This is a genomic window from Shewanella sp. 10N.7, from assembly GCF_020806285.1.
Lineage (GTDB): Bacteria > Pseudomonadota > Gammaproteobacteria > Enterobacterales > Shewanellaceae > Shewanella > Shewanella electrodiphila.
On record NZ_JAJGZS010000022.1, the window covers coordinates 1 to 57,671 of the forward strand.

General features: G+C 41.5%; 49 protein-coding genes (1 of these 49 running past the window's edge). 16 read left to right on the forward strand and 33 right to left on the reverse strand.

What is annotated here, in order from left to right; all coding sequences use genetic code 11:
• Nucleotides 1-231: 231 nt before the first annotated feature.
• Both LMH66_RS14210 and LMH66_RS14215 read right to left on the reverse strand, forming a co-directional pair.
• A complete protein-coding gene (locus LMH66_RS14210; protein WP_229370778.1) occupies nucleotides 232-705 on the reverse strand; it encodes an SHOCT domain-containing protein in 474 nt (157 codons plus the stop codon).
• A 387-nt stretch (nucleotides 706-1,092) separates the two neighbouring features.
• A complete protein-coding gene (locus LMH66_RS14215; protein ID WP_229370779.1) occupies nucleotides 1,093-3,081 on the reverse strand; it encodes a methyl-accepting chemotaxis protein in 1,989 nt (662 codons plus the stop codon).
• A 366-nt stretch (nucleotides 3,082-3,447) separates the two neighbouring features.
• Between LMH66_RS14215 and hmpA the strand changes: the two genes are divergently transcribed.
• Complete coding sequence (hmpA, locus tag LMH66_RS14220; protein WP_229370780.1) at nucleotides 3,448-4,641, forward strand: NO-inducible flavohemoprotein; 1,194 nt, start codon at nucleotides 3,448-3,450, stop codon at nucleotides 4,639-4,641.
• Nucleotides 4,642-4,738: 97 nt separating this feature from the next.
• Here the strand turns inward: hmpA and envZ are convergent, their stop codons facing one another.
• The 11 genes from envZ to LMH66_RS14275 form a co-directional block, all read right to left on the reverse strand.
• Complete coding sequence (envZ, locus tag LMH66_RS14225) at nucleotides 4,739-6,061, reverse strand: two-component system sensor histidine kinase EnvZ (RefSeq protein ID WP_229370851.1); 1,323 nt, start codon at nucleotides 6,059-6,061, stop codon at nucleotides 4,739-4,741.
• A gap of 41 nt (nucleotides 6,062-6,102) precedes the next feature.
• Complete coding sequence (ompR, locus tag LMH66_RS14230; protein ID WP_102529589.1) at nucleotides 6,103-6,828, reverse strand: two-component system response regulator OmpR; 726 nt, start codon at nucleotides 6,826-6,828, stop codon at nucleotides 6,103-6,105.
• A 196-nt stretch (nucleotides 6,829-7,024) separates the two neighbouring features.
• Nucleotides 7,025-7,810: a hypothetical protein gene (locus LMH66_RS14235; protein WP_229370781.1), complete on the reverse strand. Its 786-nt coding sequence runs from the start codon at nucleotides 7,808-7,810 to the stop codon at nucleotides 7,025-7,027.
• 161 nt (nucleotides 7,811-7,971) lie between these two features.
• Nucleotides 7,972-8,457, reverse strand: coding sequence for a transcription elongation factor GreB (greB, locus tag LMH66_RS14240; RefSeq protein ID WP_102529587.1), 486 nt, complete (start codon nucleotides 8,455-8,457; stop codon nucleotides 7,972-7,974).
• A gap of 94 nt (nucleotides 8,458-8,551) precedes the next feature.
• On the reverse strand, nucleotides 8,552-8,995 hold the full coding sequence (locus LMH66_RS14245; protein ID WP_229370782.1) for a hypothetical protein: 444 nt from the start codon (nucleotides 8,993-8,995) through the stop codon (nucleotides 8,552-8,554).
• 114 nt (nucleotides 8,996-9,109) lie between these two features.
• On the reverse strand, nucleotides 9,110-9,562 hold the full coding sequence (locus LMH66_RS14250) for a hypothetical protein (RefSeq protein WP_229370783.1): 453 nt from the start codon (nucleotides 9,560-9,562) through the stop codon (nucleotides 9,110-9,112).
• Nucleotides 9,563-9,574: 12 nt separating this feature from the next.
• The gene (locus LMH66_RS14255) at nucleotides 9,575-10,237 is read right to left on the reverse strand and encodes a TorD/DmsD family molecular chaperone (RefSeq protein ID WP_229370784.1); all 663 of its coding nucleotides are present in this window, start codon (nucleotides 10,235-10,237) and stop codon (nucleotides 9,575-9,577) included.
• Nucleotides 10,238-10,290: 53 nt separating this feature from the next.
• Nucleotides 10,291-10,956 (reverse strand): DMSO/selenate family reductase complex B subunit, encoded by a 666-nt coding sequence (locus tag LMH66_RS14260; protein WP_229370786.1) that lies wholly within the window; start codon nucleotides 10,954-10,956, stop codon nucleotides 10,291-10,293.
• 14 nt (nucleotides 10,957-10,970) lie between these two features.
• Entirely contained in the window at nucleotides 10,971-13,484 is a 2,514-nt protein-coding gene (locus LMH66_RS14265; protein WP_229370787.1) for a DMSO/selenate family reductase complex A subunit, read from the reverse strand.
• A 46-nt stretch (nucleotides 13,485-13,530) separates the two neighbouring features.
• On the reverse strand, nucleotides 13,531-15,519 hold the full coding sequence (locus LMH66_RS14270; RefSeq protein ID WP_229370788.1) for an MtrB/PioB family decaheme-associated outer membrane protein: 1,989 nt from the start codon (nucleotides 15,517-15,519) through the stop codon (nucleotides 13,531-13,533).
• Between the two features lie 14 nt (nucleotides 15,520-15,533).
• The gene (locus tag LMH66_RS14275) at nucleotides 15,534-16,484 is read right to left on the reverse strand and encodes a DmsE family decaheme c-type cytochrome (RefSeq protein ID WP_420709429.1); all 951 of its coding nucleotides are present in this window, start codon (nucleotides 16,482-16,484) and stop codon (nucleotides 15,534-15,536) included.
• 196 nt (nucleotides 16,485-16,680) lie between these two features.
• Here LMH66_RS14275 and LMH66_RS14280 point away from each other — a divergent pair, with 196 nt between their 5' ends.
• On the forward strand, nucleotides 16,681-17,619 hold the full coding sequence (locus LMH66_RS14280) for a helix-turn-helix domain-containing protein (protein ID WP_229370789.1): 939 nt from the start codon (nucleotides 16,681-16,683) through the stop codon (nucleotides 17,617-17,619).
• Nucleotides 17,620-17,941: 322 nt separating this feature from the next.
• Nucleotides 17,942-20,299 (forward strand): Tex family protein, encoded by a 2,358-nt coding sequence (locus tag LMH66_RS14285; RefSeq protein ID WP_229370790.1) that lies wholly within the window; start codon nucleotides 17,942-17,944, stop codon nucleotides 20,297-20,299.
• A gap of 122 nt (nucleotides 20,300-20,421) precedes the next feature.
• Here the strand turns inward: LMH66_RS14285 and LMH66_RS14290 are convergent, their stop codons facing one another.
• Complete coding sequence (locus tag LMH66_RS14290) at nucleotides 20,422-21,366, reverse strand: hypothetical protein (protein ID WP_229370791.1); 945 nt, start codon at nucleotides 21,364-21,366, stop codon at nucleotides 20,422-20,424.
• 267 nt (nucleotides 21,367-21,633) lie between these two features.
• Nucleotides 21,634-21,924: a putative quinol monooxygenase gene (locus LMH66_RS14295; RefSeq protein WP_229370792.1), complete on the reverse strand. Its 291-nt coding sequence runs from the start codon at nucleotides 21,922-21,924 to the stop codon at nucleotides 21,634-21,636.
• 140 nt (nucleotides 21,925-22,064) lie between these two features.
• On the opposite strand from LMH66_RS14295, the gene LMH66_RS14300 reads away from it, so the two are divergent.
• Nucleotides 22,065-23,015, forward strand: a complete 951-nt coding sequence (locus tag LMH66_RS14300) for a LysR family transcriptional regulator (RefSeq protein ID WP_229370793.1) — start codon at nucleotides 22,065-22,067, stop codon at nucleotides 23,013-23,015.
• Between the two features lie 316 nt (nucleotides 23,016-23,331).
• Here LMH66_RS14300 and LMH66_RS14305 read toward each other — a convergent pair whose 3' ends face one another.
• Entirely contained in the window at nucleotides 23,332-23,853 is a 522-nt protein-coding gene (locus LMH66_RS14305) for a hypothetical protein (RefSeq protein ID WP_229370795.1), read from the reverse strand.
• A gap of 66 nt (nucleotides 23,854-23,919) precedes the next feature.
• The gene (locus tag LMH66_RS14310; protein ID WP_229370796.1) at nucleotides 23,920-24,786 is read right to left on the reverse strand and encodes an alpha/beta fold hydrolase; all 867 of its coding nucleotides are present in this window, start codon (nucleotides 24,784-24,786) and stop codon (nucleotides 23,920-23,922) included.
• A 55-nt stretch (nucleotides 24,787-24,841) separates the two neighbouring features.
• Here LMH66_RS14310 and LMH66_RS14315 point away from each other — a divergent pair, with 55 nt between their 5' ends.
• Nucleotides 24,842-25,678 carry a ComF family protein gene (locus LMH66_RS14315; RefSeq protein ID WP_229370797.1) on the forward strand — a complete coding sequence of 279 codons (837 nt, stop codon included), beginning with the start codon at nucleotides 24,842-24,844 and terminating at the stop codon, nucleotides 25,676-25,678.
• Nucleotides 25,679-25,686: 8 nt separating this feature from the next.
• On the opposite strand, the gene LMH66_RS14320 is transcribed toward LMH66_RS14315, so the two are convergent.
• Nucleotides 25,687-28,275, reverse strand: a complete 2,589-nt coding sequence (locus tag LMH66_RS14320; RefSeq protein ID WP_229370798.1) for a M14 family metallopeptidase — start codon at nucleotides 28,273-28,275, stop codon at nucleotides 25,687-25,689.
• Nucleotides 28,276-28,569: 294 nt separating this feature from the next.
• On the opposite strand from LMH66_RS14320, the gene nfuA reads away from it, so the two are divergent.
• Both nfuA and LMH66_RS14330 read left to right on the forward strand, forming a co-directional pair.
• Complete coding sequence (nfuA, locus tag LMH66_RS14325; RefSeq protein WP_102526169.1) at nucleotides 28,570-29,148, forward strand: Fe-S biogenesis protein NfuA; 579 nt, start codon at nucleotides 28,570-28,572, stop codon at nucleotides 29,146-29,148.
• 207 nt (nucleotides 29,149-29,355) lie between these two features.
• The gene (locus LMH66_RS14330; RefSeq protein WP_229370799.1) at nucleotides 29,356-29,949 is read left to right on the forward strand and encodes a type II secretion system protein; all 594 of its coding nucleotides are present in this window, start codon (nucleotides 29,356-29,358) and stop codon (nucleotides 29,947-29,949) included.
• Nucleotides 29,950-30,088: 139 nt separating this feature from the next.
• Here the strand turns inward: LMH66_RS14330 and LMH66_RS14335 are convergent, their stop codons facing one another.
• Nucleotides 30,089-31,162, reverse strand: coding sequence for a PepSY-associated TM helix domain-containing protein (locus LMH66_RS14335; protein WP_229370800.1), 1,074 nt, complete (start codon nucleotides 31,160-31,162; stop codon nucleotides 30,089-30,091).
• A gap of 579 nt (nucleotides 31,163-31,741) precedes the next feature.
• On the opposite strand from LMH66_RS14335, the gene LMH66_RS14340 reads away from it, so the two are divergent.
• Complete coding sequence (locus LMH66_RS14340) at nucleotides 31,742-33,880, forward strand: TonB-dependent siderophore receptor (protein WP_229370801.1); 2,139 nt, start codon at nucleotides 31,742-31,744, stop codon at nucleotides 33,878-33,880.
• A 114-nt stretch (nucleotides 33,881-33,994) separates the two neighbouring features.
• Here the strand turns inward: LMH66_RS14340 and LMH66_RS14345 are convergent, their stop codons facing one another.
• The 3 genes from LMH66_RS14345 to LMH66_RS14355 form a co-directional block, all read right to left on the reverse strand.
• On the reverse strand, nucleotides 33,995-35,935 hold the full coding sequence (locus tag LMH66_RS14345) for an alpha/beta hydrolase family protein (protein ID WP_229370803.1): 1,941 nt from the start codon (nucleotides 35,933-35,935) through the stop codon (nucleotides 33,995-33,997).
• A gap of 142 nt (nucleotides 35,936-36,077) precedes the next feature.
• On the reverse strand, nucleotides 36,078-38,012 hold the full coding sequence (locus tag LMH66_RS14350; protein WP_229370805.1) for an alpha/beta hydrolase family protein: 1,935 nt from the start codon (nucleotides 38,010-38,012) through the stop codon (nucleotides 36,078-36,080).
• Between the two features lie 96 nt (nucleotides 38,013-38,108).
• On the reverse strand, nucleotides 38,109-39,446 hold the full coding sequence (locus LMH66_RS14355; protein WP_229370807.1) for an MATE family efflux transporter: 1,338 nt from the start codon (nucleotides 39,444-39,446) through the stop codon (nucleotides 38,109-38,111).
• 9 nt (nucleotides 39,447-39,455) lie between these two features.
• Here LMH66_RS14355 and LMH66_RS14360 point away from each other — a divergent pair, with 9 nt between their 5' ends.
• The 5 genes from LMH66_RS14360 to LMH66_RS14380 all read left to right on the forward strand — a co-directional run bounded on the left by LMH66_RS14360 (nucleotide 39,456) and on the right by LMH66_RS14380 (nucleotide 44,077).
• Nucleotides 39,456-40,502, forward strand: coding sequence for a polysaccharide deacetylase family protein (locus LMH66_RS14360; protein ID WP_229370808.1), 1,047 nt, complete (start codon nucleotides 39,456-39,458; stop codon nucleotides 40,500-40,502).
• A gap of 1,033 nt (nucleotides 40,503-41,535) precedes the next feature.
• Nucleotides 41,536-41,859, forward strand: a complete 324-nt coding sequence (locus tag LMH66_RS14365) for a hypothetical protein (RefSeq protein ID WP_229370809.1) — start codon at nucleotides 41,536-41,538, stop codon at nucleotides 41,857-41,859.
• A gap of 80 nt (nucleotides 41,860-41,939) precedes the next feature.
• Nucleotides 41,940-42,713 (forward strand): hypothetical protein, encoded by a 774-nt coding sequence (locus tag LMH66_RS14370; RefSeq protein WP_229370810.1) that lies wholly within the window; start codon nucleotides 41,940-41,942, stop codon nucleotides 42,711-42,713.
• Between the two features lie 32 nt (nucleotides 42,714-42,745).
• Nucleotides 42,746-43,528 carry a hypothetical protein gene (locus LMH66_RS14375; protein WP_229370811.1) on the forward strand — a complete coding sequence of 261 codons (783 nt, stop codon included), beginning with the start codon at nucleotides 42,746-42,748 and terminating at the stop codon, nucleotides 43,526-43,528.
• Nucleotides 43,529-43,582: 54 nt separating this feature from the next.
• Nucleotides 43,583-44,077: a GNAT family N-acetyltransferase gene (locus tag LMH66_RS14380; RefSeq protein ID WP_229370852.1), complete on the forward strand. Its 495-nt coding sequence runs from the start codon at nucleotides 43,583-43,585 to the stop codon at nucleotides 44,075-44,077.
• A 116-nt stretch (nucleotides 44,078-44,193) separates the two neighbouring features.
• On the opposite strand, the gene LMH66_RS14385 is transcribed toward LMH66_RS14380, so the two are convergent.
• The 5 genes from LMH66_RS14385 to LMH66_RS14405 all read right to left on the reverse strand — a co-directional run bounded on the left by LMH66_RS14385 (nucleotide 44,194) and on the right by LMH66_RS14405 (nucleotide 48,201).
• Complete coding sequence (locus LMH66_RS14385) at nucleotides 44,194-44,787, reverse strand: SCO family protein (RefSeq protein WP_229370853.1); 594 nt, start codon at nucleotides 44,785-44,787, stop codon at nucleotides 44,194-44,196.
• A 61-nt stretch (nucleotides 44,788-44,848) separates the two neighbouring features.
• Complete coding sequence (gene cyoE / locus LMH66_RS14390; protein ID WP_229370812.1) at nucleotides 44,849-45,760, reverse strand: heme o synthase; 912 nt, start codon at nucleotides 45,758-45,760, stop codon at nucleotides 44,849-44,851.
• A 14-nt stretch (nucleotides 45,761-45,774) separates the two neighbouring features.
• Nucleotides 45,775-46,755 carry a COX15/CtaA family protein gene (locus LMH66_RS14395; RefSeq protein ID WP_229370814.1) on the reverse strand — a complete coding sequence of 327 codons (981 nt, stop codon included), beginning with the start codon at nucleotides 46,753-46,755 and terminating at the stop codon, nucleotides 45,775-45,777.
• Complete coding sequence (locus tag LMH66_RS14400) at nucleotides 46,755-47,309, reverse strand: hypothetical protein (RefSeq protein ID WP_102526716.1); 555 nt, start codon at nucleotides 47,307-47,309, stop codon at nucleotides 46,755-46,757. Before LMH66_RS14400 ends, LMH66_RS14395 begins: the two co-directional genes overlap by 1 nt.
• Before the next feature lie 40 nt (nucleotides 47,310-47,349).
• Nucleotides 47,350-48,201 carry an SURF1 family protein gene (locus tag LMH66_RS14405; RefSeq protein ID WP_229370816.1) on the reverse strand — a complete coding sequence of 284 codons (852 nt, stop codon included), beginning with the start codon at nucleotides 48,199-48,201 and terminating at the stop codon, nucleotides 47,350-47,352.
• On the opposite strand from LMH66_RS14405, the gene LMH66_RS14410 reads away from it, so the two are divergent.
• Complete coding sequence (locus tag LMH66_RS14410; protein ID WP_102526718.1) at nucleotides 48,200-48,418, forward strand: DUF2909 family protein; 219 nt, start codon at nucleotides 48,200-48,202, stop codon at nucleotides 48,416-48,418. The two genes, LMH66_RS14405 and LMH66_RS14410, sit on opposite strands and share 2 nt — an antisense overlap.
• Before the next feature lie 5 nt (nucleotides 48,419-48,423).
• On the opposite strand, the gene LMH66_RS14415 is transcribed toward LMH66_RS14410, so the two are convergent.
• The 6 genes from LMH66_RS14415 to lexA all read right to left on the reverse strand — a co-directional run bounded on the left by LMH66_RS14415 (nucleotide 48,424) and on the right by lexA (nucleotide 54,624).
• Nucleotides 48,424-49,299, reverse strand: a complete 876-nt coding sequence (locus tag LMH66_RS14415; RefSeq protein WP_229370818.1) for a cytochrome c oxidase subunit 3 — start codon at nucleotides 49,297-49,299, stop codon at nucleotides 48,424-48,426.
• Entirely contained in the window at nucleotides 49,296-49,859 is a 564-nt protein-coding gene (locus tag LMH66_RS14420; RefSeq protein WP_229370819.1) for a cytochrome c oxidase assembly protein, read from the reverse strand. Before LMH66_RS14420 ends, LMH66_RS14415 begins: the two co-directional genes overlap by 4 nt.
• 1 nt (nucleotide 49,860) lies before the next feature.
• Nucleotides 49,861-51,483: a cytochrome c oxidase subunit I gene (gene ctaD, locus LMH66_RS14425; protein ID WP_194944986.1), complete on the reverse strand. Its 1,623-nt coding sequence runs from the start codon at nucleotides 51,481-51,483 to the stop codon at nucleotides 49,861-49,863.
• Nucleotides 51,484-51,492: 9 nt separating this feature from the next.
• On the reverse strand, nucleotides 51,493-53,061 hold the full coding sequence (gene coxB / locus LMH66_RS14430) for a cytochrome c oxidase subunit II (protein ID WP_229370820.1): 1,569 nt from the start codon (nucleotides 53,059-53,061) through the stop codon (nucleotides 51,493-51,495).
• Between the two features lie 442 nt (nucleotides 53,062-53,503).
• A complete protein-coding gene (locus tag LMH66_RS14435) occupies nucleotides 53,504-54,010 on the reverse strand; it encodes a cell division inhibitor SulA (protein ID WP_229370821.1) in 507 nt (168 codons plus the stop codon).
• The gene (gene lexA, locus LMH66_RS14440) at nucleotides 54,007-54,624 is read right to left on the reverse strand and encodes a transcriptional repressor LexA (protein ID WP_102526723.1); all 618 of its coding nucleotides are present in this window, start codon (nucleotides 54,622-54,624) and stop codon (nucleotides 54,007-54,009) included. The genes LMH66_RS14435 and lexA overlap by 4 nt, the downstream gene beginning before the upstream one ends.
• Nucleotides 54,625-55,042: 418 nt before the next feature.
• On the opposite strand from lexA, the gene plsB reads away from it, so the two are divergent.
• Both plsB and mtr read left to right on the forward strand, forming a co-directional pair.
• The gene (gene plsB / locus LMH66_RS14445; RefSeq protein ID WP_229370822.1) at nucleotides 55,043-57,463 is read left to right on the forward strand and encodes a glycerol-3-phosphate 1-O-acyltransferase PlsB; all 2,421 of its coding nucleotides are present in this window, start codon (nucleotides 55,043-55,045) and stop codon (nucleotides 57,461-57,463) included.
• An 11-nt stretch (nucleotides 57,464-57,474) separates the two neighbouring features.
• Nucleotides 57,475-57,671, forward strand: the start of a protein-coding gene (gene mtr / locus LMH66_RS14450) for a tryptophan permease (RefSeq protein WP_229370823.1). The gene runs 1,048 nt beyond the window's last position; 197 of the gene's 1,245 nt are visible here — the first part of the coding sequence; its start codon is at nucleotides 57,475-57,477; its stop codon lies off the right edge, out of view.

Here is a 57,671-nt window from a genome sequence, read left to right on the forward strand (position 1 = left end):
ATGGCGGCATGATAATAACTCCCCTAAGCGTGTACAGATTTACTTGACCACATCAGGGTGGCTAGGGATTTCAGAAAGGGAAAGCTGTTGTTTCCCTTTCGTCTGGTGTGGGCGAAGCGCCACGCGGGTGTTAGTTGACAGAAATAACAAATTTAAATGTTATCAATACAATCTATATACCTTTAGGAAGAACCTTCGATATTCAGATTCATTTTTTAATCACTCGGGGGTTTAATATTTGGATAAGATTTCTTTCTTTTCACTTTCAAACTCTGATTGAGTAATGATGTTAGCATCTCTTAATTCTTTTAATTTTAAGAGTTCAGAATACATATCTTTGGATATTGAAGATTCTGTTTTGATATCACTATCTACTTTAATGACTGTATCAGCTTCTTTAACAAGGCCTTGAGAAGTACCTCCAGGCTTCACACATTTGAAAGTTAATTCTGTTGAACCTAAACGAGCTGGCGCAGCAGGAATGACATTTTCACGAAGAACGAATACTTCAAGATCTTTTTCTCTACAAAACTCATTAGCCTCTTTGTAGACTTCAGCTTTATTGCTAAGAGATATGCCTATTCCAGGGCTTCCATCTTTTTTACCAATAAAATATGAATCTTGGCTCATTGGAATAACGCCAGTGCTTGAACAGCCTTGAAGAAAAAATAACAAGGAAATGAGAAGTGAAACTTTTTTATTCATATTGATTGCCTGAGTAATATCCTTGTAAATACTAAGACTAATCCATTTGAATATCATAAATCTAGTTTATCTTCATTTGTTGACGTCTTAGAAACTGAATAATCAAATGAAGTTGCAGGCTCAAGAGCCTCCGTTTGAAGTGTCCAGAATCGCTACACTCATTTGCGTGAGCTCGGCATGGATGCCGAGATAGCCTCAGTTGAGCCATGGATGGCGAGTCTGAGGCGTTAGCTAATGAGTGTAAAGCGATGAAGGATTAACACTTCAATGGAGCGGGTGGGTGTTCCAAGAGGGAGTTGCCGTCACTCCCTTTTGGTCTGGTGTGGGCGAAGCGCCACGACTTTATGTCTTATTTAAAATGCATTAAATAATGAATAATTCACATCACTAAAACACACTTCTTCTTGCCGTTGCAGCCACAACGACTTCTGTTTCAATTCCTAAGCTTTGCTCAATGCTACTGACACTCTCTGCGACTTCAGTGGCGATAGCTTGACTTTGATCTGATGCACTTTGTGCATGGGTATTGAGGCTTTCCATTGCGTTGACAAATTCATCTAAATAATTGACTTGTTGGTTAGCAAAGTCAGAGCCTTGTTTTGCGGTGCCGACCATTTCGCTGGCTTGGGCTTGTACCGTTTTGGCAACATCTAACAAGTGAGTTGCGCGTAATTGTTGGCTTTCAGTCGCATCACCAATGCCTTGTACGCTTTGGGTTAATGCCTTATTAGATACCGTAAGTTGCTCTAAAATATTCATAATATCTTTAAGGGATATTTGTGTGCGGTGAGATAAGTTACGCACTTCATCAGCAACAACGGCAAAGCCGCGGCCTTGTTCGCCTGCGCGGGCAGCTTCAATAGCTGCATTCAAGGCCAGTAGATTCGTTTGCTCGGCGATGTTGCCAATCACATCAATAATTTTTGAAACATCAGTGACAGAAGTCGATAAGTTGGTCAGTGATTCATAACAGTTGGTCACTGCGTGTTGCGATGTTTCAGTCGCTTCTAATACGGCTTCTGCTTGGGTTTGGCTTGCCTGCATATGCTCCATGGTGGCAGTGGCTTTTTGCTCAACAATGGATGAGTTTTGTTCTACTTCACTGGCTAGTTCTCGTAAATGGCTGGTTTGTGTTTGCGCGACACTGACCACTGCTTGAGTTTGCTCTGTGGTGGTCGAGATTTGCTTGATCCTGTCAATTAATGAGCTTAATGAGTGCGATACTTTAGACACTTGTTGACGCTGACTTTCGTCTTCTTGCTCAAATCGGTTTAATAGTTGGTTGAAGTGACTTGCTATTTGGCCTGTTTCACAACGGCTATTAATTTGAAGTTGCTCACGCTGATTGGACTCACTTAGTTTCATAAAGGCCGCATTTAAGCGTTTTAGCGGTTGTACAACTCGGCGTTGCTGCAGCCATAAATAACCAAAGGCAAATAAACCAATGATGATCACCATTGAATATAAAATGGTTTGTAGCTGCTTTTTTAAATCATGATCATATTCAGCGTGCACTTTTCCTAGACGCAGCAACTGTTGCTCCACTTGATCAGTGTCGGCAGACAATTGTGATTGCACCAAAAGATTATCGGCGAGTAAGTTATGGGTATTGGCCACTTCTTTGTCATAGCGCAGGCTTAAACTGAGTAATTCATCGCGATAAGATTCACCTACTTCAAACTGCTCAGGCTCATCTGCACCTAAGGCAAATTCATCGACTTCTTCTTGTTCAAAAATTCCAATTAGAGAGAGTTTTGTTAATTGCTCATGCCATTGATTTAGCGCTTGTATATTACGTTGTAGGCTAGCTTCTAAGCGACTTTCTTTACCTATTAAATAGCCTTCAGTGAGTTGTGATAACTGAAACACCAATGGTGGTAGCTCACGGGTTAATTGTAAATATGATTGGGCTAAATCAGCATCCACTGCCAAGCCTTTTTCGGCGTAAGCGGCGAGGCGCATATTATTATCAAGCATTTCAGACTCTGAATAAGCCAGTAACTGCCTTGGGTTACCTGCTAGTTTTCCTGCCGCAAGGTAGCGGTTATTCAAATTTGCGACAAATTCAGCCAAAAATTGCTGTATAGAGGTGATGGCTGCTGTTGCTGAAGCTAAGTCAATTTGGCCGATTTGATGGGAGATTTCGGTGAGTTCTTGCCTTGCTTGGCTAAGAATTTCACTGTCTCCCGATTGCAAATAGGCATTGATATTGGGGCGAACCTTGAGCAAAAAAGTGTGTTGTATCTGTTGCAGAGTATTTGCTTGTAATTCGACTTGCTGACGTTTGTCTGTGCTCCAAAGGACTGTGGCAGCTAAAAGTCCTGCCAGTAGCAACAATATTGCCGAAGCTGTTAAGGAAAGAGTGGAAATCTTCATTGAAATGTTAGCTTTTTGGAGATTAAGTGTTGAGGATTTTATGAATTAAATATGACAGTAAGATTACATTTTGTGTATCAACTTGTATCTTGGTGCGTAATTAAATCCTTGTTTTTTATATGGTTAAATGTAAAAAAGACTAAGATGATTGCAATGAAATAGGGGGTTAACACCTAAATAGAGTCATTGCTCTATCTCTTATTGGATATAAGGTGTTACTTGCTTATGAACGAGCGAATGTATGAGATAAATTGTTAAATGAGCGCTAGATAAAATGAAATTAATCTAAAATATATTGATCTAAATCAAATGCATGTTTATTATCTTATCAAAACATGCATTTTAAATACATATTAGAGGTTGTTTATGTTAGATCAGCATACTAAAGACGTTGTTAAGAGCACTATTCCATTATTAGAAGCGGCAGGTCCTGCACTGACTACGCATTTTTATCAACGTATGTTTGAACATAATCCTGAGTTAAAAGATGTATTTAACTTGGCCCATCAACATACTGGTGGCCAACCTGTTGCCTTATTTAATGCCGTTGCCGCTTACGCAAAAAATATTGATAACCTAGAAGCACTGGGCGCCGCAGTTGAGCGTATTGCTCATAAACACACAGGTTTCTTAATCAAGCCAGAGCAGTACGCCATTGTTGGTGGTCACCTTTTAGCGACACTTAAAGAACTCGGCGGCGATGCCGTGACTGAAGAAGTGTTGACAGCTTGGGGCAATGCATATGGCTTTTTAGCGGACATCTTTATCAACCGCGAAGCGCAGCTATATCAACAAACAGCGGCTAAAACTGGCGGCTGGGAAGGCACACGCCGCTTTGTGGTTCAAGCAAAAACGCCTGAATCCACGGTTATCACTTCATTCCTGTTAGCACCAGAAGACGGTCAGCCAGTCGTCGAATTCACTCCAGGGCAATACTTAAGTGTGTCGCTTGATCACGAGCAGTTAGAGTTTAAAGAAATTCGTCAGTATTCATTATCAGATGCACCTAATGGCAGTACGTACCGCATTAGTGTTAAGCGTGAATCAGATGGCAAGGTGTCGAACTTACTGCATGAGCATTACCAAGTGGGTGATGTGATTGACGTTGTTGCGCCGGCAGGTGACTTTGTATTGGCGACAGCAGCAGAAACGCCTGTAGTGTTGTTGTCAGCTGGTGTCGGCCTTACGCCAATGAAGAGCATGTTGAACCAGTTATTATCGCAATCACATACAGCGAATATCACTTGGGTTCATGCCTGTGAAGATGGCGCACAGCACAGCTTTAAACAAGCAATTAAAGCCAAACGAGATGTGAATACCAACTTAGAAAGCTACGTTTGGTATCGTCAGCCTTTAGCGACTGATTTACCTGCCGAAGATTTTGATTTTGAAGGGACTGTAGAGCTTAATAACATCGCCGAAAGCATTGTGCCAAACGCACAATACTACTTCTGCGGCCCTATTGGTTTTATGAAAGCCATTAAGCAGCAATTACTTGGATTAAATGTGCCAGAGTCGCAATTACATTACGAAGTCTTTGGCCCTCACGCAGATTTATAATCTGTATTAAACCGATTTTTATTTAGCAAAAAGCGACTCATCGAGTCGCTTTTTTGTTGAATGAAATTGACTTAAAACAGGGTTAGCTAAGAGCCACTTACTGGTTTTCTATTGGCAACCATACTTGTGCTCGTAGCCCACCTTCTGGACGATTACTTAATTCAATTTTGCCGTGGTGACGGTCGATAATCCGTTTCACAATGGCTAAGCCAAGACCTGAACCTACTGAACCTCGGGCACTATCCCCTTGGGTGAATGGTTGAAACAGCTTTTCAATCTCTGCTTCATTAATGCCAGGGCCGTTATCTTCGATAATAAAACTGACACCTTTAGCGGTTTGATACGAACTGATTTTTATCAAGCCGTTACCGTAGCGAAAGCCATTTTCTACTAAATTACTTAATACTCGTTTAATCGCCACGCTTTGAAAAGGCACCAATGGACAATCTTGTAAATTGAGTTCAATGTTGCCTTCTCGGTGCATTTCCTGTTGGTTGATTTCCTGGATCAAGCGGTTGATATCATTCAGCTCTCTGGCACTTTCTTGGTCGTGACGTACATAAGCAATAAACTGGTTAATGATGTCATCCATATCTTCAATATCGGTGACTATGCCATCTTTAAGGTATTGATCTTCATCCACCATCATTTCAGAAGCTAAGCGAATACGAGTCAGTGGCGTACGTAGGTCGTGGGATATGCCGGCCATCAGTAACGCTCGATCTTGCTCAAGTTGCTTCATACTGTGAGACATTTGATTAAAAGCGTGAGTTACCTCGACGATTTCAGATGATCCACTTAAGGGTAATGGCTCTGGGAATTCGCCTTTAGATACAGAGAAAGCAGCGCGTTGTAAACGCTTAAGCGGCCTGTTGAGCCTGCGTGCAAACCACCATCCACCGGCGACACTGAGCGCACCAATTACCAATAAATACAATGTTAGTGGTGATAAATCATTTTCGTTTAACCCTGTCAGCGGTACTTTTATCCACAGAGTCGGTGCTTGTGGCGGTCTGATCCATACTTGCAGTTGTTTACCTTGAGAAAAGCGCACTTCCGCTTCGCCGCCAAGGTACTCAGACATTTGTTCGGACAAAAAACCATAATAGGTGGCCGATTCGAGCCCCGCTGCAATGGCGTTTTGCTGATTGTAAACTTTCATCTCATCATCGCGCACTTTTGCATTGAGGGCATCAACAACGGTGAGGTTTTCACGGGTGATGACAACACCATCAATAAACAATAAGTTTATTTGTCGTGCGATGAGTTGGTTGATTTGTTCATAACTGGGTTTAATAAAATAAACCGTTACAGAGAGGTAAGAAACCAGTTGATTAATCAGTAGCAAACTACCAATAAGCAATACGGTTTGGCTGAAAGAATTACGTGGCAGAAAGCGCTGCCACCATTTCAGTTTGATTGCTTTTGGCTGACTAATGGTTTGTGACTGGCTGATAGAAATTAACCCCGAGCAGTGCCGTCAGGCACGAACACATAACCTAAACCCCAAACCGTTTGGATATAGCGTGGGTTAGCGGCATCAACTTCTATTAATCGGCGTAAGCGAGACACTTGTACGTCAATAGAGCGCTCTAGTGCTGAGTAGTCACGACCACGGGCAAGGTTCATGAGCTTATCGCGCGATAATGGCTCTCTTGGGTGAGATACCAATACTTTAAGCACGGCAAATTCACCCGAGGTGAGAGCGATACTTTTTTCTTCATGGAACATTTCGCGGGTTGCAAGGTTCAATGAAAAGTCACCAAAACTAATCACTTCTTCTTGTTGCGCAGGCGCTCCAGGCACTTCTGCTGTTTGACGACGCATCACAGCTTTAATGCGCGCGAGTAATTCACGTGGATTAAACGGTTTTGGTAAATAGTCATCGGCGCCAAGTTCTAAGCCAATAATGCGGTCAACTTCGTCGCCTTTGGCGGTGAGCATGACAATTGGGATTGGGTTTTCTTGTTGACGTAAGCGACGGCAGATTGATAAACCATCCTCACCCGGCAGCATTAAGTCTAAAACCAATAAGTGAAAGTTTTCGCGCTCTAATAAGCGATCCATTTGTTCAGCATTAGCTGCGCTGCGCACTTGATAACCTTGTTCAAGTAAATAGCGTTCTAATAATGATCTGAGTCGCATGTCATCATCGACAACGAGAATTTTAGATGTTTCCTGGCCCATGAAATATCCTTTTGTCTAAATTTCGGCGCTAAATACAGTTAGTAAGCTAAATATAGCGACTTTATTAGAGTGCAAACAAGAGGTGTAATAGTAGTTTATGATTGTGCAGGGATAATATGACGAAGTTATTAGATTAAGTCTATGAAATTAATTGAATTTAATGATATTGATTGGAATATTAGAAATTGTAACTAAATCAGTTTTTTCGCATTAATCGCGAAAAAGTATCAATCACGCCATCTTCGTTGTTATCGAGGAGGAAGATGAGCTGATCATCATGAAGTTTGACATTAAAAGCTGCCGATGCAATTTCACCGTAGCGACTAAAGCCTGTTTGGTTGTTGTCATCATATTGAGCCTGAAAATAAACTTCTTCAGAATCTGATTGATGCTGATATTGACCCCATTCCATTCCCGTGAGTTCGTCATCATGGTCAAAGTTAATTTGTAACTGTACATATAAGCCATTATCGAGCATCAATACGGCATACAAGTCATCATATTCTTGGTTATACCAGTAACCTTCAATGTCTCGCGAGCGCAGTTGTTCGTATTCAACAATATTGTCGATGGAATTGTCGGCTTGTTTATCCATATTCAACTGCAATCTTGATGCGTCATTATTGAGATAAACATGACTGTGATTGTGCTTAGTAAGTAAGGTGATAAACCCTTTGGACGGGTTATTGCTAAAGGTGGGGTTGAAGGAAATGGATATTGGCATATCCACAAAAGCGGTGGTATTAGATAACGCAAAACTGCCCCATTCAGCGAAACTATTACTCGGCTCATTTAAGTCCAGCCCAATTTGCAGGTAACTTTGATCTTCATTTATTTGCAGTAGTTCAATATGCCCAGCTTGCTGGCTAAGCCAGTTGCCTATGATGTATTCAGGTAGGTGGTTACTCGGTTGTACCTTGAAACTTATCAGCATCAGAAGCGTCACACCAACTAACATCATCCAGAAAACTCTACTACACATAAAAGTTCCTTTTTTATGTTATTTACTCGATACAGGGTAAATAAAAACCGGATCTCAAGTTTAGTAAAGAAACATCATAGGGCAAGGAATTGTAGAATAATTCGCCATAAAGTTGACGTATGTATGAGTAATGCACTGTTTTTGGGCAGGTGTCAGGTTTATTATACCTCTAAGTTAGTATAAGAAATTTTGTTGATATACCAATCTTGGGGGCCATTGGGGGTAGGGACAACGGCATCGTCATCGACTTCTTTTTTGAGTAATGCACGGGCCATGGGCGAATCAATAGAAATATAGCCTTTAGCATCGCCGTAAATCTCATCTGGACCAACAATGCGAAATTGCAGGATATCGCCAGCATCATTTTCAATTTCGACCCAAGCGCCAAAGAAGATTTTTCCTTCTTGTTCTGGGGCATACTCAACGACTTTTAAACTTTCAATACGTTTGCGCAAAAAACGGACTCGGCCATCGATTTGGCGCAATAAACGTTTGTTTTCTTTGTAGTCAGCATTTTCACTACGGTCACCAAGGCTAGCTGCCCAAGCCACTTTTTTGGTGATCTCAGGACGGTATTCTCGCCATAGATAGTTCAATTCAGTTTTTAGTTTGGTCATCCCTTCCGGGGTGATGAGATTGGTCTTCACTTGGTTTGCTACTCAATGATGCTGATATATCTGATTGAGTGAAATTACCTAAAAGGAGTGCGGTTGTCGATAGCGCTTTTTGATAAGTATGGGGCTAGTTACCCATATTTCGGCTTTGACTGCGACGTTGATGACGTAATTGCGATAACTGACTCATCGCAGTGATAACCTTTTGGCTCTGATTATTGATAACAGCTTGTCTGGCATAAATGCTTTGGTTACTTGCGTTAGCCTGAGTATCGGTTTGCTTCAAACATTGTTTGGCATAATGCTCAGTGATTTGGACAATTAACGCTTCGGCTTGGCTGAGATCATTGCTGTTTATTTCTTTGACGAAGAGGAGTAAAAAGAAATCGAATAGGGCGCTAAAAACATCAACATTAGCAAACTCTGACTCAATACAGACTTGCCTGCGGGACTCATCAATTAAAGCGGCGACTAAGTTGGCAATTGTAGTAGCGTTGGTTGCCCCGGCTAAAAGGCTTTTTACGTAGGTGTCTTGTTGCCAAAACGCGACCAATTGATGCGACCAGAACACAGGCTATTTAGCTTGATAAAGAACGTAAAGAAAACTTCGGGAAAGGAGTAGCTGCAAAGGTATATGGGATCCATTAATTCAAAATAGTTCGGCGCTTATTACACCGAGCAATAACTAGCATTTACCCATATTATATTGTTTTTTACGCTGTTGTTTGCGCTCTGATTCTAATCGCGCCATAGCGGTTAGAATCCGTTGACTTTTAATCTTTAGGCTAGAGTTGGTGTATTGTTCATCTGTATTTATTATTTGTGCATAATACATCGCAAGCGACATAATTAGCTGCTCTGGTTGTGTCAATAGTTTATGTTCCAGCTCTTTAATAAACATTAATAAAAAGCATTGGAACAAGGTGTCAAATACCTGTTCCAACGTTAATTTGTAATGTTCATTTTTCGACTTTGTTGGCAATTCGCTCATAGCAGCGATGAGGCTACACACGGTTGAGCAGGGGGTCGCGCCGACAAATAACTCATCAATGGCATCATCTTGGACAAAGTAATGTTGTAATTGTTGGGCAAAGTCTGCTTTATTCAATTGCTGGGTGACAGATCGAATGAAACTCATAAGCTTTTCCTACTAGCGAAATAACCGCATCGGCATTGGGATAATATTCAATGTCTTTGTTAGTACGTTGTCAAAATCACCTGCTAACAAGGCGATACCTTTATAGAAATCAGTTTTAGCATGATTTCGGGCAAGTTCATGGCATCGGCCTGACCACGGCAGCATGTGCTGTTGTAATAAGACAATAAGCGCCTCTTTAGCCAGCTTATTGTCAGGTTCATCAATTAATTGCTGTAGTAGTTGATCAATCACTGCGTAAAACAGAGCAATATGGTCAACTGGTTGGTTAAATTTTAACTCAAAACTAATACCCAATTGCTTGTAAAAATTCATTAAGCTAATGGTCGATTCATCGTTAAGGATTTGTTGTTCACCAAGATAAGTTGATCCCCAAGGCATAGCTTTAGGCTCACCAGGACCGAAATAAAGCTGTCCATAATCAAGCTTAACATTGTTAATTTTATCGGAGTGCCACTGTGAGAAGAACTGATTTAGTAATGACTTACCTTGCTTATTTGCCTCAGAGTTTTGTAGTGTAGGCCAAATCAAGTTTAATTGATTGCTAACAAAATACTGAATTGAGTGTTCGGTTGGATAGTCCAATAAAACATTATGCAGTAAACGTGCAATGGCTTGTAGCTCTAGATAAACTTCATCATTGGTATTGTCAGTCATTCTTTTATTCCTGTTAAGAAGCGCCCCGTAGGGCGCTTCACATTTAGCGGTAATTAAACTTCAGCGTAGTTTAAAATTTCACCTTGCTTACCAGCATGTTTGTTAGCCTTGATGATAAGGTTTGGTGAAGTGATGCTTTCTGGCGGTAAAGGGGCCATGTGTCCATCGCTATCACCATATTTTGCTTTTAAGTTTTCCATGGTGTCGAAATCCAGTGCACGTAATGGGCAAGAACCAACACAGATAGGCTGCTTTCCTTCTGCTAGGCGATCATAACAACCGTCACACTTAGTCATCACTTTACGCTCACTATCCAACTGAGGTGCGTCGTAAGGACACGCTTGTGCACAACTATTACAGCCAATACATAAATCAGTCGCTACGAGTACTAAGCCGTCTTCACGACGTTTGTGCATTGCGCCTGTTGGGCACGCTTTAACACAAACTGGTTCGTTACAGTGGTTACAGCTAATTGAAGTGTAGTAAGTGAAAACACTATGCTCAAAGCTATCATCTGCATTTTGAGACCATGTTCCACCACCGTATTCATAAACTCGGCGCCAATTTACGCCTTCAATTTGAGGTACACTCTGAGTTTCAGAATCCGTTGACTTACGGATAATGTCACCCTGTCTGTCTTTACAAGATACATGACACGCTTTACAACCTGTACACTTGGTAGTGTCTAAATAAAAACCATATTGAGTTTGATCTGTCATTGTTTTTTACTCCATCAAGCTAATGCAATTTGTACACGGTTAGTATGTTGTGGGTTACCTTTTGCTAGCGGGCTAGGTTGGTAACGTGTCAAGGTATTAATACATCCACCAATATCGACAATATGACCCGATGGTCCCATGCGTCCTGATGGATCAGGTTGATACCAAGCACCTTGACCTAAAGCTAATACACCAGGGGCAACACGAGGTGTGACACGGACTGGTAGTTCGATGGTTCCGCGCTTACTCCAAACATGAACTTTTGTGCCTTGTGTAAAGCCTTTGGAATTTGCATCCAAAGGGTTCATCCAAACTGCATCTTCTACTGCTTCACGTAACCAAGGTACATTGTGATAGCTAGAATGAGTACGACCTTTGGTGTGATAACCAACTAACTGGAATGGATAGTCTTCAGATGTTTCTTCATCGTCGTATCCTTCCCATGTTGCTTGGTACATAGGTAGGCCGGAGATATAGTCGCCTTTAACTTCTTCGTTAAATGTCCACTCAGCACCTTTTTGAGCCATTTGTAAAGAGAACAACTCAATTTTACCTGAAGGCGTATTTACCGTTCCGCTACTGTTAATATAGCTATCAAGTGCTACGACTTTTGTGCCGTTGAATGCGCGGAACACACCTTGTGCTTGTGCTTCTTCATAAGTCGCAGGCAATGTTGGTTCAGCATTAGCATTATTAGGATTAGTACGGGTATTTTCGTATAACTCAGCTAACCATGCTGCTTCGTCTTTGCCTTCTGTGTACTCACCAAGCTTGCCCATTTTATCTGCAATAAGCGCGCACATGTCGTACATTGACTTACATTCCCATAATGGATCAATCGCAGCTTTCATTGCAACAAGGTAACCCATAATGCCTGATGCGTAGCTGTCATTGACTAAGTCATTTGATTCTAACCAAGAGGTATCTGGTAATAGAATGTCTGCAAATTTCGCTGAAGGCGTCATCCAGCAATCACATGCCACAATGAATTCACATTTTGTGTCATCTTCAAGGATTTTTGCTGCGCCATTAGAATCAGAGTGTTGGTTAACTAATGCGTTTGAATTAATTGCAAAAATGGCTTTTAAATCTGCACCTAATGGCGTATCTAGGTCTTCTGTACCACGAATACCATCTTTACGGGCTGTCATTTCATGACCGCGCTCGATTGCATCTGGGAACGTAAAGAATGAAATAGACTCTGTTATAGGGTTAGATAGGCCTGACATGCCACTACGGCTCAAGCTCCTTTGTCCAGGCAGTGCACCATTACTCACACCTGGTTGGCCTACTTTACCTGTTAGGAATGACAGCATGTAGCATGAACGCATCGCTTGCTCGCCATTTGCGTGGCGGTTAACACCAGCTCCTGCAATAATAAATGGTGCTTTAGCATTCATTATTTTATTAGCTAATACCTTGATGTTGGCTTCTGATATACCACAAATTTTAGCCGCCCATGCAGGTGTTCTAGGGCCATTATCAACGAATTTTCCTTGTCCCAGAATATAATCCTTATAATTTTCATCAGGGTTGATATAAGGAACATAGGCTAACTTTTCAGTATCACCAGAGTTTTCAAATTCTTGTTTTAGTGTTTCAAGTGACTCGCGGTCATAACCGACGCAGTATTTGTCTAAAAAACTTTTTGAATTTGTGCTAACCCAACCTGAACTGATCATTTCATGGGCAATACCTTCAGCTAAAGCAGCATCAGTACCTGGACGGATTGGGTACCATGTATCTTCTTTACCTGTCATTGAATCTGTGTAACGCGGGTCAATCATGATAACTTCAAGACTAGGGTTAGCTTTAATTGCCTGCAAGTAGTCGTAACCTTCACCTGAACCTGACTGGCGCATTTCACTTGGGTTGTAGCCTAAGCCAATAAATAGGTCACTGTCTTGTAATGACAACAAGTTAGATCCAGAAGTACTACCAAAACCAGTCGCCGCAGCGGCTTCGTTTTGCTGAGCCCATGAATAGTTACCGTAAATGTTTAGGAAACCACCATTAAGGTTTAGGATACGGTTGAAACAGCTTGAGCTTGAAAAACCGTAGTAAGCACCAGTTCCGTATAGTTTTAGAATGGATTTATTACCATATTGATTTGCAATACGTTGTAATTCACTCGCGATTTCAGATGCTGCTTCATCCCAAGAAATTGGTATAAATTGACCTTCACCGCGCTTACCTACGCGCTTCATTGGTGTTTTTAAACGATCTGGAGCGTAAGTCCGTTGGCGTAATGAGCGACCACGAGCACAAGCACGTATTTGATGGTTAACACCATATTCATCAGTCGTTTCGTTATCAGCTTCTACGCGAGTAATCACGCCGTCTTGACTGAACACTTTAACTGGGCAGTTAGAGCCACAGTTAACCAAACAAGCTGACCATGTAACTGCTTCATCAACAGGTGGTTTTGGTGGTAGTGACTCAGCATCTTTAGAACTGGTATTACAACCAGTGACTGTGGCAGCACAACCTAAAGCAGCACTTATTTTTAAGAAACTTCTGCGTTCCATTATTAAATCCTCTTACTAAAATTTATTCAGTGCGTTCGTACAACGACTACAGTACATAGCTGAAATTCAGCATGATCTGATGGGCGTTATAATTGTGATTAAGCTCGCCCAGGGTAACCATGCCTGGCACTTGATCAGTGGTCATTTGAGCGTCATCAGTGTCGTAATAACGTTCGTAGCGATAAGTCAGTTTCAATGCCATGTCATCACTCAAGGCATAGTTAGCGTAAAGACTCGCGCTATGGTTATAGGAGTAGTAATCGCCGTATGGGTTAGTACCATCAGCGGTAACATAAGTGTCACTGCTTGAATTACTGAACAGGTAATCAGCGCCTAAAGTCAGCTTATCTTCCATTAAGCCGCCGTAACTTACGCCTGCACCTAAGTTGATAAACTCATCTTCAATGTCGGCGTACCAGTCAGGGTCGCTGTAGTTTTGACTCCCTGCCTGGGCTGAATTAATCCATTGTTGGCCTGCGAAACCGTAAGCAGAGAACTGCTTAGTCAGTTGCATATTGACGTTAATGTCGTAGCTGTAATCTTCTGATTCAGTTAATCCGATCACAGTGTCGTCATAGTTATCTTTTGCATAACGACCAGTAAAATCGATGCTTAACCAATCAAGCGGCGTGTGACTCACGCGCAGTTCAACTTCGTTACGCTCTCTGTCCGCAAGGTAGTATTTGCGCATCAGTGAATTGTCTTCACTCGAGGTTAATTCAGTGGCTTGATATTCAGAGCCGCCACGATTGCTGTGACCTGCTTTCATATCAATGGTGAAGTTATCAATGGCGCGGATAGACAATTTTGCCCATAAGCTATCTTCATTAGTTTCTTCACGGTCGCTGTAGGTGCGTTCGATATCTTTGCGGTCGTAACCGGCTTGTAGGCGGTAGCCACTGGCGATGCGGTAACTGGCATTGACCTTGAACGTTGAACGCTCAACATCTGTGGCGACATTTTCTTTAAAGGTGCCGCTGACGCTATCGAAGTTGTATTGCTGGAATTCAAATACCGAGCTGTTGTTTTCACGGTTGCTGTAGTCAACACTACCGCCAACGCGTAAACGGTTGCTTAGCATTGAAGTAATACGGATATTGGCATCAGTAGTATCGACTTCACCGTCCCAGTTTTGAATTGGGTTACCTGCAACTTGAATTAAATCGTCATCTTGGATCATACGACCAACAATAAAGCGACCTGACATAATAGTGCGGTCTAGTTGGTACTGGCCTGATAACGACACTTGGTGTGCTTGATTGTCTGGTGTGGCTGAGTAGACATCGTAGTCAGTAGGTAAGCTGAGGTTTTCAGTATTATTTTTGTACTGACTGCCAAAGTAGCTTAATTCCGTTAACCAGTTTTGCCCGGTTAACGCTGCGCCAGCAGTAAACGAGTCCGTGGTGGAATCAACACGCTGACCAAAGTTAACTGGGCTTGGGCTGACTAAGCTGCTGCTCTTGTAACCGGTTTTATCTTCACGGTCGAAACGCACATACCCTTGATAAAAGTCTTGATTAAAATCCGCACCAATACCGACTTTTTCACGTTGCTGAGATAACTCAAATACGTAAGTGTCGCCAGGCAACATCATACCGTCATCGTAATAAAGATTACTTTGCGCATCACCTGATTTGTAAGTAGTAATCAGTGAATAATCGGCATCGACATTAAATAAGCCATTTTGACCCACACTGATGTTCGCTGTGCTGTTTTCAAAACCTAATTGATGGGCTTGAATACTGGCTTGGTAGCCATTTTCATCTTGGTATTCAACATCGCCACTAAGGGCAGTGACAAAGCCATCTTGATCGGTACCTAATGCATTAGCAGCATGGACATCATCGCTATCGATGTATCCAGCTGAAATATCGATGTTGCCGCTGTAACCTGAAGTATTAGTACAACGCTTACACTCATACTTTTCTTGGTTTAGGTTTTCAGTATTGGCATTACCAACTGCAAAGTTAGCGGCCATGGTTGGCGCAGAAGCTAACAATAAAGAAGCGGTAATTACATTCAATTTAAAATTCATGATATGGCTCCTAATTAACGCTGCAGCAAGCTGCCAGCTGGGTGGTTAGAACCATGGATTTGGCTGTGGCAGTTCAAACAGCTTTTTCCGCCGCCAAAGGCATCCATTCCAGGTTGTAAAACAACGCGACTCGCGTGACCGTCATCAGCGTGACATTGTTGACATAGTTGCGGTGCACGGTTGTTGAGCATGCCTTCGTTAACGCTGCCATGTGGGTTATGACAAGTGACACAGTTTTCAGTGACCGGTGCGTGCTCCCATAACATTGGGCCGCGTTTTTCAGCGTGGCAGCTGTAACAGGTGTCATTAACAGTCGGTTTATTTAGTGCACTTTCTGACATTGAGCCATGTGGCGAGTGACAATCGATACAGGTCATTTGATCCCATTTCATTGGGTGAGCTGAGCGTTTGTTCATGTCGGCTTTTTCACGGGTGTGACAGCTAGTACAAGTATCATTAACGGTAAGTTTGTCTAATGCAGGATCTTTAGCGGCATGCACTACGTGGCAATCTGCACAAGCAATCTCTTCGAGATTATGAGTGCTGCTATGCCAAGCCATTTGTTCAGGGTCGTTATGGCAACCTTGGCAAACGGTGTTTTGGGTCGGTGCATCAAGTTTGCTGTCTTTGCCAAACTGGATCATTGGCTCTTTACCACCACGGTTGTGGTTGCCTTGTGGACCATGGCAGGCCTCACATTGAAGACCTGCCATTGGCGAATCTTTGCTGGTTAAGTCGCCATGTGCGCCTTTGAAAATGTCAGTAACGCCTTCAGTGCGTTGGTGACACATTAAGCAGCTGTCTGCTCCTTTAGGGGAATACTTACCTTCAGCAAACTTCTCCACTAATTTTTGAGAAACTTGTTCACCTGTCATGTCATCCCATGGCGCAGCTGCGGCATTAAATGAGCACAAATAAAGGATTACACTGATAGAAGCTAGGATGTTTCGACACCAGTTCATCATGTCACCTGACCTTATTAAATCGAATTTATAAAAATGGACTAATCAATAAGGGGTATTTTAAAAGATTGTAAATTTAAATCTAAGAATTTCGCTTATCATAAAGCGACATATGTGATCAAAGTCTATACCTTAGGTAACAAAAAAAAATAAAATAATTTCTCAGTGGCCGTGGTATTGGAATAAAAAGTATTTTCTTATGATTAAATTTAAATGTATGCCAGCAATTGAGATTAAAATATTATGTGAATATTGTGAAAGTGTTAACTTACTGTTGCCGATTGAGTTTAAATGTTTTAAATATTTGTCTGATGAAGAATTAATAGGTTTTAACATCATAACTAAGTTATTAAGTTTTATTGAAAAGAATATTACCTCCACTTTTTTCTTTGTCGACTTCGTCCCGTTTTTCAATCAGCGCATTGTAGACTTCATTAGGATAGATCTATCTAGTAATACCAGCGATGCCAGTAAACTGATTGCATTTACCCAGTTCTACAATCAAATGTCAGATCTTAATTGGACCAACATTGAGACAGACGATTCTGTTGGCTTGATCGCAAAACGCCCAGCGCAATCATTAGCTTCGAAGTACGACGACCTAATTATATATGTATATATGATGTATGTTTTAAAATTTAGCGACTCGACAAAGTCTAATATAATCATTGAGTTCCCGTATCCTCGATCTTTCTATAGCCATAATGCCGCTCCACTGAAAAGAGTGAAGTTTAACTGCCAGTCCTTGTCTGTGTTTGTTAAAAAAGATGAGCGAGATAAGGATAAGGTACTTGTTAACGCATTATTACCGCTAAAAACCTCTAATTTAGAACGTATTAATGCTGCAGTTAATAGTATTCCACTTACAGATTTAAACTTGACAGCATTAGCAAATATACTTGGTATTTCACCAAGGAGTTTACAGAGAAAAGTTAAATATGAAGGTTGTTGCGTAAAAGACATAATTAAAAAATTCAAAGCGAATGCAATTATTTCTATTTTAAATAAAAATAATGGAAATATAAAAGTGACCGCTTATGAATGTGGTTTTAATAACCTTTCAGCATTTAGCCGTCAATTCTATAACACTGTTGGTTGTTGTCCTACAGAATATGTCAAACGTCAAAATATTATTTAAACTTAAACTATGAAAAGGTAAGATTAAATAAGTGTATCAATTGTTACATCTGCGAATGATTATTAACTGGATTTATTGTTAATTAGAAGTAAGTCACATTAGTCATTAATTAAGTTGCTTCCTCTATCACTTTAGAGGTGTTTTGCTGAGCCTTGTCACAGTATCTAGATTCATTTCTGAACCCAAACCTCGTTATTTGAAAAGCAAATTGTGTTTTGTGAAGCATTAAAACCGTGAAAAAATCGTAATCTCAATAAACGTTTTTAGCTGATTATGCTATCTTTGGGCGATATTTGTTATTCAACGCCGAATAAGACCCTTTATGCTTAGTATTGCTCAAATTATCGCTCAAGAACTTAATGTTCGTGAGCAACAAGTCTCAGCGACTATCGCGTTACTTGATGATGGTTCTACCGTTCCTTTTGTTGCTCGTTACCGTAAAGAGGCAACGGGTGGTTTAGATGATGCCCAGTTACGTACCTTAGATAGCCGTTTAGGTTATTTACGTGAACTAGCAGAAAGAAGGCAAGTTATCCTTTCAAGCATTGATACCCAAGGAAAATTAACGCCAGAATTAAAGCAGGCGATAAATACTGCTGATAGCAAAACTCGTCTTGAAGATTTATACCTTCCTTATAAGCCTAAGCGTCGCACTAAAGGTCAGATTGCTATTGAAGCAGGCTTATTGCCACTTGCTGATTTTTTATTAGCTCATCGCCAAACTAACCTTGATGCGAAAGCAGCTGAATTTATCAATCCAGAAGCCGGCTTTGCTGATAACAAAGCAGTGCTCGATGGTGCGCGCTTTATTCTGATGGAACGTTTTGCTGAAGATGCGGATTTATTACAGAAAGTACGTCAGCATTTACGCCAGCAAGCTGTGCTTGAAAGCCGAATGGTTAAGGGTAAAGAAAAGGAAGGTGCGAAGTTTCGTGATTACTTTGATCATACTGAAACCATCACTAAAGTCCCATCTCATCGCGCTTTAGCCATGCTTCGTGGTCGTAACGAAGGCGTGTTGAGCCTGTCGATGAATGCAGATCCCAAGGCAGAAGTGGCGCAAAGCAGCTATTGCGTGGTGATTATTGCTGAGCATTTCAATTTAAAGCTGTCTGATTCTGACGTTGATCAATGGCTAAAAACAGTGGTCACTGCAACTTGGCGGGTAAAAATTGCCCTGCAAATGGAAACTGAGTTCATCAGTGCGATGCGCGAACGTGCAGAAGCTGAAGCGATTAATGTATTTGCTCGTAATCTAGGTGATTTATTAATGGCGGCGCCAGCGGGTGCTAAAGCCACAATGGGCTTAGATCCTGGGTTACGTACTGGTGTTAAAGTTGCGATTGTGGATAACACAGGTAAATTTGTTACTCACACCACTATTTTCCCACATGCACCGCAAAACGTTTGGGACAAGTCGATCCGTACTTTATCTAACCTAGTAAAAATGCATAAAGTTGAGTTGATTGCGATTGGTAACGGCACAGCATCACGTGAAACGGACAAATTAGCGGCTGAAGTGATTAGCTTTATGAAAGAGACCCACCCGAGCCTGACTAAGATTATGGTCAGCGAAGCCGGCGCCTCTGTTTACTCTGCTTCTGAGCTAGCATCCGATGAGTTCCCGAATCTGGATGTATCGATTCGTGGCGCGGTATCGATTGCACGTCGTTTGCAAGATCCGTTAGCGGAATTAGTTAAAATTGAACCAAAATCCATTGGTGTCGGCCAATATCAGCATGATGTGAGTCAAAGCCAGTTATCTAGTTCACTTGAAGCCGTTGTCGAAGACTGTGTGAACGGTGTTGGTGTCGATTTAAATATGGCTTCAGCGCCATTACTGGCTCAGGTTGCCGGTTTAAATAAAACCTTGGCTAAGAATGTCGTTACTTATCGTGATGAAAACGGCCAGTTTGAGACCCGTAAGCAATTATTGAAAGTCGCGCGTTTAGGCCCTAAAGCTTATGAGCAGGCTGCCGGTTTCTTACGTATTCCTCAGGCAAAAAATCCATTAGATGGCTCTTCTGTTCACCCAGAAGCCTATAAATTAGTGGAATCGATTGCTAAAGCGAAACAGCAAACGGTTACGCAGTTAATGGGCAATACGGCATTACTATCAGAGCTTAATGCAGTAGAGTTTGTCACTGAAGAGTTTGGTTTACCGACTATTACTGATATTTTGGCCGAGCTTGATAAACCTGGGCGAGATCCTCGTGGTGAGTTTAAAACTGCCAGCTTTAAAGATGGTGTTGAAGAGTTAAAAGATCTCAAACTTGAAATGATCCTCGAAGGGGTTGTCACTAACGTGACTAACTTTGGCGCCTTTGTAGATGTGGGTGTGCATCAAGATGGTTTAGTGCATATTTCATCATTAACAGATAAGTTTGTTAGCGATCCGCATACTATCGTTAAAGCGGGTGACGTGGTTAAAGTCAAAGTGATGGAAGTTGATACTGAACGTCGCCGCATTGCATTAAGTATGCGCTTAGATGAGCCAGTACAAGCTAAAGCATCATCGAATAAGCCACAGACTTCAGGTAAAGGAAGTGCTGGCAAAGGCAAACAAGCATCTTCTAAAGGTCAGTCAGCTAAAGGCGGCCAAGGTAAGCAAAACAAAGCCCCTGCCAATGCGGCAATGGGCGATGCATTTGCTAATGCGTTTGCAAAACTCAAAAAGTAATATTGTTCTCGCTATTATTAAATAGTTAAACAGTGACATTAAAGCCTTAATGACATCGAGATAACTCGTTGTGTTAAGGCTTTTTTATTGCTTGTTGATATGATGAGAAACGGCGTTGATGGTTATTCTTCTATGTAAGTCAGACAAATTTCATCAAAGTTTGTTTTTGGTGAGATGACTTCTTTATTTTTGAGCATTTCTTTATGGTCTTGCTTACTGATTAACTCATTATCGATAGTAAATACTTGGCGATGACTCAGCTGACTCTTCACTAAAAACTGGCAATGCTCTTGGTGAAATGCCTCGTCAAATAATCCATTATCTTTGATACGCTGTAGACCTACTTTTATTCGGTTGGCCAATTGAGGATATGCAGGCGATACATAAAATAGTGTGACTAATGGAATATGTAATAAGGTGTTTTTTTCGACAATTAAATCGGGATAAATTTTTCCATAGGTTTCAACTTCATCATAGGCTTCATTAATTCCGCGGCCGAAACTGATAAAGCGTTCTTTATCAAGCATATGAAAAAGCCCATCGTAACTCGAACCAATAACCACATCCATTCCTGCTTTTTCCATTGCAAAGCGTGTTGACCAAAACATCCCTGATCCTGTCGGTATCAATTTGAATTGCTCGAATGTGTTGATGTCAGAAAATAGTGATTGGTTTTGCTGTTTGATGATGAAGACGCGAAATCCTTGAACACCTTTTCGTAATGGCACATCAATGGCAATAAGTTTTTCACTCCATTGTGCTTTAGGCGCTTCGGCGATGACATTGATTAACTCGCCAGTCATTAATTCAGGTAAGACTCTACCTGATGTCATTGGATAATCTGAGGTGGTTATCTCCCAGTCTCCAAAATCATCTTCTGTATGAATTAAAGAAAGCTGCATAAGCTTATAGCTATATTCGTAGCGGGTATCATGGACAGAGTCAGGTTGATTTAATATAACCACATCTTTTGCTAGTACTGGCATTACTAGTGCTGATGTTGCTAGGAGCAGGACGCTGAAAAACAAACAAATATTCACAGCAAAGGTATATCTTGATGATGTCATCTTTGCCTCTTTTGTTTGGGAATGGAATGATTAGCTAATCCAATATAATTAATTACTTATCAATACTCAATAATTATAGGGTTGTGAATCAAAACCTAGCTTGTGCAGGCCATAAGTCATCATATTTGCAGTAAATAACGGTCATGGCGGAAGATATCATTTAGTGGGGCTAATGCAATAAAAAACGCTAAATCGGTATCGACTTAGCGCTTTATAGTGGGTGAGGAGATCGCTTTGCGTATTTGAACAGAAGATAAAGCCCTGAGTTTAAGCGATTTGAGTCATTTCATTTAAAATAAACTGCTCAACAGCGCCTTCGGTTGCACTCATATATTCAGCTAAATGCGTGTTACCCATATGTGTTTGCCATAACTCACGAGTTTCCCAGTTTTCATAAAACATGAAATGAGCTGGATTTTCGTTATCTTGATGTAAGTCGTAATTGATGCAACCTGCTTCTGCGCGAGTGATCTCAATCAGTTTTAAAAGCTCTGCTTTTACTAATTCAATTTTGTCTGCTTTAGCAATGATGTTTGCCACAATAGTGAGTCTAGTCATGTTGAATAATCCTATTCTTATATTGAAATTTAAATGGCGCTATTTGCGCTGTGCTCGTTTGATGAATCTATATTAGTCCTTGTCATGAATATCTTAAACAGCGTAATGTTTGATATATTCTCAAATTAAAATTGATAATTATGCTATTAGAAGACTTGATTGTGATTTCAAAGGTAGCTGAATTTCGCAGTATTACCGCGGCTGCCGAAAACCTTGATATGCGAACGGCAACAGCCAGTGCGGCAGTTAAACGGGTAGAAAATGCCATAGGTGTTGAGTTGTTTGTACGTACTACACGGCATTTAAGGCTCTCTACTGCAGGCGAGCGTTATATTCCTCAATGTGAGAAAGCCCTGTCTATGCTGGCGCAAGCTAAGCAAAATATTAAAGATGATCTCGATATCATTGACGGGAATTTACGTATAGCACTCTCGTCTGATTTTGGGCGTAACTTGGTGATACCTTGGCTAGATGAATTTATGGATAGTCATCCACAGGTGAATCTTCGCACCAGTATCAGTGACAGTAATATTGACTTCTATCGTGATGCTGTGGATATGGCACTGCGTTATGGCTCGCCAACAGAGGCCAACGTATACGGGTTCAAAATCTGTAATGTGCCGAAACTTTTGTGTGCCAGCCCTGAGTACATCGCCAAGTTTGGTCAACCTCAACACCCTGATGATCTTACTGAACATAATGGTCTGTTATATCAACTGTACGATATTGTGCATGATGAATGGTGTTTTACTGATAGCCATAATCACCAATATAAAGTGAAAATGAACAGTAACCGTGCAGGTAATGATGGTGAACTGGCAAGGCGGTGGTGTTTGGCTGGCAAGGGCTTGGCGGTAAAGTCATTCCTTGATGTTTCAGCAGATCTGTTGTCCGGTAAGCTTGTGAGTGTAATGCCTGATTTTACACCTAGCCCAACAGAACTATGGCTGATTTGCCCAAGCCGACAGTCGATTACGCCTGCTGTAAGGCTATTGAGAGATAGCTTCAGAGAGAAAACCCTGCATATTCTTAAGCAGTTAGTTGATGAAGGCATCCTTGAACAGCGGAGTCTTGATAAAAGCAGCTTTTAATCAAACTATAAGAAAACACCCAGCAATAAACATCGTCATCCATGACGTGGTCAGTTATGAAGTGACAGTTATGAAGTGATAGTTATGAAACGACAGTTATGAAATGGTCAGTTATGAAGTGATAGTTATGAAGTGATAGTTATGAAACGACAGTTATGTAGTGATAGTTATGTAGTGATAGTTATGAAACGACAGTTATGAAGTGGTCAGTTATTAAGTGGTCAGTTATGAAGTGATAGTTATGAAACGACTGTTAATAAAAGTACTTTGAGGATAAAACAGTGCTGGGCTAGTTAGCGGATAGACAGTGGTTTATTTACACTAACGCAAATAGCTGGTTGTGATCTGAAGGGGTGGTTTGTTGCTGATAAAACTTGCCGACACGCTCGCCGAGTTGCTGGTAAAAAGCGTCTGACTGCTCTTTATTAGCCTCATTTAACAATAAGCTTTGGATAGTGCGGTTGTTATCTTGTTTGGCGCTTTTATCTGCTTCAACTGGAGCTGAACTGGCATTTTTTTGTTGAATGTCACGACGTTGGATTGTCGGATTACTGTTAGCGGCAACACGCAGTAATTGCGGAAAAATGCCTTTTGGCCCTAACGCTTGTTGTTGAGTTAACTGCTGATCAGTCGATTGTTTTTGCTGCTGCTTTTGCTCGATCAACTCATGACGGGTTAAACGCTCATTTTGCTGATTGTAAGCGCGCTCTTGGTGCGCTTTAGACAATTCTTGCGGCGGCAATATCGGTTTAGCTTGCTGGTTATCCGCGCGCGCAAGATCGGTTGCAACATTACTTGTCGCAATCGGTACTTGGGGATAATTGGTCACTACCAGCATAAAGCTCACTTTGATAATATCGAATAACGTTTAAATTATAGTCAATTTACAAGTGGTTTTATAGGCTTAGTCTGTATGTTTTTCGATCCAAGGCAGTAATTCAGCTAAAAACGCTTGTGGGTGTGAAATGAACGGTGCGTGAGATGCTTTATTGTGAACAACGTCTTCTATACTTGTTGCTTGGGGTAAAAGTTTGATGATCTTTTTCGGAACTAAACTGTCACATCTGCCCCAAATTCTTAACCATGGTTGTTGGATAGTACTCAGCTGTGAACGTAAATCCACCGTACGCAGCATCCCTAAACCTTGATCAAGCACGACTTGGCTAGGTAAAGGTTTGGCTAATACCAGTTTCTTAATCGCGGCAATATCATTTTTAGCTGTGTCACTGCCCATGGCTTGAATCGCTAAAAAACGTTCAACGGTTTTGGCTAAGTTAATTTGCAGTTGCTCAGAAAACTGCGCTAACACCTTAGGTGCGATACCCGGCCATGACGCTTTGTTTTCAGGTGCTTGATTAACCCTATCTTGGTCACTATCCGTTTGAGCAAAAACGTCTTGTTCACTAAATTCTTGAACAATAGCTTCTTGAGCCATGAAACATGGTGATGAAGCCACAGTGATTAAGGCTTTAACTGACTCTGGGTAAGTTATGGCGATTTGAGTGGCGACTGAACCGCCCAATGACCAACCAAGCCACACAGCATTTTTTGGTAATTGCTGTGCTAGTTGTGCTGCCCACGCATTGATATCTCCAGTATTTTCAGCACTATCACCAAATCCCGGCAAGTCGACATAATGCACTCTATAATGACTAAGCGCCGTTTGTAATGGATGAAAAACGGCAGAGTTAACTCCCCAACCATGTAACAAAACAAGATCTTGGCCTTCGCCCACAGTGTGAACGTGTAACTGAGGTAAGTTGGACTGCACGGGGTTTCCTCAAGATTGAGTTTGGGTTAATTGCCATACAGGATAAGGATATTATATGGATTGGCAACTCCGACAAGCCTGCTATGCAGGCTTTCGCATTGTTAAGCATACAATTTTGCGTAATCTCCCTAATCGCTGCATGTTATGCAGCCAGGATATTGAGCAGTATGATCTGCAGAAACCGCATTCTGGCGTGTGCCAGCACTGTTTAGTGGCTGGACTTTATCAGCATGAAGTCTGCTTAGGATGCGGTAAGGCTATGATGTTATTACAGCGCTATTGTGGCCAATGTCAGTCAACTGAGCCAATTATGGTTATTGCGCCATGCAGTTATCATCAAGGGCTAGGTGAATTGATTGCAGCGATAAAATATCAACAACAATGTGCCTCATTAGCGGCGTTAGTGCAGGTGCTGGCTATTCGAGTGATGGATTTGGTTGCGAGGGATATGATTCAATTACCACAAGTGCTCATTCCTGTGCCGCTGCACCCCAATCGCTTAAAGTCGCGCGGATTTAATCAAGCATGGTTAATTGCTAAGGCATTAAGCCAACAATTAGGCATTGTCATGGATGATGCCTTGCTAGTCAGGGATGTTGATACCCAAGCACAAGCCGGATTAGATGGCAAAGCAAGGCGATTAAATTGCGCGGGGGCATTTAGCTTAAACTTAAATGCTTCAAGCTCAAACACTTTAAGTTCAAACACTTCAAGTTTAAACACTTCAAGTTTAAATGCTAAAAGCGTGCCTTATCAAAGAATCGCATTGATTGATGATGTCGTCACTACTGGCACCACAGTGAATGAAATTAGCCAATTGTTTGCAGCCGAATATGTCCATGTACAATGCTGGTGCTTAGCTAGAGCTGAAGCACCAGGGTTACTTAAATAATGTTTGGGCTATTGTGATGGCACAAAATACAGTGCATTGGCATAGACTTTTTCTGAGCCTAGCCAGATGTTTCGGAATAATAAATTATCCGCCAGGGCGACAATTTTACCTTTACCTTTGGTTTCAACTATCATCGCAGGGGTATTGGCAAATGCGCGTTGATATTCATTAGCAAGGTAGCCACTAATCAATAAGTCATTCTCATATTTCGCTGCGACAATAAATGGCGTTGAAGTGAGGTTGAAACTGATTTCGCGGTTTTTCATCACAGGCAGTGGATTAGGTAAACCAAAGGCGACAGGGTGAGTCGCATCAAGCTTTAACGCTACGATCGCGCCGCCGATAGATTGACGTGCTTTTAATTTAGATTGATCGCCATAATCCATACCCGATGTGATGAATAGATTATTCAGTTCACGACTGGTTTTGGGTTCAGAATTTAAGATATTACGCTTATTAAGCCAAACTAATGCCCGCTTTTGCGCCACGATAGTGCCGCCTTCTGTTACGTATTGACCTAACTTTCTTGAGGTCGCATCGCTGATCAAATGATAAGGCCCATCAGCCATAAAAATATGGCTGTATGCCGATAAATCTAGTGATACCAAACGTTCTGTATTCACCATGGTTGTGGCTATACCTAGAGTCTTATCAAGGTAATGCCACATTTGACCGGTTTCTGAAGCATTGGTGTCTGCGCCTGTGATGATCAAAGGTGTTACGGGTTTTACTTTGATGAAATCATCGCTGCCTAAATCCATTCCTGTAACAGCATGTGAACTGGCAGATGCGACAACATCGACTTGGTGTTGTTGCGCGAGCGTTGCCACGATTTCTGCTAACTCAATGGCAGTGAAATTTTGCTGTTTCAGTGGGATTTGCAAACTACCTGCAACAAATTTTATGGCTTGTTTGCTGGTTTGAGGTTTTTCTGCTGTGCGATTGGCAATATTGGCAATATTGGCATTAAGGCTGAATGGTTTTTGGGCATACTTAACTATTACGCCTTGTTGGAGCAATTGCTGCAGTAATGGAGCCGCCGCAGCTTGTTGCCAATCAATCACCAAAGCCACGCTGTCTTTAGGGTAGGTTGCTTTGGTTACCTTGCCGTTTGGTTTGTCTGATAAGTACTTGGCACTGGGTTTGGCTTTTTTGATCAAACTTAAGCTTAAGGCTGATTCAAAATTCCACGTCGAAATATCGTAAAAGGTTTCATCTTTAAACTCGGTTCGTTTATCAAATAACGCCTCTAATAAGTCGTGTTGCGGCTGACTATCTGGAATAAACACACTGTCTTGAGGAGTGAAGTTAATGTCATCATCTTCAATGACAGTGTTGAGGTATTTAACGCTAATTTTGTGCTGGGCTAATATGCTCACCAACTCATTGATATGCTTTGCGCCGCCATGGGCTTTAACTAATCTGCCAGACTGTTTACCTTCTCGATAACGCTTGATGTTGCTTGAGAAGAAGTCAGTTTGATACTTCATCAACTTTTTACGTAATGCGTGAGCACCTTTTAGGCTAGAAATAGAGGTCGCAAATTGGTTATCAATACTCTCAGCTAAGGTCACCACACCATTGGGTGAGTCTTGGGCTTGGCCGCGTGAGCTGGCTTGTTCAAACAAGATACCAACAGCGCCATTGATATCAGGGTAGGTTGAGCCTTTACCGTAAAAGAAGTCATCAAACATTTGACCGCTAAAATACACTTGTTTGACTTCATCTAAAGCTTGGCGATGAAACGCTGCCAGCTCATTTGATAATGCTTGATTGGCAGGTTTTGTTAATGGGTTAACGCGGTCAGGTACTCCAGGTTGGAAAAAGTACGACTGTTGATGCCACATTTCATGGAAGTCACCTACATAGTGGGGCTGCCATTTATGGAAAAAAGCCACGCGACCTTGAGATGCAGGGTGGCGCAAGAAAAGCCAATCGCGGTTTAAATCAGCTAAATAGTGATTAAAACGTCCACCTGGCCAGTCTTGATTATGTTCACGGTGATTATTATCAGTAACAATGACTTGGCCTTTATTATTGTTGGCCCAATTTGAAAAGCGGTCAAAACCATCAGGGTTTTGGGTTGGAGTAAGTAAAATGACAGTATCGTCGAGTAACTCTTTTACCCAAGGCGTATTAGCCGCAGCTAGGTAGTGACTTAATGCCAATGCGGCATGAGCGCCACTGGCTTCATCACCATGAATAGAGTACGCCAGCCACACGACCAATGGATTTTGATTAGTGTGGTTGGTTTGCATGGTGCCGTATTTAATATTACTGCGATATTCGATGATGTCGGCAAGGTTTTTCTGGTTTTTTTCAGAGGTGATCACTGCTGTGATTTGCTCGCGGCGCTCTTCACTATAACCTGCTGAATCTAAGGATACTCGGTCGCTTTCACTTGCCAGTAGTTGCAGGTAGTGATTAATCTGATCATGGCGTAAATGCCATTCACCTAATGGGTAACCTAAATACTCTGTAGGTTGAGTTAAATGAGTATTGATATCCTCAGTGAGTAAAGCTTGTTCAATACGGGTATTGGCAGCAGAAATATCACTAGCAGATGCCATAAAAGGCATGCAGATAAAAAATGTCATCAGCGTTCTAACTGAAAAACGAGCGAGCAAGGCATGTAAGCTAATCATATGAGAAACAAGATCATAAAAAGAAAACCGTAGGATAACAATAAAGTGATTAGTCTTAAATCTCCATTAAAAATCGATACAAAGAGACTATTTTTTGTCACACTTGCTTGATGCAGGACTATAAAGCAGAGGCAACTAAGAGTATCATGTCGCTAAACCTACTAAATTACTCAAGTACTACCTTATTTAAGTCAGTTCTTAATTAAGTTAATGCTTACTCAAGTACTACCCAACGGAGCAGTTTTTATGATCAACATTACTGATACGGCTCAGGCTCATTTTGTAAAATTACTGGCCGATCAACCTGAAGGCACTCATATCCGTGTGTTTGTCATCAGTCCAGGTACCGCTCAAGCAGAGTGCGGTGTATCTTACTGTCCGCCAGATGCTGTTGAAGCTGATGATACTGAATTACCGTTTACAGGTTTTAGTGCCATGGTTGACGAAAAGAGTGCACCATTTTTAGAAGAAGCGAGCATCGACTTTGTGACTGACCAACTTGGTTCACAATTAACGCTTAAAGCACCAAATGCTAAAATGCGTAAAGTGGCTTCTGACGCACCACTAAAAGAGCGTATTGAGTATGTGATTCAATCAGAAATCAACCCTCAGTTAGCAAGCCATGGTGGTAACATCATGTTAGTAGAAATAACTGAAGAAGGCGTTGCTGTACTTCAGTTTGGCGGTGGTTGTAATGGTTGTTCTCAAGTTGATATCACATTAAAAGATGGTATCGAGAAGCAGCTATTAGATATGTTCCCTGGTGAGTTAGCTGGCGTGAAAGACGTGACAGATCATCAACATGGTTCACATTCTTATCAGTAAACACTAAGGTGTGATGACTGATAATAAACGCAGCGTTAAGCTGCGTTTTTTTATGTCTATAGATCCGTTATTGACTCATTGAACTGAGCTATATAGCCAACATTTATCCTGTATTGATGAATAAATGAGTACTTTAGGCTTAGTGTTTAACGTACTATTAACAAGCTTGTGTTATACCTTAAGTAAGCTAACACCGAGGAGTATGGTGTGATTAATGATATTTACCCTTCTAAACTGCCATCTCGAAACACAGGTTTTACCTTAATTGAGCTTGTGGTTGTGATTATCGTATTGGCAATTTTAGCCGTTATTGCAGTCAGTAAGTTTATTGATGTTAAGCGTGACGCAGAGATAAGTCGAGTTCAGGCCATAGCAGCATCATTTGAACAGTCTGTGACTTTTTCTCACACCCGTTGGCAATTGATTGGTGGCAGTGATCCGATGAATGATTTGCCTGGCTTTGCTAATAATGACCTTGATATGAATACTTTTGGCTACCCATTAGGCACAGGAAAAGGTAACCCTATGGGCAACCCTGTGAACATAGGGCCAGGGCAAGGCGGTTGTGTCGATTTGTGGAATGCTTTGATAGAAAGCCCGCCATCAGTTGCTATTAGAAATACAACGGACGATGTTGAATTTGAGTCATATCGCCATGCTGCAGACGGTGGCAGCGGTGCGACCCAGTGTACTTATGTATTAAGGACATTAGGTGATACAGCGGGAAGAAATAGAGCTGAAATTAAGATTGTTTACGACTCTATCGAAGGCACCGTGAATGCCTTTATCGAGGACTCTTAAACTTAGGCTTGAGTCATTTTTTGATGGCTTGATAGGGCATTGATGACTAAATCACTTTGATACTATATTCAATAAAAACGGCTTGCTGATTTCAGCAAGCCGTTTTTATTTTTAGCTTAAAGCATTGATAGGAAATGACTTATTTAGACCGTTTCTTGAAAATGCGGCGGTAAAAAGTCACTGCGCTGAATAGTAAGATCACAGTACCGATAAACGCGATAACAGTAATAAAGGCCACATATTTGAATGGCATATTTAACGCATCATGTAAGGGTCTGACGAATGTCGCGACTTTGCCTGAAAGTGGGCGATCACTGTGCAACAGAGCTGATTGTATTTTGCCTTGCTCATAATTCATGGTGATGCTGTCAGCTTGACGTAACCAAACATCGCTGTGGGTATCAAAACGGATGCTGTAATTCAGCTCTTGTGGTCCTTTAGGTTTTTCTGCACCTGGTTCAGGTTTACGCTTACGCGGCTTGTTCACCGAAACCATATTGGAATCTGGCCACATATCTTGTGCGGTTTGTAGCTGACTTTGCCAATCACTTCTTTGGCTAACAGGATATTGTATTTCAGCTGCTGGTTGCTTTAATGCATCCATCCACAAACCTTTATAAGTGATTAAAAAGCCTGTGATACATAATAAGAATAATGGTACTGAGATAAACAGCCCTAACTGAATATGACTTTTTACCAGGCTGCTTGATTTAGTGTTACTTGGTATTGAGTGTTTCAGCCTAAAGGTTTTACGTACTCGCCACCAAAGGTAAATACCCACTAAAGTGACTAACCCACCAATCATCGAAGCCCAAGCGTTCAGGTATTTACCAAAATCACCTAACAGGAAATTTCTGTGTAACCAAAACATAGTGCTATAAAGCGGAATATCTCTCATTTTATAAGTTGAGAGCTCGTTCAAGTCTTGATCAAAAGCAATCGATTGACCACGAGTTGCGACTTCAATATATGGCGAGTATTCAGTTGGAAAGCGAACCGTCCCCATATCAGGGTATCGCTCAAATAAGGTCTCAGTGACATAGGCTTTTTGTTCAATGGATAGCGGCGCATATTGCTGCCCTTTATCATCCATTCTTTTCAGCATGTCCATACCGCCAAGATAAACACCTGTGACTAATACAATCAGCATTGAAATGCTGATGACAAAGCCAACCCAGTTATGAAACCATTTTAAAGCAGGGACTACATTCATATTGAAACTCTTAAGTGTAAGTTGGCCGTAACCAAATCATGACGATTATGTTTGCTGATTTTGAACAAACTCGTGCTGACAACAAAAATTTCGTGAATGATAATTAATCTCATTTATTTACACAATTAAAGAAATGTAAAGACTGGCCTTATTCGAAATTATTGCTATTCAGATCACAAATTAGCTTATTTAGTCACTTTTTAGTGTTTTAACATTTGAATAACTATTCAGGTTGTTTCTTGACCGTTAGCTCACAGTGTACAGATTGAAATCTCAGTTTTTAATGGGTTTTAAAGCATCGTCCTTTTGTTAAGTGCTTGTTACGTAGCGCTTTTGTCTTTTTTGGATGGGTGAGGTTATAGAGGCTGAAATTGAATGCTTATTACAAGTGAAAAGTTTTATTAACATTAATCTTAGTTAATATGCAATAACTATTCATCGGTGGGAATGAGATTTACTCTCATTAGTGCAGTCCTTCACACTTCTTTACATTAACTGACAAAAACTCTTCACAAACAGTGAAACGCAAATGATAATCCGTCTCATTAACGGTTATTGCCAATTTAAGGTCTACTTTGTATGAAAATTTCACCTATTGCGTTTGCGGTTGTTGCAGGTTTAGCCTCAGCATCATTAGCGGCTGAAGAAGCTGCAAATGAAACAGCATCAAGCCAAGATTTTGTTGCTAACATCGAACGTATTCAAATTACTGGAATGAACTTCAATAACTACAAAGTGGGCACCTCTTCAGGCGCAATGCGTGGTGACATTGATTTAATGGACACGCCGCAATCAGTTAACGTTATTCCTGATTTTGTTACTGATGAGCAGTTAGCAAGAAATCTGTCAGAAGTATTGGTAAATGATTCAAGTGTTACCGGTGGTAGTGAAAAGTGGAACCGTCAAGTGTTCAACATCCGTGGTTTTGAACTTGATTCTGGCAGCGGCTTCTTAATCAACGGTCAGCAGCAGTGGTCTCACTACGTGCAACCGATTGAAACACTACAACAGGTTGAAGTGCTTAAAGGCCCATCAAGCATGCTTTATGGTCAGTCAGGTCCTGGCGGCTTAATCAATATGGTGACTAAAAAGCCAACCTATGAAAACTTATTTGACGTTGCATTTGATACAGATGCAAATGGTTCTACACGTTTTCAGTTAGATGCGGGTGGCGCGTTAAATAATGCTGAATCAATTCGTTACCGTACAGTGTTAGTGAAGCAAGACACCAAATACTGGCGCGAATACCAAGATGGCAATGGTGAACAAGAGCAAGAGCGTGATCGCTTTTTAGGTTACTTAAACCTTGAATTCGACCTACATGAAGATGTGATGTTATCGGTTAAGTACGATTACACTGACGACAAAACAGGCATCGACAGAGGCGGTTGGTTAGATGATAACGGCGACTTAGTTGGTGACCGTGAAGATATTTGGGATATGTCATGGGCATTTACCGATAACAACGTTGAAAACTTAGGTGCAGACTTAACTTGGTATATTTCTGATGACTGGAAAATGACCACAGGTTATAACCATCAAACCTTTACTCGTCAGCGTTTAGATTCATCACCTTCAATGGTTTCAGGCATGGATCCAACCACTGATGGTTACCAAATCAAAGCCTTTGATCGTTATGATGACTGGCAGCATAAAACAGCCTACATGGACTTTACTGGCATCGTGAATGCTTTTGGCATGGAGCATCAGTTACTCGTTGGCGCTAACATTTTAGATTACTACTATGGTCAACTTAGAGATAGCGGCGACGCTCAAATAGTTATGCCTGGTGAGAGTGTTCCTAGACCAGATTTAGATTACAACAATGACACCACCAAATATGAGTCAAGCTACAAGCATTATGGTTTTTATGTTCAAGACTTAATGACCATTAACGACGAGTGGCAAGTACTTGCTGGCGTACGTTATGACGAACAGAAAAAAGATGGCGAAGGTGAAAATAGCTACGCTGTATCGCCTAAGTTTGGGGTAATTTATTCGCCAAGTGCTAACGGCAGTATTTACGCTAACTACTCAAAAAGCTTTAACCCACAGTCTATCGTAAACAACGAAAATGATGTCAACGACGGCATGGATTTAGATCCTGAGTATGGTGAGCAGTACGAAATCGGTACTAAGTGGGAACTGTTTGACGGTGGCTTATTACTAACTGGTGCGGTATTTGATACCACAGTGACTAATGTGACCGTTCAAGAGCAACTTGACACACCGATTGGCGATAAAGAATATATCACCACTCAAAGCGGTAAGCAGCATCACCGTGGTTTTGAAATGGGTGCACAAGGTCAAGTAAGCGATAATGTATTTGTGACCAGTTCGATGATGTACTTGGATGCAGAATACGTGACAAGTGCTGAAGATACTGAACGTTTAGATGGTAAAACGCCAGTCGATGCGCCTGAATGGTCTGCCAACATCTGGACCCGTTACGAAGTCACTGACGATTTAGCATTGAACATAGGTGCTATCTACGTTGGCGAGCGTTTTGCTAATACGCAAAACACCATTGTAAAAGATGACTATGTTCGCTTTGACTTTGGTGCAGCATATACTTTCGCTGTACAAAATACCGACATGAGCGTGCGCTTTAACGTTAAAAACTTATTTGATACTGACTACTTAGGTGGTGGTACTAATACAGACGTTACTGTTGGTGAAGGCAGAAACTTCAGCTTAGCATTCGAAGCAAAGTTCTAAATTAATGTTTTGGAACTAAGATTTTGAATCTAAGTAATACCGTGTTTTAGTGAAAGGCCCTAACATCAGCAATGATGTAAGGGCCTTTTTTATGTTTACTTTTCAGCGTTACTGCTAAAGGTTTTTAGATAAAAACTCGTCAATCGCTTTAAACGTCATTAGACGATGCTGATTGTTGCTGAGGTAGTGATTACCGTTATCAATTTCAAGGTATTTTACTTTTTTGTCCAGCCCATCTAACTTGCGGTACATATCGCGGCTTTGGCTCACTTGTACCACTTTGTCATTGTCACCATGGATTAATAAAATAGGCACATTGATTTTGTCGGCGTGATAAATCGGCGAACGTTCATAAAGCGCATTATAGTCATCACCAATGATTTTTTTGGTCATTTCATGGTTGGTGTAAAAACGCGATAACTTAACCAAATCCTCCACGTCAGCTACGCCAGCAAAACTGATAACACATTGATATAAATCAGGTGTCATTGCCGCGCCCATCATTGCGGCATAACCGCCGTAACTGGCACCTGCAATACAAATTCGTTTTGGATCGGCAATGCCTTCATTGATTAAATAGCGAGTGCCATCTTCAACATCAGTTTGCATTTCTTTGCCCCAGCCTTGTAAACCTGCAGTGGTAAATTGATGACCATAGCCAGCAGAGCCTCGAAAGTTCATTTGCAGCACGGCATAGCCACGGTTAGCAAAGAATTGCGCCCAATAATCAAATGAGTCGCCAGTATAAGATTGTGGTCCACCGTGAGGAAAGATGATGGTGGGGAGTTTTTTAGCTTCAATGCCTTTTGGTAGTGAAAGGTAGCTAGGGATGGTTAAGCCATCGCGAGCTTGGTAATTAACTGCTTTAGGTTTTACCAGTACATTAGGTGTTAGTTGAGCATACTTAGTGGTGATAACTTCTAGGCTATTAGCATCGCGATCCCCATAGAGATAAAGCCCTGGTTGAGTGGCGCTAGTGGCAAAAACAATATAGCGACGTTCATTTTTACTTAACTGAATCAAGTAATTTTGCGTATCGGGTAAAGCTTGTTTTAGCCGGCTGCTAAGTTGTTGATAGCTTTTGTCCCAAAAGTGGTATTCATTATCGCTTCCTACTGAAACCCCAATCGCTTGGCGAGTAATTTTAGAGTGCAGTAATCGACCATTAACATCTTGATTTATTCTGCTATAAACCAATTCCTTAGTGAGTTTGGGGTCGGTTAAGTCGACCTTGAAAATAGCTAAATAACCTTGGTGATATGCTTTCACATAAAGCGTGTTTGGATTGACATCAAACCCTAAAGGAGTCACGGCATCTTCAGTGAACGCTTCATATTTCCATAGTAAACGTAGATCACTATTGGCTTCACCTTGCTCATAAACGCGATATTCAGTGTTTTCTGGGTCTCGGTAAATGGCGATACGTACTTTATGTTGTTGATCAGTGATCCACTTGCTGACATGTTCTCGGTAGTACTGCTCAGTCGTTACCTTTCCTGTGTTTAGGTTAACTTTAATGACACTATCTTCATTTACTCGTTGGCTAAACCCACCTACCGACATAAGAATATGTTCAGGATCTTTTGTTAATAAATCAACGATTTGATGCTTATGTTGCGGAACATACTTGAAACGTTTAAGTGCTTTTTGGGTTAGTACATTATCAGTTTCGCCAGTTTTAATGTTGTATTTGAATAGCACTGTTTCATTAGCACGCTTTCCAAAGCGTTTTGAAGGTTTCATCGCAGAAATGAGTAGTATTTCATTACTTGCCCAGTTAAGAGTCAAAATTGTATAGCGCTGATGATTATTTTTTAACGGAATGTGAAATTGGCCAGTTTCGGTATTGAATAAGGCGACTATTTTATGAGGGACTTCGGCTTCACGGTCTAAAATTAATGATGCGATATGCTTACCGTTAGGCGACAGAGCCATCCAACTGACATCTGGAATACTCGCAAATGCTTCGACAGGGAGCTGCTGAGGTGTTGTTGCTCTGGCGGTGGGCGTTTGGCTGATAAACAACAAAATAATCAGCGCTAAAATCCGTTTCATAATAATCCTAGTGGTTTGGGTAAAAGTGTAGCTCTCATCCGCTGAGAGCATTGAGTTTGTGGCTATTCAAACCGAGCTATTGCAGTACGAGCAAGAGTTAAACGAGCAAGTGCTTTACGAGCAAGTGTTACACAAGCTAGTGCTATAAATGCTTTTGCAAAAAAGCTTCAATAGCGACAAAGGTTTTTATTCGATGCTCATTGTTACTTAAATAATGGTCGCCATTTTCAAGTTCAATGTATTCAACTGGTTTGTTTAAGTCTTCTAGTTCATCAAACATATCTTCACTGTGCTGGACTCTAACCACTCGGTCTTTATCACCATGAATAAGTAACACTGGCACATTGATATCTTTGGCCTTGCTCACTGGTGAACGCTCATAAAGCGCATCATAGTCATCACCAATTTGTTTTTTAACGATATCAAAGTTGCTATACCGTCTGGATGATTTTACTAAGTACTCAATGTCAGTAACGCCTGCAAAACTCACCGCACATTGATATAAATCTTTAGTCGTGGCCACTCCCATTAGGGCTGCATAGCCGCCATAACTGGCGCCAACAATACACACTTTATTGGGATCGGCGATGCCTTCATCGATTAACCAGCGAGTGCCATCTTCAACATCATTTTGCATATCAAGCCCCCAATTTTGTAAGCCAGCTTTCATGAAGTCGTAACCATATCCTGCAGAGCCTCGAAAATTCATTCTAAGGACTGCATAGCCTCTGTTGGCTAAAAACTGAGTCCAGTAGTCGAAGCTATTGGAGTCATAGCTAATTGGACCGCCATGGGGGAAGATAATGGTTGGTAGTTGTTTAGCTTCTTTATCTAACGGTGTGGTTAAGAAAGCTTGGATTTCTAAACCATCTCTAGCTTTGTACGATAAGGTTTGGGTGTTAGCCAATAAATCAGGTGATAGTTTTTTATATCGATAAGCAATCGGGAATAGCTTTCCTGCATCGCGGTCACCAAATAGATAAGTGCCAGCTTCTTTTGAGTTGGTTGAATACACAATGTAACGACGCTCATTATCACTAAACTGGGTTATATAATTACGGTATTCAGGCAGTGCTTTGTTTAGACCATTAACAAGGCCGATATATTCTTTATCCCAAAAGGTATATTCAGACTCATCCCCATCATCAATACCAATAACCTTTTGCTTGAGTTTTGAATAAATGAGTGAGCCTTCGACGTCGTTAAACTCTTTACTGAATACTAATTCTTTAGCAAGCTCAGGGTCGCGTAAATCAACCTTGAAGATGGCTTCAAAACCTTCATGATAGGCCTGAACATAGAGGATGTTTTTATCCTGAGCAAAGCCCATTGGCCAAACTTGATCTTCCTCGAAAGCTTCAAACTCCCATAGAATTCTTCTATCTTTATGGGCATCTTCTTGTTCATAAATGCGGTATTTGGTTTCTTTACGGTATATGCCGATTCGAATTCTATTTTGCCTATCCGTTATCCAGTCTGTAACGTTTGCTTCAGCAGGTTGCTCAAAACGAATATTGCCGTTATTTAAGTTAACTTTGATGACCGACTCAAATTGAGTTTTATTACCAATACCATTAGTACCCAGTAACAAGTATTTGTCGTCATCGGGAAGGTAGTCGATAATATTTGATTGGATTTGTGGCATCCATTTAAACTTTTTAAGTCCAAAACGACTTAGTAAATTAGAGGTGTTTTTCTTACTCAGAGAATACTTAATAATGCGAGTTTCTGTGGTTGGGGTACCGAAACGAACAGCGGGAAACTTAGCTTTTATGAGTAGTAAATCATCATTTGCCCAGCTCATGGATAAAATGACAAATTTTTCATTGTCAGTTTGAATGGGGTAAGAAGATTCACGAGTATCAATATCTAGAATATTGACTAATGTGCCTTCCATTCCTTTAGCTTCAGAACGAACTAAAGAAGCAATTTTAGTACCATTAGGAGACATAGTGACATGACTGACATCAGGAATACTGGCAAACGCTTCAACAGGTAGTTGCTGATTTTTTGCAAATGATGTCAGTGAAGATAACAGCAAGATTGATGCTGTTAGTATAAGTAAAATCCTTTTCATTCAAACTTTCCGTGTTGAACATAAAAATGTTGCACACATGTTATCAGTAAAAAGATGGATAAAGCCAGTTTTACTAATGCTAAACCTATGTAATGGTTATATTTGCTTAAAAGCCTGACTGTACTTGTAATGGAGTCCAAGTGAGGCGCTGCGGCACAGCATAAAGGCGCTCATTGCCGCCCATAAACCGTGATTACCGTAACCTTGTAATAGATACCAGCAAGGAAAAAACACCACGAAAGTGGCAATAATCATGCTGTTTCGCATTGCTCGACCTTGAGCAGCGCCAATATAAACCCCATCAAACAAGTACGAACCGAATGCCAGTAGCGGCATAAACACTAACCAAATAAGGTACACATTGGCTTGCTGTTGCACGATTTCAATACTGGTGAGTAAACTGATAATGCCACTGCCACCAAAATAAAATAGCACACAGAAACCCAGTGAAAATAGCGCAGACCAATAACCTGCCAGTAATACCGACTCTTGCAATAACTGCAGATTTTTTTGTCCGACTGCGCGGCCGACTTCAGCCTCTGCGTAATAGGCGATGCCATCTAACGCATAGGAAATCAGCATTAATAAGTTCAGTAAGACCGCATTGGCAGCAATGATGTCATCACCTAAACCTGCGCCGTAAAATGTCATAAAGGTAAAGCTTGCTTGCAGGCATAAACTACGGATAAAAATATCACGATTAAGCTTTAGCAATTGCGAATAGCCTTTAAAACTTAAGTGGACGAATAACTTACCTAGATTAAAATCACTTTGCTGATAAAGGGCACGTTTGACAATCACCGCTGCGACAGTAAAAGCACAAATGTCAGCGATAACCGAGGCTAAAGCCGCCCCTTTCACGTTCCATTCAAAGCCGATAACAAACACCACATCTAAAACGATATTAACGATGTTGGCGATAATGAGTTGCCACATAGCAGCTTTAGGCGCTTGTCTGCCGAGCAGCCAACCCAACAAGACTAAGTTCACTAATGCGAATGGAATCGACCAAATACGGATGTTGACGTATTCGCTGCAAAAGTGCTTTACCTCTTCACTGGCTTGGCTAAGAGACATGGCGAATTCAAGCAATGGCTGCTGTAAGATGATTGCGCTAAATCCAAATATCAATGCTAGGCTACAACCTTGTACCAGCAATTTTTGCTGAGTTACGGTATCATTAGCGCCATATGCTTGGGCGACAAGACCTGTAGTCGACATTCTCAAAAAGCCCAATAGCCACACAATTAAGGTAATAATTGTGCTGCCTAATGCCACACCGCCTAAGTAATAGGCTTCACTTAAATGACCAATGACAGCGGTATCGACTAAACCTAATAGTGGGATAGTGATATTGGATAAAATCATCGGTAATGCTAACGCAAATAGCTGGCGATTTTTTTGGCTGTTAAATAGTAATGTTTTTATGGACATAGGAATCTTATGTTAAAACAAAGTCTTTTGGGATTAATCTGCTTATTCTCGTTTAATGCCAGTGCAGTGGTGATTTTGCAATATCATCATGTATCAGAAACAACGCCTGCCAGCACGAGTGTGACACCGGCGCAATTTGAAGAGCAAATGCAATATCTTGCTGATAATGAGTTTACCATCATTAGCTTACAAGAGGCGGTGGATGCCATAAAAGAAGATAAACCCATGGCTGACAAAAGTATCGTGATTACCTTTGACGATGGATACGACAGCATTGCAGCTGCAGCAGCGCCCATTTTAGCCAAGCATAACTTTTCATATACCTTGTTTGTCTCGGTAGAACCCATTGAAAAAGGTTATGCAGGGATGATGAGTTGGGATGACATTAATCAACTTGCTCAAAATGGTGCGACGATTGCCAACCATAGCTGGGCCCACGAACACCTCAACCGCAAATTAGACGGTGAAACCCGCCAGCAATGGTTAACTCGCATCGAAAAGAATTTACTGGATACCGAAGCTGAAATTAAAAAGCATACGGGGCAAAGCGTACGCATGTTGGCTTACCCTTATGGTGAATATAATGCGGATGTTGAAGATATTCTTAAACAGCATGACTTTATTGGTTTAGGGCAACAGTCTGGCGCAGCGGGTAAGTACTCGATACTGACGGCATTACCCCGTTTTCCTGTTGCAGGGGCTTATGCGGATTTGGATAGTTTAAAAGTTAAATTTACCAGCCTGAACATGCCAGTGGTTAAGCAAAATATCACTGATCCATTATTAACTTCTGGTGATTGGCGACCTGAGTTAAAAGTCGAGTTAGACATCACTGATATTTACCCACATCAAGTGATGTGTTTTGTTCAGGGGCAAGGCGCGAAAAAGCCAACATGGTTGACCGAAACAGAGTTTAGCATTCAAGCGCCAGCGAATTTACCCGCAGGGCGTAGCCGTTATAATTGCACCGCACCGAGTAAAACTCAGAAAGGCTATTATTGGTTTTCGCAGGCTTGGGTGAGACCCAATAATGATGGAAGTTGGCCAAAAGAATAGTCTTTTGGTTTGATGTTTGATTAGTCTAATTATGTGTTGATTTGTTTTACTCTCTTTAAAGTCAAAGCCAATCAAGATCGTGGCGCTTCGCTCACACCTAATCTTGGCCTCAGGATTTTAGCCTGTATTTCCAAACTCCGTTTGGATTAACATCGTGGGTTTTCCACCCACACCCGACCAAAAGGGGAAAAGCGCTTGTTCCCCTTTTGGATATCCCCCAGCGCCCCGACGAAAAATGCTGAAAAGCGCATGGTTTTCGATGGGGATTGATCCAGCTTTCAACCTCGCTTGTAGACTGCTTCGGTCTTATTCGAAAATGCTAACGCTTCCGACGGGCCGTCCATGGCCCAGCGAAAGCTAGCCTGACGTCCTGTCAGGCTCACGCTATTTTCTTCAACGTCCTCAATTCAAATTGAATCTTCTAGCTAATTAGAGCTAGATCTTTTGAGTTCTTTAATTTGACACAAATACAGTAAATTCGAAGAGACAATAATCCCAGTGTAGATGCAGCAGCGAGCTTCCAAAACATGGATGTTTTGGCAGAGCTTACAGGGACGTACTTGCAGCGTCTCGCAGTTGTATCAGCACAAAAGCCTGCGGCAGGCAATGGATTAGATTTAAGTGATGGTCTTAAGTAATTGAGCCAATATAGATGAAGTACAAAACATAAACGGGTAACTCGTTTATGCCCCAAAAAGATTTTCACTGATAGAAGTTGTTAGTAGCGCAATTAAAGCTTTAGCCTTATAAAAGCTAATGTGGGACGCAAGATATAAGACCTGCCCCCGAATTATCATTTAGGCCGGAGTATAGTGACTTCTCTTTCAGCGTAAACATTGCAATTTATGCAATGATGACAGTTCTTTGATTCACTCAGACGGAGAAACTAGGAATCAGTTGTTTCTACGTTATAACTCATTGTTGATACACTGTTTTACTGTTAGTCTTGAGTGATTAAAGTACTGGCGATCTGTTCTTATTAAGACCGTTCTTATTCGGAATTCAGCCTAATATACTGTTATGTGTAAATACTATGAAACTTAAAGTAGATTCAAATTTCTATGGTGAACGCCAAGAGATATTCACAGGTGAAATGATCGCACGAATTGCTGATCACCTTGAAGAGTCTGGAGTTGAAGGCGAAAAACTGAAAGACCTCATGGGCAAGATTGCATTTGAAATTGCTAAGATGATTGATGACGTATCTGGCATAGAGTTCGATGGTGTAGAAGCAAATCCACTATTAACATTCGTTTCAGGTAAAGATTACGACAAACTCATTTACAATGGCGGAAGTTCCACATGCCATGAAATGGTTCATGGAATTCTTGATGCAATGTTTAATAAAAACACATAACAAGGCTCAAGCTTTGGACGCAATAAATTGCGCCGTTTAGCTTGGCGTTATATTTCTAAAAAGGTTTGGGCGTAATAATCATGGAAGAAGAAAAATATCAGATTGATATTAAAGCTAATTATATTAACCTCTTGCTACTGGAAGACGAGCTTAAGCACTTTGATCTTATCCTATCTAAACCTATCAAAGAAATGCTGGGGTGGGTTGAGAAACTTCGAACTACAAGAAGCGTTTTTCTTACGTTATATAATATTAAAGATGTTACCTCAAAGCTTAGGATTCAAAGCCCTAATGAATATGTAGTCAAAACAAAAGCACTTAGAAAAAAATTGGAATTGGCAAATCATATTAGAAATAAAGGTATAGGTCACCTTGATACAACTCTTTTGAAAAGAGCGGTTCAATGGAATCCTTTAATGTTCGTAAAAACAGGAAAGGAAACTGAAGAGTTGAGGCTCGCTGATGCTCACCGAGCTGTTCTAGAATCTTGTATAAACTCATATATTGATAATGATGGAGTCCAAAAGGAATTTGGGCACGAAGTTGATCTGTTTTATCCAAAAGATACTGAAGAATTTTATGGCTATTTGAATTTAATTGTTCAGGAATCTCTTGACTGGCTTAGTGACTCTAAAGAAATACTAAGCGCCCAAATCAAGTATCATTCAATCGAAGACATCTTTGAGTTGTCATCAGTTGCTGCTGCAACTAACTTTGATTTAAAAGGTAAGTCAGATTTAAGCTTTTGCAAAAAAGATTCGAAAAATAATATAAAAGAAGGTTTAGAAAAATTAGTTGAACATGGTGTATCTCCAGAAGCAATCAATCTAATTAAGAACAAATACGAAATATAACGAGGCGTTATGTTTCTAAGGAGAGTTCATAGTTGTCAGAAAGTTCTGAAAATAAATCAAATCGCTTGAACCTGTTTCTTGCGTATTTAGGGGTTCTAACGCCAGCAGGGTATTTGATTGGTCTGAGCTATTACCAAGGGAAATTATCCGCATTCGGTATAAGTTCAGAAACATTCCCGTTATCAGTCCAAGATACTTATGTATCCGCTTACTATGCTATCGGATACTCTCTACTTGCTATCGGTTCTGTCGTCGGCGAATTTATAGAGTTAATATTTTCCTGGCCCTCAATTATTTACACAATATCGGTAGTTTTTGGGTTTATTGGCCTGTGCTATTACTCGATAAAGAAAAAGAAAAAAACTCCTTTAAAATCTATGAATTATTTCATGGAAAAATGCAAAGGTTTGATTTCGTATTTTCATTGGAAAAACAATGATTTTACAAAAGCTGTTGGTATAGCAGGGCTTGCATCATACGGCGTATTGTCAATCTTATATGCACTGTTATTTCTAGCAATATTCTGGTTTGCAATTCCTGCTGTGGCTTATTATAAAGGCTCCGAAAATGCTGTTAAAATAAGGGATGACTACTTAGAAAATGGCTGCCATGTAGACGACAAAGCTTTCTGGGGTAATTGTCAAAAACTCCAAACCAAAAATAGAGAGCACATCCTTGAAGGCATTCTAATAGTTCATTCCAAAGAGCACGTTGCATTTTTCAACAAGGAAGGCTCATTTGTTCTCAAGATTCCTCAAGGTGCGAGAGTTATCAAAGAACTACCCAACCGAAACATAACAAGAAAATCCAGATGACGCCTACGACGCACCTGATTTAGGCGATATCTCTTGGAGTTTATATTGACTGTAGTGGAAACAGAAAGGTTATCAATTCGTCAAATTACTGATGCAGATGCTGAAGATCTTTCGAAGGTTTTAGCTGACTCTACAGTAATGAAATACTCTACAGTAGGGGTTCACTCCGAACTGCAGATTAAAGAGTATATTGTTAAATGCCAGCAACAATATGACTTAAATGGTTATGGACACTGGGCTATTTATAACTCTGCTACTTCTGAATTTGTAGGTGTTTGTGGCCTCAATAAACATAAAATTGATTCTGGCGAAGTTGTACATATCAATTACCGTTTAGCTGCGAACCAACAGGGAAAAGGCTATGCTGTTGAGTCTACGTTTGGAGTATTAGGCTTCGCTAAGCACACTTTGCAGCTAGAAGTCGTACACGCACTTATTGAGCCTGAGAATACTAGCTCTATTAAAGTAGTAAACCGAACAGGCTTTAAATTCATTGGTAGTTCGTTATTTCGTGGGTTTGAAATAGATGTCTATCAAGTCATGCTATAAAACGAGCTTCAGCAAAGGGCTATTACTTAAATCGAACTCCTCAACGGCTCGTATTAAAAAGCCTCAATATTTTCATATTGAGGCTTTGTTATATTTCCAATACCTATATAAAAATCTTAAGCACTTTCAATAATCTGCTTTAGATCTGCAACCAGCTCTTTATTCAAAATCTGTGGAATTTTTCCTGGTTGTTGTTTGGGTTTAAACACCGCGTATTTTTCCCCTTGGGGTGACACTAAAACATAACTAGCACTGTGGTCGACTTGATAGTCAGCGCCGTCTCCAACCATGGCATAGGCAAAGCCTAAGTCTCTGGTAAACGGAAATAACTGTGCATGTTCAGCGGTGACTGCTTTAAAGTCTTTATTAAAAAAGTTGATGTAATCTAAGCGCTTGGTTTGCGAGTCTCTGTCAGGGTCAACCGAGACAAACACCACCTGAATATCGTCTGATACTGATTGCAGTTCAGTATAAGCGGCATTGAGTTTATTCAGTGTGGTTGGGCACACATCAGGGCATGAGGTAAATCCGACAAACACTAAACTCCATTTGCCGAGTAGTTGCTGATTGGTAAACTCATTGCCCAGTTGGTCATGCAAAGTAAATGGCGCTAATGCTCTTGGTTGGTCGAACATATAACTGCTAGCAAGTTCAAGCGGCTTAGGCTGCGAAAAATTAACTGCTACCGCCACGCCTAAGCCTAACATCATCACAGCCAGTGCGATTATCTTTTTCACATTCCTTCCCCTCTACTGGTCACTGATACTGTCATTAATTGACCCATAGGTAGTGGTCGACTAGTAACACCAAAAACAGGATCATTAAGTGGTAGATAGAGAACTTAAATACATCCATCGCCAGCCCTGGTTTGTCATGATATTTAAGTTGCCATGCTTTATAGATAAATCCACAGCTTAGAATGGTGGAGCCCACTAAGTAAACTGGGCCACACATACCAACAAGTACAGGTAATAAACAGGCTATTGCTAGCAATAATGTGTATAGCAAAATACAGGTTTTAGTGAACTCTACTCCGTGGGTTACAGGTAGCATTGGCACATCGACTTTGGCGTATTCTTTTTTACGATGAATCGCTAAAGCCCAAAAATGTGGTGGTGTCCAAGTGAAAATGATGATCACTAATAACAGTGCATTACCATGCAGTTCATTGGTCACAGCTGTCCAGCCTAATAGTGGTGGCATAGCACCAGCTAATCCACCAATGACAATATTTTGCGGTGTAGCACGTTTTAAATAGGCGGTATACACCACTGCATAGCCAATTAAACTAGCAAAAGTTAACCATGCAGTTAATGGATTCACTAAAGCGTATAAAATGATAAACCCACCTAAGCCAATAGAGGTGGCAAAGGTCATTGCTTTAATTGCAGACACTTTACCTTTTGGTAATGGGCGGTTGTAGGTACGCGCCATTAAGCCATCGATACGGCGATCAATTAGGTGATTATAAGCTGCCGCCGCGCCGGCCATCATGGCTATGCCAATCATGCCAAAAATAAGTGGTTGCAGCGGTACAGCGCCAGGCAGTGCTAAGCACATACCGACCAATACCGTCAGTAGCATCAGCGCGACGACTTTTGGTTTGGTCATCTCGAAATAAGCGCGCCATTGCAGTGTGTCAGTTTTGGTTGCGCTTGCGGGTAAAGATAGTGATTTAGCCATAATAGAATCCTTGCTTATGCTTTACGCCACAGCGCATAGTTAATGAAGATAACGGTTAACAACAATAACGCTGCGCCGCCGTTGTGTGAGACTGCAATACCTAAAGGCAAGTGCATTACAATATTGCTGATGCCTAAACCCACTTGTAATACGACAAGGGCAAATAAAACCCATGCACTTTGTCGCATGATGGATGATTGTGCTTTGAGTAATTTAAACGCTAACCAACATAAACTGATGGCGGTAATAACGCCCCAAATACGGTGAGTGACATGTATGGTCATTCTGGCGGGGTACTCAAGTACGCCATATTCAAAGCTGGGGTGATCGCCTTGGAATGGCGAGAAGGCTTTAGCAAACTGTAGGTTATCTATCCAGTTGCCTTCACATATTGGCAAGCTAGTACACGCTAATGCCGCATAGTTTGATGATGTCCAGCCGCCTAACATGATCTGTATGACTAACACCACAAGACTCACCATCGCCAATGGACCGAGCTTTCGCGCATAAGAATCGCCGCCGGGGATCCGTAAGGGTTTGGTTCTTAAGTAGAGTAAAAGTAGTAAGGAAAATAAACTAAAGCCGCCAATCAAGTGCCCCATGACCACAATGGGCATCAGTTTCATGGTGACTGTCCACATACCTAATGCCGCTTGAAATAAGATCAGTGCGGAAATAAATATCGGCAGCTTTTTCGGTGCATCGGCTCTTTTTAAGCAAACAATTAAAATAGTTAACACCATTAAGCCTAATGCGCCGGCAATATAACGGTGGATCATTTCTAGCCAAGCTTTTTCTGGCTCGACGGTGAGATCTGGAAAGTTGGTTTCTACTTTTGCCAAGTCGGCTGCATCACTGGGTACGCCAATATGACCATAACAGCCCGGCCAATCAGGGCAACCTAGCCCCGCATCTGATAAGCGGGTGTAAGCGCCCATCAAAATAACGGCAAAGGTAAATACCAAGGTGAATTTGAGGAGGTTTTTTATATCCATTAACCGACCCTCGACAACTTCAATAACTTACGCAGGTCGGCGATCATTGATTTGCCTTGATCCATATTTTCTTGCTCACCGATGATGCCAGGATATTCCATCACTAGGCTGCCGAGTGGGTCGACAATAATCATTTGCTGTTCAGTCATCATTGCAATGATGGCTTGGCTAGCATTGGCAGTTTCAAATGGCACTTTGAGCTTTTCAAGGATTGCCGTGTCACTATCAGGTTGCAGCATGATAATAGGACTCACGCGATCTTGATGTTTACCCAGAGCCACGTGACTTTGATGCAGTACGTATAAACGTTGCTGACATTGTTCTAGGCAGTCTTTAGGTAATAGATATAACAGCTGCCAAGATTGTGGATGCGGATTTTCCATTGATAAGCTTTGATAGCTCACCTCGGGTGGAATAAGTTGGCCTTTATTGGTTGCAGCGCCATTGTATAAGTCCATGCTTAATACCAGCTTTGCGACGGCCACTGGTAAGATAAATACCAGTACTAGGGCAAACAATGCCTTGTTGTTTTTAGGTTTTACTGGGGAGTTCATACTTGCTCCTCTTGTTACGGCTTAATTTATTAGTTTGGTTTTATTCGTTTTCACTTGTCTTGCTAGTTGTGCTGTTAGGTGTTGCTTTTATTAAGTGCTTCCATCCTATCCATAGCATCAGTGACAAAAATACTGCCGCCATGGTGAACCATTGCAGTGCGTAGCCTTGGTGTTTTTGGGCTGATAATGGAATAGGTGTCCATGGCTTAGGTAATGCAATGTTAGGGATTGAATCTGGCTGCAGTACTACTGGTGCCAGTGGGTGGCCTATTTTCTCAGCTAAGGCCGCTAAATTGAGGTTTTGAAAACGCATCACATGGCCGTCTTCTGCATGGAGCTGGTGGCTTAAAGGGTTAATTTGTTTTTGATAAACACGACCCGTTAGGCTAATGGCTGACAGTGGTACTGGAGTTATGTCAGGTAAAATTCGACGATCGATATTGGCAGCAACAAACCCTAATTCAACCATAAGCCAAGGTAGGTCTTTTTTAACTGCTTCAGCACGATCACTTGTAATAGCACCTGTATTAGTACCTGTAACAGCATTTGTATTCGCACCTGCATGAGCAACTTGAAAGACTTGGTAGGCTAAGTAACCGACTCGCCCTTCAAACACTTGGTTATCGAGTAGCAATATTTGCTGATTTACCGGAGTCGCATTGACGCTTAAACGGTAACCACTGAGTCTTTCATCAGCGCCAAAAGCAAGCAGTTGATCAAAACTTAATTCACTCGCAGCTTGTCTGGCTGACAAGGTGGCTTGCCACGCCGTTTTTTGCTCAGCTCTATCAAGTTGCCAAACGCCTAACTTGACCAAAATACAAAACACACTCACAGTAACAAGCAGCAATAACCCAGTAGATAATCGCCAGACTCGCAAAGGAGAGCCCATGGATACCTTAGTTATTTTCAAGCTTGTATTAGTACTGCTGCTTGTATTCATATTATTTAATCTAGCTAGAGCCTTGTTTATTATGGTTAAAGCTGAAAACAAACAACCAATGAGTCAATTTTTAGGACGCCGAGTTATCTTTTCTGCTTTGGTGATGGTGCTGTTATTACTGGCCTTAGGATTAGGTTGGGTAACCCCTAATCCAAGGCCTTATTAGTTTGTTTAAATGACGTAGACAAAAATAAACAAACAGAGCCAAACCACATCGACAAAATGCCAATACCAACTGCCTGATTGGAATGCAAAATGGCTTTCTGGAGTGAAGTGGCCTTTGAGAATCCTAAAGAACAAGATAATCAGAAAAACCGTACCCAGTGTGACGTGCATGCCATGGAAACCCGTGAGCAAAAAGAAGGTATTTCCGTAGATGCCAGATGAAAGCGTGAGCCCCATTTCTTGGTATGCGTGAACATATTCTTCAACCTGCAAAAATAAGAACCCGATACCCAATAAAATGGTTAAGCCTAACCAGACTTTTAATGCACTACGTTTAGACTTTTCCAGTGACACGTGAGCAAAGTGCAAGGTGACTGAAGAAGCCAAAAGGATGAGGGTGTTATAAAGCGGTAACCCAGTCCAAGGCATGGCTTCTGTGGTGGTGCCATCAGGGGTTTTGATCAATGGCCACATGGCTTCAAATGTTGGCCATAAAACTTCATGGGTCATGGCATTATTCGAGCTACCACCTAACCATGGAATAGCGACCATTCTGGCGTAGAATAAGGCGCCAAAAAATGCCCCGAAGAACATAATTTCAGAGAAAATAAACCAGCTCATTCCTTGGCGAAATGAACGGTCCATTTGCGCTGAATATAAGCCTGACATTGATTCATCAATGACATTTTTAAACCAGCCAAATAGCATAAAGATAATGACTGCAATACCAGCCACTAGGATATAACCACCTGAAGTATCTTCAGTGGCTAACTGTTGCACGTAGGAACCTGCGCCAAAAGCAATCAGGAATAACCCGATAGCGCCGGTAATGGGCCAAACGCTTTGCGCTGGCACATAGTAGTTTTCATGTTTAGTTGTCATCTTGCTGCTCCTTGCTCTATGGCCGCAGTTTGTTTGTCTGTGATGTCATAGAGGGTATAAGAGAGAGTCAAAGTTTTAATGGAATCTGGTAAGTCTGGATCCACATAAAAGATTAATGGCAGTTCAGCATCAGCCTTTGCAGCTAGGGGTTGTTGATTGAAACAGAAACACTCGGTTTTATTGAAATAAGCTGCACCTTGACCAGGCGATACCGAGGGTATTGCTTGGCCGACAAGGGGTTTAGCAGAAAGGTTTTTTGCTAAAAAAGCTGTGCGGGTGAGTTCGCCTGGGTGAACCTGAATACGGTTCACTTTAGGGCCAAACTCCCATGGCATGCTGCCTTGTACTTGGGCGATAAATTCAATAGTAATGGTGCGTTCTTTATCAACGACCACCGCCTCATAACTACTTGCTGTACCTTGGGGTTTTCCGTTAATTCCCAAGGTGTCACAAAGCACGTCATAAAGCGGTACCAGTGCAAAACCAAAGCCGAACATACCAATAGAGCCCAGTACGAGACCTATTAGTAATTTACGGTTTGATTTTGTTGGCTGGCTCATATCACTTTACCTCTGGAGGTGTGGTGAATGAGTGATAAGGTGCTGGACTTGCGATGGTCCATTCTAGACCTTCAGCGCCTTCCCAAGGTTTATCTGCTGCTTTCTCGCCGCCTCTAATACACTTAATCACTACGGCTAGGAAGATAAGTTGCGATAAACCAAATGCAAACCCGCCAATAGAGACGATTTGGTTAACATCAGCAAATTGAATTGCATAATCAGGAATACGGCGAGGCATACCCGCAAGTCCTAAGAAATGCATTGGGAAAAACAACACGTTGACTGAAATCGTACTACACCAGAAATGCCAGCGACCTAAGGTTTCGCTATACATGTGTCCTGTCCATTTAGGTAGCCAGTAATAGGCGGCGGCCATGATGGAGTACACAGCACCCGTCACTAACACGTAGTGGAAGTGAGCAACCACAAAGTAAGTATCATGGTATTGGAAATCCGCAGGCGTAATTGCCAGCATCAGACCCGAGAACCCACCAATAGTGAACAAGATGATAAAGGCGACAGCGAATAACATCGGCGTTTCAAAGGTAATAGAACCACGCCACATCGTCGCGACCCAGTTAAACACTTTTACCCCAGTGGGCACCGCAATCAACATGGTGCAGTACATGAAAAATAGCTCGGCGAATACTGGCATACCCGTAGTAAACATGTGATGCGCCCATACCAAGAACGACAGAATCGCAATACTTGAGGTGGCGTAAACCATGGAGGAATAACCAAAGAGCTTTTTACGGCTAAAGGTAGGCACAATTGCCGAGATAATACCGAAGGAGGGTAAAATCATAATGTAAACTTCAGGGTGACCGAAGAACCAGAAAATATGCTGGAACATCACAGGATCGCCACCACCTGCAGCATCGAAGAAGCTAGTACCGAAGTATTTATCGGTTAATACCATGGTGACAGCACCTGCGAGTACGGGCATCACCGCTATCAATAAGAATGCAGTAATCAACCAAGTCCATACAAACAATGGCAACTTCATCCATGTCATACCTGGTGCGCGCATATTCACAATAGTCACGACCACGTTAATCGCGCCCATGATGGAGCTTATTCCCATAATGTGTACTGAGAAGACGAATAATGCCGTGGTATCAGGACTGTAGGTCGTTGATAGTGGTGCGTAGAAGGTCCAACCAAAGTTAGGCCCACCGCCTTCCATAAATAGCGAACTTAACAGAATGGCAAACGCGAATGGCAGAATCCAAAAACTCCAGTTATTCATCCGAGGTAGTGCCATATCTGGCGCACCAATCATCATTGGAATAAGCCAGTTAGCTAGGCCGGTAAAGGCTGGCATAACGGCACCAAAGACCATGATCAGCCCGTGAACTGTGGTCATTTGGTTGAAAAAGTTTGGATCAACTAATTGCAATCCTGGCTGGAACAGTTCGGCGCGGATAACCATCGCCATTGCACCGCCAGTGAGAAACATGATGAAACTAAACCATAAATATAATGAGCCAATGTCTTTATGGTTAGTGGTTAAAATCCAGCGCATGATGCCTTTCGGCGCGCCATGATGGTGATCATCATGGCCATGGTCATCGTGAGACTGACCATCATGAGCTTCGGTTGTATCTTGTGTAATAGTGCTCATTTTAATCCCTTACTTTCCATGACCATCAACGTCAGAAGCCTGTACAGCATCTCCAGAATCATTACCCCAAGCGTTTCGCTCATAGGTAATAACTGCTGCGAGTTGTTGCGGTGTGAGTAGAGAGCCAAATGCCTGCATTGCTGTACCAGCTTTGCCATTGACGACAACTTCAATATGGCCGTCAACAGGCCCTGTAATCGCTGGGCTGCCGATTAATGAAGGGAAAGCACCAGGTAAACCTGTGCCAGCGGCTTGGTGACATGCGGCGCAATTGGTCATATAGACTTGCTCACCCATGGTCATCAGTTCTTCCATGGTTAAATCATCAAGTACGACTTCTGCTTTTGCTTCTTCTATCACTTCGGTCACAGCTTCAGTTGCAGCTTGTTCTACTTGGTCAGCGGTCGCTGGTAAGGTCACAGGCGTTGCAATGTCACTTGCAGGGCCAGATTCAGTTGTTGAACCGCCGCCATTAATATCAGCTGCTTGTACAACATCACCTGAGTTATTACCCCAAGCATTTCGCTCGTAAGTTACAACAGCTGCGATTTCTGTAGCAGTAAGCTGTTTAGCAAATGCTTGCATTGCAGTGCCTGCTTTACCATTAACCACGATATCAACATGATGACTTACCGGGCCTTTAATCAGTGGACTACCAATCAGAGATGGGAATACACCAGGAAGACCTGCACCGTTTGGTTGGTGACATGCGGCGCAAACGCCCATATAGACTTGCTCACCTTGAGCCATTAACTCGTCATATGTGAGTGTTTGTGAAAGTGAAGCTTCAGCTGCAGCTTTGGCATCTACGGCTAGCTGCTTTTGGTCAAGCAGCCATTGCTCATAATCAGCTTCGGAAACGGCTTCAACCACGATTGGCATAAAGCCGTGATCTTTACCGCACAACTCAGCACATTGGCCACGGTAGGTGCCGATTTTATCGATTTTTGTCCATGCTTCATTAATGAAGCCAGGGTTGGCATCTTTTTTAACCGCAAATGCAGGTACCCACCATGAGTGAATAACATCATCACTGGTCATCAAGAATCGAACTTTACGATTAATAGGTAATACGAGAGGTTTATCGACTTCTAATAAGTAAGTTTCAGTCTTTTCCGCAGAGCCTTGGATTTGCTCTGCTGGCGTTGAGAGTAAACTAAAAAACTCGACATCTTCGTTGAAATAGCTGTAATGCCATTTCCACTGAGAGCCAGTCACTTTAATGGTTAAATCTGCATCGCTAGGATCTTCCATAGCAATCAGAGTTTTAGTGGCAGGAATTGCCATACCAATAAGGATGATAAATGGCACGATTGTCCATGCTATTTCAACCTTGGTACTGTCATGAAAATCAGCCGGCACTGCGCCTTTTGATTTTCTGTGGTAGATCATTGAGTAAATCATGATCCCAAAGACCACAACACCTATAGCACAACAGATATATAGAATAATCATGTGGAGGTCATAAACCTTGCCACTGATTTCTGTTACGCCTTGCGTCATGTTAAGCGGCATATCAGCCGCCGCAAGCGGTACTGCAAATAGCAGCACCATTAATCCATACAACAATCGCTTCACAAGACCACTCCTCTGCCAATTGCGATTTGCAATAACAACAAGGAAAAGTCACACAGTAATACTCTGCTCTATGCAAACTTCTCTATTCCCGAAAAAGTTTGATCACTTCAAAGTACACGGTGGCTGCGAGTATCAATACTCGATTATTCTATTGGTTTATGGTGGCCACACTTGTACCTAATACTGAACTTTTCAATTCTTAAATTGACGCTTTTTATTCAAGGCTTTCTATACCGCATGGTACCAGCACAATCTTTACAGCGTTTTGTAGCTTTTTATCATTTTATAAACTCAAGAGTGACAGCAAATTGTTACTCTCTTGTTAACTACATTACTTGGAGATTAAATATTGATCAAGATCACTTTATCATCTAATTTGCTGAAAAAAGGCGCAAAAAAAAGCCCTTCACATAAATGAAGGGCTTTTTAAAGAGAGATTTGTTTAGTGAAAAGCAGATAAATTTAAGCTTGTTGGTGTTACAGAAGTATTGGCACCCATATGTTCATCATGTAAGTGAGTATTTACATCTTCAATGATGACACCTTGTGCTAATGCGCTTTTAGCAACCAATTGAATACGTCGATTATCACGCGCATCTAGTGGTGTAGTCCAAGTAATAACGGCACTGGAAGTACCACTTGTTAGTGCTTTTTCCATCGCCCAAAGCGTTTCTACTTCATCTTTAGTGTGAACAAGTAAAACACGATCCATGCGAACGTTAGCGTTAGCCAATATTTGTTTATAGCCAATATGCGGAGGATTAATCAGTACAATCCAACGACCTTGCTGACTTAAAATGGCCAAATGGCTGCACAACTGGGTTAACTCAGTTAAGCCTTGGTTGGCACTTTGCTTAGTTTCAATGCCTTGTTTAACTGGCGCAGTTGTTGATGTCATATCGACCCATAAGCCTGGATGACGTGGTGCATTACCTAATAATGTGTTCATAACCAACCTCCATTTCGGATAACGCCAACTGCAAGCCCTTCAATTGTCAGGCTCTGGCATGTTAAATCTACTTTAATCGGCGAATATTGTTCATTTTCTGCGTGCAGATAAACAACGTTGCCTTTCTTTTCAAAACGTTTAACTGTGACGTCATCATCTACACGAGCGACGACCACTTGACCATTTTTAGCTTGCTGCATTTTGTGAACAGCTAATAGGTCACCTTCAATAATGCCAATGTCTTTCATACTGTCGCCACGAACTCGTAGTAAGAAATTAGCATTTGGTTTGAACATTTCAGGATCAACTTGGAAGTATTGTTCAACATGTTCCAGCGCAAGAATAGGTTCACCTGCTGCAACTTGTCCGATAAGAGGGAGGCCTTCTTCAACTTCCTCTTCTTCCTGAATCATGCGGATTCCGCGTGAAGTGCCAGGAATAATTTCGATACAGCCTTTCTTCGCCAGCGCCTTTAAATGTTCTTCGGCAGCGTTAGCACTTTTAAAGCCTAATCTAGTGGCAATTTCTGCACGAGTCGGTGGCATACCTGTCTCAGCAATATTACATTTAATTAGTTCTAGAATTTCAGCTTGTCGTGGCGTTAAAGGTCTCATATTGATTCCTGTTTTTTTATACAGTGACTGTCATTATATACAGTATCTTTGGTCGCGCAAGTATTAACCAATGAAATTTATGGTATCTGCTGGTTTATTGTTGTTTTTATTATGTGGTATTGGGTTTTAGTTTATATAAATCAATGTCTTGATTGTTTTAGGGTATGTGTGATTTTTATTGGTACTAATTTTAATATTAGTACTTAACAGAGAGGTTTCAGGTCGATACAGTATATTTATACAGTACTGTTGATGCATTTCGTCCAGCATAAATCAGCGTTGGAATTGCTTAATTATTTTCAGCTAACGGCCTTCATATTGCCGCTCAATTGTTAAATACAGATAAGCAGGTTAGTGAATCCCATCTAGATTCTGGTATCCTATGCGCAATAAATCGTTGTAGATAATGCGAATACTCATGCTAAAACCAGATTCTATCATTGCTAAATCGTTGCGTTGGATTCAGAAATTAATGGTACACAGTGTTGTTGTGCCTGAAGATCCGTTCGCTGACTTAAATCTAGATCCAGAAAAGCCAGTGGTCTATGTCATGAAGACAGAGTCGCTGAGTGACATTGCTGCTTTGCATGAAATGTCGGCTAAGTTTGGCTTACCAAGTCCTTATGAAAGACTGGATGTTGATGGTTTAAATACCCCAAGAATTGTCTGTGTTGAAGGACGTAAGCCGCTGTTTGGCAAGCGTCACAGTGGTGAAAAATTTGTCGCCAATTTCACCAAACTACTCGAATTACATCAAAAGAATAAAGAGTTAGATATTCAGTTGGTGCCTGTTAGTCTTTATTGGGGACGTATTCCTGGTAAAGAAGATGACACCATGACCGCTGCAGTGTTTGAACGCGAAAACCCGACTTGGCTGCGTAAGTGGTTAATGATCCTGTTTTTAGGTCGCCATAACTTTATTCAATTCTCTAATGCAATGTCATTACGTTACATGGCTGATGAGCATGGTACGGATGTCAGTATTGCCCATAAACTCATCCGCGTTGCACGAGTCCATTTCAGACGTCAACGTAAAGTGATGACAGGACCGCAACTGCCAAACCGTCAGGCGATGTTCAACTCGTTACTTAAGTCAGAATCTATTACTAAAGCGATTCAAGAAGAAGCGGCGAACAAAAAGATATCTGAAGAAAAAGCGCGCGAAAAAGCCATTGAGTACCTCGATGAAATTGCCGCTGATTATTCTGATAACTTGATCCGCATTGCTGAGCGCTTTTTAACTTGGTTATGGAACAAGTTATACAGTGGTATCAGTATTAAAAGTGCCGAAAAAGTCAGAAAGCTACACCATGACGGCCATGAAATTGTCTATGTGCCATGTCATCGTAGCCATATGGATTACTTATTACTGTCTTACATCCTTTATTATCAAGGCATGGTACCACCGCACATTGCTGCCGGAATTAACTTGAACTTTTGGCCTGCGGGGCCAATGTTCCGTCGTGGTGGTGCGTTCTTTATTCGTCGTAGTTTTAACGGTAATAAATTATATACCGCCGTATTCAGAGAATATTTAGATCAATTATTTGCCAAAGGTTATTCAGTTGAGTACTTCACTGAAGGTGGTCGCTCACGTACAGGTCGTTTACTAGCGCCAAAAACGGGCATGCTAGCGATGACTGTGAACAGTGTTTTGCGTGGCATTGAGCGTCCTGTGACATTGGTGCCTGTGTATTTGGGTTACGATCACGTGATGGAAGTGTCGACTTACCATAAAGAGTTAAGCGGTAAGAAGAAGCAAAAAGAATCGGTGTGGCAGGTATTTGGTGCATTACGTAAATTAGGTAATTTTGGTCAAGGTTATGTCAATTTTGGCGAACCCATTAACGTACAACAATTCTTGAACCAACAAGCGCCAGACTGGCGTGAAGAAATTGCTCAAGATCCTGAGCAAAAACCGACTTGGTTAACGCCTGCGGTTAACACACTTGCCAATAAAGTGATGACCAATATCAACAGTGCTGCGGCGGCGAGTTCAGTCACGTTAACCAGTATGGTGCTGTTGGCTGCAGAGCAAAATGCGTTAGAGCGCAGTGAGCTTGAAAGCCAGTTAGGCTTATACCTGAAGTTATTGAAAGATGTGCCGTACACCGGCTATACCTCGGTTGCCGAAGGGACGCCAAGTGAGTTGATTGAGCAATGTTTATCGCTGAAAAAGTTTACTTCAACTAGTGATCAATTAGGTGAGATTATTGCGATTGAAGAGCATGCGGTGATTGCGATGAGTTATTATCGCAATAACATTATTCACTTGATGGCAGTGCCTTCATTAATTGCCAGTTGCTTAGTGCAATATGAAGAACATAATCGTGAAAATATTCATAAAATCGTCAATGACTTTTACCCATTACTTAAAGCTGAATTGTTTATGGGTATCGAGGATTTAACCGCATATGTCGATCATGTTTTAGACTTGTTTGTTGAGCAGCAATTGATTTCAGGTACTGACGAGTTTGAAGTCAATCAAGGTAATATTACCCAGTTAATGCTATTGTCCGAAACTGTCAGTGAGACATTACAACGTTACGCGATTATCTTTAATTTATTGGCTTACAAGCCGGATATTGAACGTTCAGATCTCGAAAGCGCGAGCCATATGCTAGCTCAGCGTTTAGGTGCTTTACACGGAATTACTGCGCCAGAGTTTTATGATAAAAAACTCTACAATAATTTGAGTGTAAAATTAAAAGAATTAGGGCACTTGTCGGGTAGTGACAATCAATTTGCTGTCATCCGAATTCGTGACCATGCCAATGGCATGTTGCGATTATCTGTTCGTAAAACCATAGTCGATAGTGTGACTGTGGAACATGGGTAACGACTAACTTTATGAGTTCAACACAAACGCAGCCGAAAAATAAATCTTTGTTAGGCGGCGCAATGATCATTGCTGGTACCACTGTTGGTGCCGGTATGTTTTCTCTTCCTGTTGTGAGTGCTGGTATGTGGTTTGGCTATTCGATAGTCATGCTCATCGGCATTTGGTTCTGTATGTTAGTTTCAGGCTTATTGCTGTTAGAAACCAA

Coding starts and splice junctions, on each gene's coding strand:
- lexA (WP_102526723.1), bottom strand. CDS start 54,624: ATGAGACCTTTAACGCCACGACAAGCTGAAATTCTAGAACTAATTAAA.
- LMH66_RS14260 (WP_229370786.1), bottom strand. CDS start 10,956: ATGACAGATCAAACTCAATATGGTTTTTATTTAGACACTACCAAGTGT.
- LMH66_RS14345 (WP_229370803.1), bottom strand. CDS start 35,935: ATGAAACGGATTTTAGCGCTGATTATTTTGTTGTTTATCAGCCAAACG.
- LMH66_RS14365 (WP_229370809.1), top strand. CDS start 41,536: ATGAAACTTAAAGTAGATTCAAATTTCTATGGTGAACGCCAAGAGATA.
- LMH66_RS14415 (WP_229370818.1), bottom strand. CDS start 49,299: ATGACAACTAAACATGAAAACTACTATGTGCCAGCGCAAAGCGTTTGG.
- ompR (WP_102529589.1), bottom strand. CDS start 6,828: ATGGGCCAGGAAACATCTAAAATTCTCGTTGTCGATGATGACATGCGA.
- LMH66_RS14335 (WP_229370800.1), bottom strand. CDS start 31,162: ATGAATGTAGTCCCTGCTTTAAAATGGTTTCATAACTGGGTTGGCTTT.
- LMH66_RS14340 (WP_229370801.1), top strand. CDS start 31,742: ATGAAAATTTCACCTATTGCGTTTGCGGTTGTTGCAGGTTTAGCCTCA.
- LMH66_RS14320 (WP_229370798.1), bottom strand. CDS start 28,275: ATGACATTTTTTATCTGCATGCCTTTTATGGCATCTGCTAGTGATATT.
- hmpA (WP_229370780.1), top strand. CDS start 3,448: ATGTTAGATCAGCATACTAAAGACGTTGTTAAGAGCACTATTCCATTA.
- LMH66_RS14435 (WP_229370821.1), bottom strand. CDS start 54,010: ATGAACACATTATTAGGTAATGCACCACGTCATCCAGGCTTATGGGTC.
- LMH66_RS14405 (WP_229370816.1), bottom strand. CDS start 48,201: ATGGGCTCTCCTTTGCGAGTCTGGCGATTATCTACTGGGTTATTGCTG.
- LMH66_RS14270 (WP_229370788.1), bottom strand. CDS start 15,519: ATGAATTTTAAATTGAATGTAATTACCGCTTCTTTATTGTTAGCTTCT.
- LMH66_RS14370 (WP_229370810.1), top strand. CDS start 41,940: ATGGAAGAAGAAAAATATCAGATTGATATTAAAGCTAATTATATTAAC.
- nfuA (WP_102526169.1), top strand. CDS start 28,570: ATGATCAACATTACTGATACGGCTCAGGCTCATTTTGTAAAATTACTG.
- LMH66_RS14290 (WP_229370791.1), bottom strand. CDS start 21,366: ATGACATCATCAAGATATACCTTTGCTGTGAATATTTGTTTGTTTTTC.
- LMH66_RS14265 (WP_229370787.1), bottom strand. CDS start 13,484: ATGGAACGCAGAAGTTTCTTAAAAATAAGTGCTGCTTTAGGTTGTGCT.
- LMH66_RS14305 (WP_229370795.1), bottom strand. CDS start 23,853: ATGCTGGTAGTGACCAATTATCCCCAAGTACCGATTGCGACAAGTAAT.
- LMH66_RS14355 (WP_229370807.1), bottom strand. CDS start 39,446: ATGTCCATAAAAACATTACTATTTAACAGCCAAAAAAATCGCCAGCTA.
- LMH66_RS14395 (WP_229370814.1), bottom strand. CDS start 46,755: ATGGATATAAAAAACCTCCTCAAATTCACCTTGGTATTTACCTTTGCC.
- LMH66_RS14385 (WP_229370853.1), bottom strand. CDS start 44,787: ATGATGTTAGGCTTAGGCGTGGCGGTAGCAGTTAATTTTTCGCAGCCT.
- plsB (WP_229370822.1), top strand. CDS start 55,043: ATGCTAAAACCAGATTCTATCATTGCTAAATCGTTGCGTTGGATTCAG.
- LMH66_RS14420 (WP_229370819.1), bottom strand. CDS start 49,859: ATGAGCCAGCCAACAAAATCAAACCGTAAATTACTAATAGGTCTCGTA.
- LMH66_RS14250 (WP_229370783.1), bottom strand. CDS start 9,562: ATGAGTTTCATTCGATCTGTCACCCAGCAATTGAATAAAGCAGACTTT.
- LMH66_RS14300 (WP_229370793.1), top strand. CDS start 22,065: ATGCTATTAGAAGACTTGATTGTGATTTCAAAGGTAGCTGAATTTCGC.
- LMH66_RS14215 (WP_229370779.1), bottom strand. CDS start 3,081: ATGAAGATTTCCACTCTTTCCTTAACAGCTTCGGCAATATTGTTGCTA.
- LMH66_RS14410 (WP_102526718.1), top strand. CDS start 48,200: ATGGATACCTTAGTTATTTTCAAGCTTGTATTAGTACTGCTGCTTGTA.
- LMH66_RS14350 (WP_229370805.1), bottom strand. CDS start 38,012: ATGAAAAGGATTTTACTTATACTAACAGCATCAATCTTGCTGTTATCT.
- ctaD (WP_194944986.1), bottom strand. CDS start 51,483: ATGAGCACTATTACACAAGATACAACCGAAGCTCATGATGGTCAGTCT.
- LMH66_RS14360 (WP_229370808.1), top strand. CDS start 39,456: ATGTTAAAACAAAGTCTTTTGGGATTAATCTGCTTATTCTCGTTTAAT.
- LMH66_RS14295 (WP_229370792.1), bottom strand. CDS start 21,924: ATGACTAGACTCACTATTGTGGCAAACATCATTGCTAAAGCAGACAAA.
- LMH66_RS14255 (WP_229370784.1), bottom strand. CDS start 10,237: ATGACTGACAATACCAATGATGAAGTTTATCTAGAGCTACAAGCCATT.
- LMH66_RS14210 (WP_229370778.1), bottom strand. CDS start 705: ATGAATAAAAAAGTTTCACTTCTCATTTCCTTGTTATTTTTTCTTCAA.
- LMH66_RS14285 (WP_229370790.1), top strand. CDS start 17,942: ATGCTTAGTATTGCTCAAATTATCGCTCAAGAACTTAATGTTCGTGAG.
- LMH66_RS14275 (WP_420709429.1), bottom strand. CDS start 16,484: ATGATGAACTGGTGTCGAAACATCCTAGCTTCTATCAGTGTAATCCTT.
- LMH66_RS14400 (WP_102526716.1), bottom strand. CDS start 47,309: ATGAACTCCCCAGTAAAACCTAAAAACAACAAGGCATTGTTTGCCCTA.
- cyoE (WP_229370812.1), bottom strand. CDS start 45,760: ATGGCTAAATCACTATCTTTACCCGCAAGCGCAACCAAAACTGACACA.
- LMH66_RS14235 (WP_229370781.1), bottom strand. CDS start 7,810: ATGTGTAGTAGAGTTTTCTGGATGATGTTAGTTGGTGTGACGCTTCTG.
- LMH66_RS14315 (WP_229370797.1), top strand. CDS start 24,842: ATGGATTGGCAACTCCGACAAGCCTGCTATGCAGGCTTTCGCATTGTT.
- LMH66_RS14280 (WP_229370789.1), top strand. CDS start 16,681: ATGATTAAATTTAAATGTATGCCAGCAATTGAGATTAAAATATTATGT.